Origin of the sequence: Actinophytocola sp., from assembly GCF_036002505.1 — a bacterium.
Lineage (GTDB): Bacteria > Actinomycetota > Actinomycetes > Mycobacteriales > Pseudonocardiaceae > DASYTH01.
In genome coordinates, this window is the sequence record NZ_DASYTH010000141.1 from 1 (window position 1) to 41,508 (window position 41,508).

Here is a 41,508-nt window from a genome sequence, read left to right on the forward strand (position 1 = left end):
CTAGGCGCTGGTGCGCGCCTTCGGGTAGACGGCCGCGGCCACCATCACCGCCAGCACGGCGGCGATGACCTGGAAGATGTGCCGCCACCAGTCGAACCCGCCGGTGTACCGGACGCCGACCCAGGTCGCGACCAGGTTGCCGATCAGCGCGCCGACGATCCCGGCCACGATGGTCAGCCAGAACGGGATCTTCTGATCGCCCGGGGCAAGCGCCCGCCCGATGACCCCGAGAATGATCCCCGCGATGAGAAGTCCGATGATGGACCCCAACGACCACGTCATGACCGCTCCCTTAAGCGAATGCCGACACGCTCTGTGAGAAGCGTGCCACCGCGTCAGGGAATCCGCTCGCCGGGGAAGCGATGAAGGGGGCCTTCCTCGCGCTGAGCGTGAGGAAGGCCCCCTTCATCGCACCCTAGAACGCGGCCTCGTCCAGCTCCATCAGGTCGTTGTTCGCCGACTCGACGATCTTGCGGCCGGCGGAGAGTTCGGGCAGGACGTTGCGGGCGAAGAACGACGCGACCGCGAGCTTGCCCTCGTAGAACGCCCGGTCCTTGCCCGTCGCGCCGGCGTCGAGCGCCGCGATGGCGACCCCGGCCTGCCGCTGCAGCAGCCAGCCGATCATCAGGTCGCCGGTGGCCATGAGCAGCCGGACGGTGTGCTGGCCGACCAGGTACACGCTGCGCGGGTCCTCGGCCGACTCGGTCAGGTAGCCGATCAGCGCGCCGAGCATGCCCTGCACGTCCTCGAGTGCCTGCTTGAGCAGCAGCCGCTCCTCCTTCAGCCGGCCGTTGCCGCGCTCGGTGTCGATGAACTCGGTGATCTCTCCGGCCAGGTGGGCCAGCGCCTGGCCCTTGTCCCGGACGATCTTGCGGAAGAAGAAGTCCAGCGACTGGATCGCCGTCGTCCCCTCGTACAGCGAGTCGATCTTGGAGTCGCGGATGTACTGCTCGATCGGGTAGTCCTGCAGGAACCCTGACCCGCCAAGGGTTTGCAGCGACTGGGCGAGCTGCTCGTAGGCCCGCTCGGAGCCGACGCCCTTGACGATCGGCAGCAGCAGGTCGTTCACCCGCGCGGCCAGGTCCAGCGCCTCCTCGTCGCCGTCGGAGTTCCAGATCGTGTCCTGGAAGCTCGCGGTGTAGAGGTAGACCGCGCGCAGCCCTTCCGCGTAGGCCTTCTGCAGCATCAGGCTGCGGCGCACGTCGGGGTGGTGCGTGATGGTCACCCGCGGCGCGGTCTTGTCCAGCATCTGGGCCAGGTCCGCGCCCTGCACCCGCTCCTTGGCGTAGTCCAGCGCATTCAGGTAGCCGGTGGACAGGGTGGCGATCGCCTTGGTGCCGACCATCATCCGGGCGTACTCGATGACCTGGAACATCTGCGCGATGCCGTTGTGCACCTCGCCGAGGAGCCAGCCCTTGGCCGGCACGCCGTGCTGGCCGAACGTCAGCTCGCAGGTGGTCGAGACCTTCAGGCCCATCTTGTGCTCGACGTTGGTGGCGAAGACGCCGTTGCGCTCCTTCAGCTCACCGGTCTCGCCGTCGAAGTGGAACTTGGGGACCAGGAACAGGCTCAGGCCCTTGGTGCCCGGTCCGGCGCCCTCGGGCCGGGCCAGCACCAGATGCATGATGTTCTCGGACAGGTCGTGCTCGCCGGAGGTGATGAACCGCTTCACGCCCTCGAGGTGCCACGAGCCGTCCGGCTGCGGGACCGCCTTGGCCCGGCCGGCGCCGACGTCGGAGCCGGCGTCCGGCTCGGTCAGCACCATGGTGGCGCCCCAGTTGCGCTCGATCATGATCTCGGCCCAGCGGCGCTGTTCCGCGGTGCCGTTGCGGTGCAGGATCATGCCGAAGTTCGGGCCGGCCATGTACATGTAGAGCGGCGGGTTCGAGCCGAGCAGCAGCTCCGAGGCGGCCCACTGCACGGTCGGCGGCAGGCCGAGCCCGCCGAGGTCGTCGGTGAGGCCGATGCGCCACCACTCGCCGTCCATGAGCAGCCGGTAGGCCTGCTTGAACCGGTCGGGGAGGGTGACGGTGTGGGTCTTCGGGTCGAACACCGGCGGGTTGCGGTCACCGTCGACGAAGGACTCGGCGAGCGGGCCCTCGGCCAGGCGCGCGAGCTCGTCCAGCACGCCGCGCACGGTGTCCTCGTCCACCTCGCCGCCGAGCCGGTGCTGCACGCCCAGCACTTCGAACAGGGTGAACTCCAGGTCCCGGACGTTGCTCTTGTAGTGGCCCATCGCACTGCTCTCCCTGCTTCGACCCGCCACGGAGATTTGCTACTCGTCGGTAACTTCAGGATATTACCTACGAGTAACCCCGGCAAGGACAGTGCACTACACGCCGCTCAACTGTGCCTAACTTCTCACTCGATGGCGTAGCGCCAGTGTTATGGGAAGCGTCACGTATCTCTAGCAGGCCCCGGCGTTCGCCTCGTCATGGCCGGAGTCGACCGGCGGGACCGCGGTCGGGCGGCCGTCCTCGGTGGTCAGCACCCCCGAGCGGAACGCGACCGCGACGGCGTGCGTGCGGTCCCGGGCGGCGAGTTTGCGCAGGATGCTCTTCACGTGGGTGCGCACGGTCTCCACGGACACGAACAGGATCTTGGCGATGGCCTGGTTCTCCAACCCGTCCGCGATCAGCTGCAGCACCTGGAACTCGCGGCGGGACAGCGGCTGCTGCACCGAGCCCGGCCCGATCCGGCCCCGGGGCGCGGCCAGCACCGGAGCCAACGCCGGGTCCACGTAGCGGCGCTCCCCGTGCACCGCGCGGATCGCGTCGACGATCTGGTTCGGCTCCGCGGACCGGAGGACCACGCCATGCACGCCGGCGGCCAGCGCGCCGGCGACGTAGCGGGTGTTGCGGTGCGCCTCGGCGATCAGCACCAGCAGTGCCGCCGCCGGGTCCCCGGCGACCAGCATGCTGCTCAGGTGGCTGCGCGGGTCGAGGCCGGAGTCGATCAGCACCACGTTCGGCCGGAACCGCTCGCACAGTCGCAGGGCCGCGCTCGGCCGCTCCGCCGCGCCCACCCAGCGCAACCCCGGCGAGCGGTTGATCAGGGCGGACAACCCGTCCCGGAACAGCGGTAACCCGTCGACGAGCGCGACCGTGAGAGCCCCCGGCATCGGGCGCTGAGTGGGGCTGTGCGGCATGCGATCCTCCAGGCCTGGGCCACCCATCCAGGTGGGTGACGAGCCTCGAGCGACCACGTGACGTGAGGTTCCCTCACGAACTTCACACGTGTTTCGTGCGTATAGCGGACAGTTAGTAGACAGGTACAACGGATCGTTACAGTGACCGCCACTCTCCCGGTCGATAGTCGTTGACGCGGTAGTGGTGTAGTCACTAATCAAGGAACATCCAGCCGGAGCAGAGCGGGGGCGCGCGGTGGAAGCGGAGACGAACCGCAGCGCGCAGGACTGGTTTCGCCTGATGATCGACATGGGCCTCGCCCCCGGCCTCCGCACGCTGGGCTTCACCGGCGCCGGCCGCCGCTTCCGCATGGAGATCGACCGGTACTGGGCCGAGGTCTTCGTCACCGAGTCCCAGTCACTCCTCGAAGCCACCGTCCGCTTCACCCTCACCCTCCGTGTCCTCACCAAGGACGAGTGGACCGAGCAGCTCCGCGTCCGCCCCTACTACCCCACCCGCACCCGCCGCGACCCCGCCCCGGTCGGCTGGGAAGCCCCCATCGGCACCCTGGTCACCGTCGGCGGCTACCCCATCGACGACCTCTGGTGGGAGCTCGAAGTAGGCCAACCCTTCGATGCCCTCGCCCGCGAGGTCCTCACCACCCTCCGCGTCTTCGGCATCCCCGCCATCTGCGACCGCATCCGCCCACCCACCTGACTCGTGTAAGATCCCTCCAGCCTGCGGATGTAGTTCAATGGCAGAACATCAGCTTCCCAAGCTGAGAATGCGGGTTCGATTCCCGTCATCCGCTCCCTCAGGAGACGTGTGTTCGCGGAGAGCGCGGACCGCGTCGGTCGCCGTTTGTTCTGGGGGCCGAGCCCCCAGACCCCCACGGTGCTGGCTCCTCGCCCTTGCGGGGCTGGGCGCGTTTGGCTTCGACGGCGCGATCAAGCCACTGGCAGCTTGATGACGTTCGAGCACATGTAGGCCATCCGGGGGCCGACCACTTGCGTGTGGTGGTTCCGCGACGGTCGCCACTGCTAACATCGCAAGTCTGGCAGGAGGTGACGGCCGTGATTCGGAAAATGAGAAGGCGCGTCATTCGCTGGTGGGACGCGCTGCGGTACCCCGCAAAGACAGAAACCTGGCAAGGAAGTGTCAACCGCCGTAGGCCTGCGGTTTCACGAGCGTCGCAACAGCAATATAAGCCCGCAAGACGGATGTCTGACGAGCAATTGTACAACCATTATATAGCCGCCTCATATTGGTCAGGCAAGAACGTGATGATGTCAAGCTACTACAGAAATGAGGCATACAACATTTTGTCGAGAATGCAGAATCCCGGAGGCTACCGACCGTAGCCGATTCAGAGAGGGCCCGCTCCCCGGGCACGGGAAGCGGGCCGGTTGCGGAAGTTACTACCTTCCGTCGTCGCAGTAGGGCGGGTAGGGACACGGGTCGGGGTCGGGTGGGGGTGGTGAGGGGTCGCCGGTGGCGGTTGACCAGAGCCATCGGCCGGAGGCGCTGATGATGACCATGTTGCCGTCGTCGGTGATGACGAGCTGGGAGCCGAAGTTGCAGCAGGTTCTGGAATTCCACAGGGCGTATTGGTTGATGTAGACGACGAGGTTGCCGTCGCTCTGGAACGCCGCATAGGTTTGCGGCCCGGCGCCCCAGGTGCCGGTGTCCCAGACGGCTCGGTTGTCCTTGTAGAGCACGAGGTTTCCGTCGTACTGCATGTACAGAACGGCCCGTCCCGCGTCCAGGTGCTCGTCGGCGTGCAGGACTATCGGACCGGTAAACAAGTCGGCGCTTGCGGTGCCGGCGGTGATCACCGCGCTGGTGGCCAGTGCGAGCAGGGCGGCCATCAGCACCGTCAATCTTCGGAGCGTTCGGATCATCGGGGTTCCTTCCGACCGGGTCGAGCGGAATCGAGCGCACCGCTTCGGGTGCCGCACTCGACGATGCGGTGCCGCTGTCCTCGTCCGCTCCTGGTTCGCTCCTGGTCGCAGCGTCACTCACAGGGCGGAACTGAACCCGTTTCCGGGTTGCTCGGATCGCGGGGTGGTGAATGCGCTGGTAGTGAGGCTGGTAGTCGATCACTGTCGGGGTGGTCGCCTACCTTGGAGAGGAAGCACGGTTATGTCTCGTGTTCGTGACGTGGTGATCGTCGTGGTTAGCGGGATCGTGCTGACTGTTGTGGGTGCGGGTGCCGCGAGCGCCACGGAGTCGGATTGCACGCCGCCGGCTCCGTCGGAGTGTGCGGACGCCTGTACGAGCGGGCTCGACCTGAGCGGGCTGGTCGACGGCCTGCTGGGTGGGCTGCTCGGTGGTGGGTGCTGCTGAGTTGACGTGACAAAAGGGGCGCCTCCGAACGGGAGGCGCCCCTGCCGCGTTACTTGACTACGCGGTACTTGACGTGGGTGACCTTGGGGGCGTTCACCGCGCGGATCAACTCGAGCTCGACGCCGGAGCCGACGTTGTCGAGGAGGCGTTCGCCGCCACCGAGGAGGATCGGGGCGACATGCAGTTCGAGCTCGTCGATGAGGCCGGCGGCGAGGTACTGCTGGATCACGTTGGCGCCGCCGTCGATGGTGACGTCCTTGTCGCCGGCGGCTTTCCGGGCCTGCTCGAGGGCGGACTCCGGCCCGTCGGTCACGAAGACGAAGGTGGTGTCGGAGAGGGTCAGGGGCTCCCGGGCGTGGTGCGTGAGGACGAAGACCGGGACGTGGAACGGCGGGTCCTCGCCCCACCAACCCGGCCAGGGGTCGGCGCTCCACGGGCCGGGGCCGCCGCCGAACATGTTGCGGCCCATGATCTTGGCGCCGACGTTGGCCAGGGACTCCTCGACGACCGGGGTGCTGGCGTTGACCTCGCCGCCGTAGTCGGTTCCGTGGGTGCGGTTGAAGATCTCCAGCTCGACGAACCACTCGTGCAGGCGCTCACCGCCGACGCCGAGCGGCTCCTCCTTGCTCTGGTTCGGGCCGGCCGCGTAGCCGTCCAGGGAAACCGTGATGCCGCAACGAACCTTGCTCATCGCTCCTCCTGTCATCGGATGCTGTCACACCCTTGGACAGTCGGGCGGGCGGAAACTCATCGGTGGTCGGCGACCAGTTCGTAGTGCAGGGTGCGGTAGCGGCGCAGGCGGTGCGCAAGGGGCACCAGCATGCCGTGCAGCACGGGATGTTTGCGGGTCAGCATGCGGGCGGCGTGCCGGGCCTCGTCGCCAGTGAGCAGGCGGGCCTGGCCGGAGACCGCGGGGCCGGTCGGGGTGCCGCGCAGCGTCGACGGCGCCACCTCGACGTGCGGGTTGCGCGCCAGGCGCTTCGCCTTCCAGGCGGCGTCGAAGGTGCGGAAGTAGGCGTGGTCGCCTTCGACGGCCAGGTTCACCGGGGTGCCGACGGGCGCGCCGTCGCGCTTGAACGTGGTGAGCAGGATGGTCTTCTGGGCCGTGAGCGTGGTCAGTGTGTTCATACCCCGAGGACGGGGACGCGCGACGGACTGTGACAGTCAGGTGCGTTGCTTGCGGCCCTCGGACAGCAGCGTGATCATCTCGGCGATGCGCGCCGCGCGGACGTCGGGCCGCCGTTTGGTGCCGTCGATCCAGCGCAGGTAGCCCTTGCGGTAGAAGGTGGCCAGGGAGTCGAAGAACGCCGCGGCCGCCGGGTTCGCGTCGAGGGCGGCGGCGAGGTCCGGCGCCAGGTCGTCACGCTGCGGGCCTTCGGGCGCGAGCACGACCTCGACCCGATCGCCCGGGGCCAGGCCGCAGTCGCGGCGCCACGCCGCGCCGAGGACCACCCCGCGGTCCTGGCCGAGCGGCTCGATCCGGCCGCGGATGCGCATGCCATTGACGGTGCCGTTGACGTGGTGCAGTGGTTTGGCCGCCCAGACCAGATCCGGATCGAACGGGACGGGCACGTACACCCTGCCGCGCGGGCCCGACGCGACGACGGCGGTGAACTGCTGCGCATCCACAGGTGCGGATCGTAATGGCGCTAAGGTTGGGTGTGCTGCTGAGCGATCAACATCTGAGCAAGGAGTTGGAGTCGGGCCGGCTCGGCATCGAGCCATACGATCCGGCGATGCTGCAGCCGTCGAGCATCGACGTCCGGCTGGACCGCTACTTCCGGGTGTTCGACAACAGCCGGTACACCCACATCGACCCGCAGCGGCAGCAGGACGAGCTGACGACGTTGGTGGAGCCGGTGGACGACGAGCCGTTCGTGCTGCACCCCGGCGAGTTCGTGCTGGGCTCGACGTTCGAGAAGGTCTCGCTGCCGGACGACCTGGCCGGGCGGCTGGAGGGCAAGTCGAGCCTGGGCCGGCTGGGGCTGCTCACCCACTCCACGGCCGGGTTCATCGACCCGGGGTTCTCCGGGCACATCACGCTCGAGCTGTCCAATGTGGCCAACCTGCCGATCACGCTCTGGCCGGGGATGAAGATCGGCCAGCTGTGCCTGTTCCAGCTCACCTCCGCCGCGGAGAACCCTTACGGCTCGGCCAAAGCGGGCTCGCGGTACCAGGGGCAGCGCGGACCCACACCGTCCCGGGCCCACCTCAACTTCCATCGCGTGGACACCAAGCGGCGGTAGGGCAGCCTTCCACCGGCACCACGTTCCTGGCCAAGGTGAGCTGACTTTCCTGCACTAATGCCAGCTCGGCGGCTGTGGGTGTCGGCGAGATGACCACCAGGCTGCACGAGCGCGGTATCCGGTCGGTAGGCGAGGTGGTCAGGCTCAGCGATGCGGCGCCGATCGCATGTTCGGCCGGCGGTGATGCTCGGGTGGGAACCGGACATGTCGGTACCGCTGTTCCCCAATTGATCCCTCAGCGTGTCCTAACGACCAAAGATCGCTAAGAGGATGGCGTGCCCTGAAAGCCACCCACCCCTCATGGAGCGAGTTGGCGGAGAAGCCCGTCTGGACAATGCCGGGGTCAACCTGCCATACTCGATAGTATGGCGGTTGCATGGGAGGTCACCGTCGGTGAGTTCAATCGAATGGTGATCGCGCTTTTCGTGCGGGATGTTGCGGGTCTTCGACCGGAGATGGATCCGGTTATCCCCTCACTCAAACCTACTGTCGCCGTCCGGCCTAGCATTGCTGAATCGGCTTCCGTCGATGTGCCTGCGCAGTGGGCGTCCTGGTGGAACGAGTTGCTTGGTTTAGCGGGTTCTTCCGATGGAAGCAGGCGATTGTCGTTGCTACCCCAGTTGGAGTTTCCGGAACTCAGCGACAGAAAGAATTTGCTGGATCTTGTGAACGGGGCAGCTGCGGATGCCCTGGAGTGGGCGCAGATTTGGAAACAGCGATACGTCGATTTCCGTCGGCAGGGAAACTGGCCGTTCGGAATGGAACAGGATCTTATCCGCGAGATGACCGGTCGCCGGTGGTGGCACCGGACACCGTCATTCGATCTGCGGGTCACTGTAATACCGGTGGCGGCAAGCCGGGGCTGGCGGTTGGGCCGCGAGCATGTGCTGGTGACCGAGGCGCTGATGACCGATATTCCCGGCTATCGGGCGTGGCTCCGGCCAGTGATCGCCGAGCTGGCCGATCGCTGACGCCCGGAGCTGACCGGCCCGGCACACTGCCGGGCCGGTCCTCCTGCTCAGGCGTCAGTATCCGATGAACCGGTTGTCCGTAGGGCCGAGCAGCGTACAGGTCCCGCCCCACCACAGTACGACGTCACCGCCCAGGGCCACGTAGGTCGTACCGTATCCCGGATTGATGTATCGGTTTGTCGCGTAGGTTGAACTTGCCATTACCCCGGAATCATTCCACCCCCCGGAAAGTCCCGACGTGCTCGCCCAGCCGACCCCGAGATTGCGATAGACCACAGCACCAAGCGACGAGCCGAAGCCGTAGTAGACCTGTGCCTCGAGAGATCCGAGAGCATAGATGTAGATGAAGCTGTACCCGCAATCGCCGTACACGGTGTTCTGCGGGGTCGCCCCGTCCGTGCAGTAATTGTTTTCCACCGCGTACTTGTGCGTTTCCGGTGTCATGTGCACGCAGTCCAGCACCATTTTCCCGTTGACCGTGACCGGCTCGGACCGGGCCGACTCGGCGGCAACCGTGCCCGCACTCACCAAGGAACTCGCGAGCAGGACAGCCAGAATGGTCAACGCATACCAGAGATTCCATCTTCGTGAGCGTGCTCTATCGATCATTGGATACCTCCCCAGGTAGCCGAGGGCGATACCGGCCGGTAGCCGAATGTTCACCCGAACAGAGACTACGCAACGGCGCTGTATCCTGGCTGTACGCGGGCCGTGCCCACAACTAGTGCGCCGACAATCGCTGGCCTGGGCAGGACACCAAGAACCGGCACGTTGTGGAACGCTGGCGGCAACTTCTCTGCTGCAGACCTGACGCAAGATTTGCGTTGTGAGGTTCGTGCCCCGCGTAGGGCTTGCGATCATGCCACATCGAAGATATGTTCGAGCACACGATGGTCGGGGGGTACCGTTTGTTCTGGGGGAAGTATGTTGCGATTTTCGCATTATTCGGCTACGCAGCGTATTGGTGAGGTTGTCCGGGCACGGAGGACCCAGGCTAAGCTGACACAGCGGGACCTGGCGGCCCGTTCCGGGCTGAGCATCCGCGCACTGCGTTACCTGGAGAATGGAATGGTGACCAAGCCCAGATCCGACACGATCCGCCGTCTCGGCGTGGTCCTTGGGGTGTCCGAGGAGGACCTCAACTCGCTTTCGGTGTCTGACCATGCGAACGGGACACGGCTGCGCCTGGGTGTGCTGGGCCCGCTGACCGTCACTTACGGCGGGCGGTCGGTCGCGATCAGTGGGACAAAGCAGCGCTGCCTGCTTGGCTTGCTGGCTCTACAACCAAACCAGCTGGTCAGCAGCGAGGAGATCATCGACGTGCTCTGGGGTGCGCGAGCACCGGCCAGTTGCCGGAGCCTGGTCCACACCTACGTGGCCAGGCTGCGGCGGACGCTAGCCGCAGTCGAGCCACGGTATCCCCGACTGATCGCGTCGGCGTCAGCGGGCTATCTGCTGCGGGTCCGGCCGGCACAACTCGATTTGCTGTTGTTCAAGGAATCCGTGGCTCAGGCACTGAGCGTCCGGCGGCACGATCCGCGCTCGGCCTTCGAGTCATTCGAGCGGGCCATGCGTTACTGGCGTGCGCCGGTGGTCGCCGATCTGCCGATGGGCCTGCGGGAACATCCGGTCGCGATCGCGACGATGGCCCACCGGTGTGACGTCGTCCTCGCCACCGCCGACACTGCGCTCGAACTGGGCAGGTACGAGCAAGCGGTGGCGCTGCTACGGCCCGTTGTGCTGGAGGAACCCCTGCACGAGGGACTTCATGTCCGGCTCATGGACGCCTTCGCTGGAGTGGGAGAGCAGGCGGCGGCGCTCGGAGTCTTCGCCGGGATCCGGGCCCGCCTGGCAGATGCGCTCGGGGTCGAGCCGGACGCGGAGCTGCACGCCGCGCACCTGCGAGTTTTGCGGCATCAACGCCCCTCCCGGGTCCAGTCGGCGTGGACAAGCTCGGGTTCGGGCGCGGTAGGCAGGGCGAAGGTCCGGCTGGGGTGAAGCATCTTCGCGACTACGGCCACCGGAAAACTCTTGACGTCCAACAGGAATAGCACTATCTGCCAGCGGACCTCCCTGCCTCGCATGGCATGTACCAGATTGCGGGTCCACGCCGTGGCGCGGTTGTGGTCGACCAGGATCTCATCGCGTCAGCGTCACCGCCGGGTTCATCCATCCAGGATTCTCCGGGCACATCACGCCCGGCGTGGACGTAAACGGCGGTAGGGGCAACCCCAGGGTCGACTCGGGGGTGTCCCCGATGGTTCGCGGCATCCGCCCGCCCTAACGTCGAACCGACCGCAGGGAGGGGTGGCGATGCGCGAGTTGCTCGTGGCTGGGCTGGGTGCCGGTGTGTTGTTGCTGAGCGCGTGCGGCTGGGAGGTGAACGGGAGCAGGTTCACCGACGACGAGGGGGTCGACGCGAAGATCACCAGTGTGCGGGTGCACAACGAGTCGGGGGATGTCACGATCCGCACCGGGGAAAGGGCGAGCGTGCACCGGACGGTGCGCTACGACCGCGACCGGCCGGGTGCCACGCATCACGTCGAGGGCGACGTGCTGGTGATCGACCGCTGCCCGGTGCGCAAGTGCGCCGTCGACTACGAGGTCACCGTGCCGGCCGGCACCCGGGTGAACGGGGAGAGCGACTCGGGCCGGGTCGAGGTGACCGGCGCCGCCGAGGTCAACTTCAAGGTCGACTCCGGCGACCTGACGGTGAGCGGCGTCACCGGCCGGGTGAACGTGGAGGCCGACTCGGGCCGGGTGAGCCTGGCCGATCTCGGTGCGGACGTGGCGGTGCGGGCCGACGCCGGCGACGTGACCGTGGACAACGCACGCGGTTCGGTGACCGTGCGCGGGGACAGCGGCAACATCGCGGTGTCCGTGCCGCGCGGGGCGTACCGGGTGAGCACCGGCACGGACAGCGGCACCGTGCGCTCCGACGTACCAGACGACCCGAGCGGCAGCCACCGGCTGGAGCTGCACACCAGCGCCGGCAACATCACCGTCCGGTACGTCTGACCGGCCGGGAACCAGACCAGAGCCCCGCGCGTTGAGCCTGCAGGAAGGTTGAGCGAGCGGGGCTCAAGTCTGCGGTTACACTCGCGGCTGGCAACGCTCCACGAAGCACAGGAAAGCAGGAGGAATTCCATGGCGCGAGCGGTCGGTATCGACCTGGGGACGACCAACTCCGTCGTCGCCGTCCTCGAGGGCGGTGAGCCGACGGTCATCGCCAACTCGGAGGGTTCGCGGACCACGCCGTCCATCGTGGCCTTCGCCAAGAACGGCGAGGTGCTCGTCGGGCAGCCGGCGAAGAACCAGGCGGTCACCAACGTCGACCGCACGGTCCGGTCCGTCAAGCGGCACATGGGCACCGACTGGAAGACCGAGATCGACGGCAAGACGTACACCGCCCAGGAGATCAGCGCCCGGGTGCTGATGAAGCTGAAGCGGGACGCGGAGTCCTACCTGGGCGAGCCGATCACCGACGCGGTGATCACCGTCCCGGCCTACTTCGAGGACGCCCAGCGGCAGGCCACCAAGGAGGCCGGGCAGATCGCCGGCCTGAACGTGCTGCGGATCGTGAACGAGCCGACCGCGGCCGCCCTGGCGTATGGGCTGGACAAGGGCGAGAAGGAGCAGACGATCCTGGTCTTCGACCTCGGCGGCGGCACGTTCGACGTGTCCCTGCTGGAGATCGGTGACGGTGTGGTCGAGGTGCGGGCCACCAGCGGTGACAACCACCTCGGCGGCGACGACTGGGACCAGCGGATCGTCGACTGGCTGGTGGACAAGTTCAAGCAGTCCTCCGGCATCGACCTGAACAAGGACAAGATGGCGCTGCAGCGCATCCGCGAGGCCGCGGAGAAGGCGAAGATCGAGCTGTCCAGCTCGAACAGCGCGAACATCAACCTGCCGTACATCACGGTGGACGCGGACAAGAACCCGATGTTCCTGGACGAGACGCTGACCCGCGCGGAGTTCCAGCGGATCACGTCCGACCTGCTGGACCGCACCCGGGCGCCGTTCAACAACGTGATCAAGGACGCCAGCATCAAGGTCGGCGACATCGACCACGTGGTGCTGGTCGGCGGTTCCACCCGGATGCCCGCGGTCACCGACCTGGTCCGCGAGCTGACCGGCGGCAAGGAGCCGAACAAGGGCGTCAACCCGGACGAGGTCGTGGCCGTCGGCGCGGCGCTGCAGGCCGGTGTGCTCAAGGGTGAGGTCAAGGATGTCCTGCTGCTCGACGTCACCCCGCTGTCGCTGGGCATCGAGACCAAGGGCGGCGTGTTCACCAAGCTGATCGAGCGCAACACCACGATCCCGACGAAGCGCTCGGAGATCTTCTCCACCGCCGACGACGGGCAGACCACGGTCGGCATCCAGGTGTTCCAGGGTGAGCGGGAGATCGCCATCCACAACAAGAAGCTGGGCACCTTCGACCTGACCGGCATCCCGCCGGCGCCGCGCGGCGTGCCGCAGATCGAGGTCACCTTCGACATCGACGCCAACGGCATCGTGCACGTGAGCGCGAAGGACCTGGGCACCGGCAAGGAACAGTCGATGACCATCACCGGCGGCTCGGCGCTGCCCAGGGACGACATCGACCGGATGGTCAAGGACGCCGAGGCGCACGCCGAGGAGGACAAGAAGCGCCGCGAGGAGGCGGAGACCCGCAACCAGGCGGAGACGCTGGTCTACCAGACCGAGAAGTTCGTCAAGGAGAACGACGAGAAGATCCCGGCCGACGCCAAGGAGAAGGTCAACGCCGCGATCAAGGAGGCCAACGAGGCGCTGGCCGGCACGGACACCGCCACGATCAAGGCGGCGATGGAGAAGCTGGCCACCGAGTCGCAGGCCATGGGCTCGGCCATCTACGCGCAGACCGGCACGCCTGGCTCCGCCGGCGGCGGTGAGGGTGCGTCCGGCTCGGCCGGGAGCACCGGCGGCGCCGGCGCCGAGGACGTGGTGGACGCCGAGATCGTCGACGAGGAAGGGAAGAAGTGACCTCGGACGAGCGAGTCGCGGGCGACCCCGGAGAGGAGCCCCGAGTGGTGGTACGGGACCGCCGTCGCATCGATCCGCAGACCGGCCAGGTGCGGCCGGCTCCCGAGGAGGAGGCCGGGGCGGCGGAGGCCGCCGCCCCCGGAGCCGCCGGGGCCGAGCCGCCGCCGAGCCCGGAGGCCGAGCTGAAGCTCCAGCTCGACGAGCGCACCGCCGACCTGCAGCGGCTCCAGGCCGAGTACGCCAACTACCGCAAGCGGATCGACCGGGACCGCGAGGTGGTGATCACCTCGGCGAAGGCCGCGGTGGCCACCGAGCTGCTGGCCGTGCTCGACGACATCGAGCGGGCCGAGCAGCACGGCGATCTCACCGGCGCGTTCAAGTCGGTGGCGGACAAACTGGTCGGCGCGCTGCAGAAGGTCGGCCTCGAGCCGTTCGGCCACGACGGCGAGCCGTTCGACCCGGCCGTGCACGAGGCGGTGCAGCACAACACCTCCCCGGACGTCGCCGGCCCGACCGTGACCGCGGTTCTCCGCCGCGGCTACCGGTTCGGCGACCGCGTGGTCCGCGCCGCCCTCGTGGCGGTCACCGACCACGAGCCGGCCCGGGTGGTCGAAGGCGAGACCGAGTCGGCCACCGACTGGTTCGAGCCGGTGGACTCCGGTGAGCCCACCAACGGGAAGAGCTAGTGCGGTGAAAGCGTCCTTGCTCACGCCCAGCGAGAGAAACGACGCTTTCACCGCACCTCGCCGGAAGGGAGGGGTCTGCCCGAGCGGTCGGACTGGCGACCAGCCCCGCGAACCCAGCCACCGACCCGAGCACCGCACGGCACGCCGCTCCCCCGCGAGCAACCGGGCCAACTGGCCAATACCGCGCCATCGCAACCGCGGGCCGTCGTTGTGCAGAGCCCTCATTCGTAAGGCAGGAGTCCGATGAGCGCTAGGGACTGGATCGACAAGGACTTCTATCGCGAGTTGGGGGTCTCCACCGACGCGTCGGACGCGGAGATCAAGAAGGCGTACCGGAAGCTGGCCAGGGAGCTGCATCCGGACGCGAACCCGGGCAACTCGCAGGCCGAGGCGCGCTTCAAGGCCGTGTCCGAGGCGTACGGGGTGCTCGGCGACGAGGAGAAGCGCAAGCAGTACGACGAGGCCCGCCGGCTGTTCGGCACCGGCGGGCTGCGCTCGCCGTTCGGCGGCGGCTTCGGTTCAGGTGGCACGAACTTCGACTTCGGCGACCTGTTCGGCGGCAGCGGCGGGCAGACGACAACGGCCGGGGGCTTCGGCGGGCTGGGCGACATGCTCGGCAACCTCTTCGGGCGCCGCGGCGGGAGCGCCGCCGCGACCGGCCGGCCGCGGCGCGGGTCCGACGTGGAGACCGAGATCAGGATCGACTTCCTGGAGGCGGTCCAGGGCGCGACCGTGCCGCTGCGGCTGTCCAGTCCGTCCACATGCGACACCTGTCACGGGTCGGGGGCGCGGCCGGGCACCTCACCCCGGGTGTGCCCGACCTGCAGTGGCACGGGTTTCGTCAGCCGCAGCCAGGGCGCGTTCGCGTTCAGCGAGCCGTGCCAGGACTGCCGCAACACCGGCCGGATCGTGGACGACCCGTGCCCGGAGTGCAGCGGCGACGGGGTGAGCACGAAGACCCGCACGCTGACCGTGCGCATCCCGCCGGGCGTCGACGACGACCAGAAGATCCGCCTCGCCGGCCAGGGCGAGCCGGGGCAGAGCGGTGGGCACGCCGGCGACCTGTACGTGCGGGTGCACGTCACGCCGCACCGGGTGTTCGGCCGGTCCGGCAACGACCTGACCATCAAGGTGCCGGTGGACTTCACCGAGCTCGCCCTCGGCACCACACTGGATGTGCCGACGCTGGACGGAAAGGTGTCCCTGCGGGTGCCGCCGGGAACCGCCAGCGGGCGGGTGCTCCGCGTGCGCGGCAAGGGAATCGCGCGCCGGGACGGCCAGACCGGCGACCTGCTGGCCACCCTCCAGGTCACCGTTCCATCCACAGTGGACGGTAAGGCCCGGGAGGCGCTGGAGAGCTACGCCGAAGCGATCGCCGGGCAGGATCCCCGGCCGGAGCTGACCAGGCTGCTGCAACAGAGGAGCTGACCATGGTGGGTTTACCACCCGGAGCCGACGAGGACACCCCGATGTTCGTGATCTCGGTGGCCGCCCAGCTTTCCGGCCTGCACGCGCAGACCCTGCGCGGCTACGACCGGTTGGGCCTGGTCTCGCCCGGCCGCACCTCAGGCGGCGGCCGGCGCTACTCGATGCGCGACATCGCCCTGCTGCGTGAGGTCCAGCGCCTCTCCCAGGACGAAGGCGTGAACCTGGCCGGCATCAAACGGATCATCGAGCTCGAGCACGAGGTCGACGCCCTGCACAGCCAGGTCGCCGCCCTCACCCAGGAGCTGGCCGCCGCCTACACCGCCGCCGAACAGGCCGCCGCCGCCATCCACGCCTCCTACCGCAACGAGCTCGTCCCCGTCCGCCGGCAAACCGCCCTCGTCGTCTGGAAACCCCAACCCCGGCGCTGACCTACTCAACGAGGACTGCCAGCTTCCGCGGCGCCTGGATGCGGTAGCTGTCGGCGAGCAACTCGCCCAGCTCGTCCCAGTCGGTGTCCTCGTTGATGATCATGCCGAGGACGTTCTCACCCCACTGCGGGCGGTAGAACGGATGGCCCGTGCTGGTGAGGGCCTCCAACTCGGGGATGGGCGCGCGCATCGTGAGCAGCGTGGCCGGTCCAGCCGGCCGAAACGCCTGCACATAGGACGGCGGCCATTCCGAGTCAAGAGCCAGGACGTGCGCGAAGGACCTCTGGCGAATCCGCCACCGAATGCCGGCCCACGCCTGCTGCTCATGGCTTTCAGGGAACGCGAGACACAGCGCGCGAAGGCGCTCGACGATCTCGGGCGCAACGTCGGCGTATTCCGGCATGACCAGGACCGTACCGGCGGGGACCGACGGTCAGTCGAGGGTGAAGGGGTCGTAGGTGATGCGGTCGAGGGGGGTGCCGGCGACGAGCATGCGGGAGACGGTGGAGCGGATCATGGCGGGGGAGCCGGAGACGAGGATGTCGCGGTCGGCCCAGGCGCCGTAGCGGGTGACGACGTCGGCGAGGGTGCCCTGCTGCATGGTCGCGGCGTCGGCGTCGGATTCGACCACCGGGACGACGGTGAGCCAGGGGTTGCTGCCGGCGAGGTTGTAGAGGTGGGACAGGTCGTAGAGGTCGGCCCGGACCCGGCCGCCGAAGAACAGGTGGACCCGGGGATTGTCGCCCCATTGAGCCAGGTCCTCGACGATGGCGCGCATCGGCGCGAGGCCCGTGCCGCCGGCGACCATGACCACGTCGCGGCCGGCGTTGCGGTCCACCCGCAGGCGACCCATGGCCGGGCCGATCCGCCAGACGTCGCCCGGTTGGGCCTCGGCGACGACCGCGCGGCTGACCCACCCGGCCTGCACGGCCCGGACGTGGAACTCCAGCAGGCCGTCCGGGCGCGGGAGGGTGGCCGGCGAGAGGTAGCGCCACAGCCGGGGGCGCTGCGGGACCTCGACGCTGAGGTACTGGCCGGGCAGGTAGGGCACCGGGTGATCGGGCTGCAGGCGCACCACGGCCAGGTCCCGGGCGCGCCGCTCGTGGCCGACCAGCGTCGCCGTCCACCACGCCGGCCCCTCGTCGGCGGCCGCGGCGTCGAGCATGGCGCGGGCGACGATCGTGTACGCCTCGGCCCAGGCGTGCTCCACCTCGACCGTCCACGCCCCGCCGGCGAACTTCTTGATCGCCGACAGCAGCGCCATGCCCAGCGGCTCGTAGTGCCGGCTGACCACACCGAACTTGCGGTGGTCCCGGCCGAGCTGGCGCAGGAAGGGGCCGAGCTCCTCAGGCCGGTCGATCATCTGCACGATGTGCACCAGCGCGCGCAGGAACCGGGTCCGCTGCACCTGCATGTTCAGCGGGAACAGCTCGCGGATCTCCGGCGCGATGCTGAACAGGGTGGCGTAGAACGCCTCGGCGACGTGGTCGGCCTGCGGTTCGACGACAGCAAAACTTTCGCGGACCAGCCGCACCATGAGTGCGACCGCCGCAGGCTGCTCGTCGCTCTGTTGCGGAGTGGGGCTCACCAGGGCCTTGGCTGTCGTTGTCGGGGGGCAGCTCCAAAACCGGGCGCCCTGCGTTCGGTGCCACGGTACTAAAGCAATGATCCCCCGGGGGTGTGGGCGTCAGACCGATTCTGGGTGGTCGGCGGGGCCGATCGCACGTCGTCGTAACATTTCGTTACGAAAGACTACGGCTGACCAGCCATTCGAGTAGGTACAGACATACCCGATCGGGCAAGGATCTCCGCCCCCGCGGCCACCGTGGCGGATGCTCGGGTCGCCGTGTTCACTCGAGTGTCGGTATGTGTGTCACGGCTCTTCACGCTGTGGAAACCGTCCCCACTCGCCTGTGGACAGAGACCTGGGCTTTGTGGATAAGTGCCCCATGGGTGTGGACAACCCGTTGGTACATCAGGGTGACCCGGCGGGACGAGGCATGGGTTGAGTGGAACTGGCTCAACTTTTCTGACGTTGGACAGTACGGAGACGACAACCCGGCGATCCTGAGGTGAGGGATGGACGCGTTCAATCCGACAACGAAGACCCAGCAGGCGATCTCCTCGGCGGCGCAGGCCGCGTCGGTGGCCGGCAACCCCGACGTCACCCCGGTGCACCTGCTGGGTGCGCTGCTGGCGCAAGGCGACGGATTGACCGCACCCCTGCTGTCCGCCGTCGGCGCCGACCCGACCCTGGTCCGCAAGGAGCTCGACCAACTGGCCACCGCGCTGCCCTCGGCCACCGGCGCCACGGTGTCCGCGCCGCAGCTCAACGGCCAGGGCCTGCGTGCCGTCACGCACGCCCAGAAGCTCGCCACCGAGATGGGTGACGAGTACGTCTCCACCGAGCACCTGCTCGTCGGCCTGGCCACCGAGGGTGGCAGCGTGGCCGACCTGCTGCGCCGGCACGGGGCCACGCCGGACGCGCTGCGCGAGGCGTTCGTGAAGGTGCGCGGCTCCGCCCGGGTGACCAGCCCGGACCCCGAGGGCACCTACAAGGCGCTGGAGAAGTACGGCGTCGACCTGACCGACCGGGCGCGCAAGGGCGAGCTGGACCCGGTGATCGGCCGGGACGCGGAGATCCGCCGGGTGGTGCAGGTGCTCTCCCGGCGCACCAAGAACAACCCGGTGCTGATCGGCGAACCGGGCGTCGGCAAGACCGCCATCGTCGAGGGCCTGGCCCAGCGGATCGTGGCCGGCGACGTGCCGGAGTCGTTGCGCGGCAAGCGGGTCGTCGCCCTGGACCTGGGCTCCATGGTGGCCGGCTCCAAGTTCCGCGGCGAGTTCGAGGAGCGGCTCAAGGCCGTGCTGAAAGAGATCACCGACTCGGCCGGCCAGGTGATCACGTTCATCGACGAACTGCACACCATCGTCGGCGCCGGGGCCACCGGTGAGGGGGCGATGGACGCCGGCAACATGATCAAGCCGATGCTGGCCCGCGGTGAGCTGCGCATGGTCGGCGCCACCACGCTGGACGAGTACCGCAAGCACATCGAGAAGGACGCCGCGCTGGAGCGGCGCTTCCAGCAGGTCTTCGTCGGCGAGCCGTCGGTGGAGGACACGGTCGGTATCCTGCGCGGGCTCAAGGAGCGCTACGAGGTGCACCACGGCGTGCGGATCACCGACGGCGCGCTGGTCGCCGCCGCCACCCTGTCCGACCGCTACATCACCGCCCGGTTCCTCCCGGACAAGGCCATCGACCTGATCGACGAGGCGGCCTCCCGGCTGCGCATGGAGATCGACTCCCGGCCGGTGGAGATCGACGAGGTGGACCGCGCGGTGCGCCGGCTGGAGATCGAGGAGATGGCTCTGTCCAAGGAGGACGACCCGGCCTCGAAGCAGCGGCTCGCGGCCCTTCGCCAGGAGCTGGCCGAGAAACGCGAGACGCTCTCCGCGCTGACCGCCCGGTGGCAGAACGAGAAGGGCTCGATCGAGAAGGTCCGCGAGCTCAAGGAGCAGCTCGAGCAGCTGCGCGGCGAGTCGGAACGGGCCGAGCGGGATGGCGATCTCGCCCGGGCCGCCGAGTTGCGCTACGGCCGGATTCCCGCGCTGGAGAAGGAACTCGACGCCGCGGAGAAGAACACCGCGGCGACCTCGGGTGAGCAGCTGATGCTCAAGGAGGAGGTCGGCCCGGACGACGTGGCCGACGTGGTGTCCTCGTGGACCGGCATCCCCGCCGGCCGGCTGCTCGAGGGCGAGACCGTGAAGCTGCTGCGCATGGAGGACGCGCTGGCCGAGCGCGTCGTCGGCCAGGCGGAGGCGGTGCGGGCGGTTTCCGACGCGGTGCGCCGGGCCCGCGCCGGGGTGGCCGACCCGGACCGGCCGACCGGCTCGTTCCTGTTCCTCGGTCCCACCGGCGTCGGCAAGACGGAGCTCGCCAAGGCGCTCGCCGAGTTCCTGTTCGACGACGAGCGGGCCATGGTGCGCATCGACATGAGCGAGTACTCCGAGAAGCACTCGGTGGCCCGGCTGGTCGGCGCGCCGCCCGGGTACGTCGGCTACGACCAGGGCGGCCAGCTCACCGAGGCGGTGCGGCGCCGGCCGTACAGCGTGGTGCTGCTCGACGAGGTGGAGAAGGCCCACCCGGACGTGTTCGACGTGCTGCTGCAGGTGCTCGACGACGGCCGGCTCACCGACGGGCAGGGCCGCACCGTGGACTTCCGCAACACGATCCTGGTGCTGACGTCGAACCTCGGTTCGCAGGCCATCGCGGACGCGAACCTGGATGAGCGGCAGCGCAAGGAGGCCGTGCTCAGCACCGTGCAGCGGCACTTCAAGCCGGAGTTCCTCAACCGGCTGGACGACGTGGTGGTGTTCCACTCGCTGGCCACCGAGGAGCTCACCGCGATCGTGGACATCCAGGTCACCCGGCTCGGCAAGCGGCTGGCGGCCCGGCGGCTCACCCTGGACGTCACCCCGTCGGCCCGGGACTGGTTGGCGCTCAACGGTTTCGACCCGATCTACGGGGCCCGGCCGTTGCGCCGCCTGGTGTCCTCCGCCATCGGCGACCAGCTCGCCAAGGGCCTGCTGGCCGGCGACATCCGGGACGGGGACACGGTGCTGGTCGACGTCACCGACGACAACTCGGGCCTTTCGGTGGCGCGAAACTAGCTACCGGCGCGCCGCGGCCGTGCGATCTTCGGTCGGCGACCGCGGCGACTAGGCTGCCGGGCGTGGGTGTACCCGCGTGGGTGTTCTTCGTCGTCGCGGCGGCAGCCGCGCTCGTCGGCGGCGTGCTGCTGTTGCGGGACCGCGCGCGGCTGACGTCGCGCAACCGCGAGCGGCACCGGTGGGCGGCCCTGCGTGGCTGGCAGTTCACCGAGAGCGACCACGTCCTGCCCACCCAGTGGACCAGCGGCGCCATCGCTTACTACGGCGGCGGCACGGCCAAGGACGTGGTCGCCGGCTCCACGTTCACCGCCGACGGCCGGCGCCGGGTCTACGTGTTCGACCTCGACATCGGCGGCCGCATCGGCACGGTCATCGCGGCCGTGCAGTGCCGGCGCACCCAGCCGGTCGTGGTCGAGCTCTGGCTGCCCAACGTCCCCTTCCAGCGCGAGCACATGCCCGAGCTCCTCGGCCCGGTCGGCCAGCGCTACGCGTTCGTCTCCGACATCGCCAGCGCCCGCGGCCTGATCACCCCGGACCTGGTCGACGCCACCGAGGACATCGGCGGCGACATCCCGGTCGCCTGGATCGAGGGCGGCTGGGTGCTCGCCTGCGCCCCGCCCAGCGCCGGCCCGTCCCGCCTCGAACGCCTCCTGCGCAGCATCGGCGAGGTGGCCGACGTGATCGACCCGTTCGACGCCGAGGTCGACCCGGTCGGCGACCAGGAGCACCAGACCGGCCGGCACGGCGAGGTCGAACACGACGAACAACCGAGCTAGATGATCGAGCCCCGATGGATCACCGTCGAAAGCCTCCGGCCTGCCAACGGAACCTCAGGGGACCGTGACGGCACCCAGCCACAATCAACCTGCCAACCGCACCATCAGCTGGAACGCAACGACAGCAGTTAATTCCGGAGAGGCGGAATTGATGTCTACGGCACTCGTGACCGGGGCGACCGCGGGTATTGGTGCCGCGTTCGCCCGGAGGCTGGCCGCGGAGGGGTACGACCTCGTTCTGGTTGCGCGCAACCGGGAGCGGCTCAAGGAGATCGCCACCGAGCTGGGCGACCGGCACGGGGTGGACGTGCAGGTGATGACCGCCGATCTGGCCACGACGAGAGCGCGCAAGCGGGTGGAGGAGCGGCTCGCCGACGATGGCAAGCCGATCGACCTGCTGGTGAACAACGCGGGGTTCGGCACCAACGGGTCGTTCGTGGAGGCCGACCTCGAGGTGTTGCAGGCGCAGCTGGACGTGAACGTGACCAGCGTGCTGCGGCTGACCCGGGCGGCGCTGCCGGGCATGGTGGCCCGGGGCTCCGGCGACGTGATCAACGTGTCGAGCGTGGCCGGGTTCTTTCCCGGGCCCGGCGCGGCGTACTCGGCGACGAAGGCGTGGGTGACCACGTTCTCCGAGGGGATGTCGATCTCGCTGGCCGGCTCCGGGGTGCGGGTGCTGGCGCTGTGCCCCGGCTACACGCACACCGAGTTCCACGCGCGGACCGGCTCCGGCGAGCCGCCACTGCCGGACATGCTGTGGCTGGACGCCGACCGGGTGGTCGCCGACTGCCTGGCCGACCTCAAGCGCGGGCGGTCGCGCTCGGTGCCCGGCCTGCCGTACAAGGCGATCGTCGGCGTGGGCCGGCTGCTGCCGCGCAGGCTGCTGCGCACCCTGGTCACCAAGGTCGCGGAGAACCGGGACCGAACCTGATGCGGAACTCTCACCTAAGGACTTGCCGAGCTAGGATCGGCGAGGCCTCGCACCGACCAACGCAACCTCAGGGGACCGTGACGGCAGCCAGCCACAATCCACCACACGTCCGCACCGCCGGCTGGAACGCAACCACCGCATCAAATTCCGGAGAGGCGGACTAGGATGACGAATCCGGCAGCACCCGGGTGGTACCCGGAGACACCCGGCTCCCCGCTGCTGCGCTGGTGGGACGGCGCGCAGTGGACTCAGCACACGCAGAACACCCAGGAACGGCCGCGCAGCGACGCGAGCCCGTGGGAGGTCGGGCTCGGCGGGCCGGCCAACCCGGACAAGATCAAGGAGCAGCAGCGCCGGGCCGGTGTCGGGCAGGTCGGCCAGGGCGGCGGGACGCTGTTCACCGAGCCGGTGCTGGTGGTGAACCAGAAGGTCAAGCTCATCGAGATGGCCAACGAGTACCTGGTGTTCGACCAGCACGGCCGGCAGGTCGGCTCGGTGGCGCAGGTCGGGCAGTCCGCGCTGAAGAAGGCCGTCCGGTTCTTCTCCAGCCTGGACCAGTTCATGACGCACCACCTCGAGGTGCGCGACGCCCACCATCAGCCGGTGCTGGTGCTGACCCGGCCGGCGAAGGTGTTCAAGTCGCGCATCCTGGTGTCCCGGGCGGACGGCTCGCCGGTCGGGGAGATCGCGCAGGACAACGTGTTCGGCAAGATCCGGTTCGCGTTCCTGGTCAACGGTCAGCAGATCGGCGGCATCCAGGCGGAGAACTGGCGGGCGTGGAACTTCGCCGTCACCGACCACACCGGCGCGGAGATCGCGCGGATCACCAAGACCTGGGAGGGTCTGGCGAAGACCATGTTCACCTCCGCGGACAACTACGTCGTGCAGGTGCACCGGCCGCTGCCGGATCCGCTGGCGAGCCTGGTGGTGGCGTCCGCGCTGACCGTGGACACCGCGCTGAAGCAGGACTCTCGCGGCTTCGGCTGACAGTGGTCGTGGAGGGAAAGCAACGTGACGTTGCTTTCCCTCCGGTGTCGCGACGCGGCGACGGGCCTTGGATGTGCCAGGCTGGGACCTTGTGCGGACTGGTGTGACTCCCCTGGTTGATCAGACGGCGAAGGGCGAGCTGGCCCGGCTGGTGACCGAGCTTTCGGTGGTGCGCGGCCACGTGGTGCTCGCCTCCGGCAAGGAGGCCGACTATTACGTCGACCTGCGCCGGGCCACGCTGCATCACGCCGCGGCGCCGCTCATCGGGCGGTTGCTGCGGCAGCTCACCGCGGACTGGAACTACGTGGCGGCCGGCGGGTTGACGCTCGGCGCGGACCCGGTGGCGTGCGCGATGATGCACGCCGCTGCCGCCGCGGGTGAGGTGCTGGACGTGTTCGTGGTGCGCAAAACCGCCAAGGAGCACGGCATGCAGCGGCGGATCGAGGGCATCGAGGTGGCCGGTCAGCGGGTGCTCGCCGTCGAGGACACCTCCACCACCGGCGGCAGCGTGCTGACCGCGGTGGACGCGCTGACCGAGGCCGGCGCCGCGGTGGTCGGGGTGGCCACCGTGGTGGACCGGGACACCGGCGCGCGGGAGGCGATCGAGGCCCGCGGGCTGCGCTACCGGTCGTTGCTGGATCTGAACGATCTCGGGCTCGCCGCCGGGTAGCGTTGGAGCATGGCCGAGTTCCTCGCCCGGGCCACCATGGTCGTGCACTTCGCCGCGCTGCTCTACATCGGACTCGGCGGCTTTCTGGCCTGGCGCTGGCCGCGGGCGATCTTCGTGCACGTGTTCTTCGCCGGCTGGGGTGTGCTGATCAACGTCGTGCCCGGCCTGGCCTGCCCGTTCACACAGCTGGAGGACTACTTCCGGAGCAAGCAGGGCCTCGGCCCGCTACCCGGCGGGTTCAACGAGTACTACATCTACGGCCACCTGATTCCGCGCGGCCTGCTGCCCGCGTTCACGGTCGGCGCGCTCCTGGTACTGATCATCTCCTATGTCGGCGCCTACGTGCTGTGGCGCCGGCGCCGAACTCCCGTGGTGACGCATTGACCGAGGTGGTCGGCCCGACCGAGTGGGAGTTCGGCGGCGAGCCGGTCGGCGTCGGTCCGTGGTCCGGCGAGTGGCCGTCGGATCCCCGCTACGACCCCGAGTTGCTGGCCGGCGGCGACCGCCGCAACGTCGTGGACCGCTACCGGTACTGGCGCCGCGACGCGGTGATCGCCGACCTGGACCGCCGCCGCCACGACTTCCACGTCGCCATCGAGAACTTCGGCCACGACCACAACATCGGCACGGTCGTCCGCACCGCCAACGCGTTCGCCGCCCGCGCCGTGCACATCATCGGCCGCCGCCGCTGGAACCGCCGCGGCGCCATGGTCACCGACCGCTACCAGCACATCGAGCACCATCCCGATGTGGCTTCCCTGCTGGCTTTCGCCGCCGACCACGACCTCACCGTGGTCGCCGTCGACAACACCCCGGGCTCCTGCCGGGTGGAAACCGCCACCCTCCCCCGCCGCTGCGTGTTCCTGTTCGGCCAGGAAGGCCCCGGCCTCACCGCACCCGCCCGGGAGGCCGCCCCGCTGGTCGTCTCCATCGCCCAGTTCGGCTCCACCCGCTCCATCAACGCCGGCGTCGCCGCCGGCATCGTCATGCATGCCTGGATCCGCCAGCACGCCAACCTCGACAAGGCCTGGTGATCACCATGGAGTTCAACGGTTTCAGCGACGAGGCGTTCGAGTTCTACGAAGGCCTGGCGGCGGACAACTCCAAGCCGTACTGGACGGCGCACAAGAGCACCTACGACACGGCGGTCCGGGCACCGATGGCCGCACTCCTCGACGCCCTCGCCCCCGAGTTCGGCGCGGACGTGAGCATGTTCCGGCCCTACCGGGACACGCGGTTCAGCAAGGACAAGTCGCCCTACAAGACCAACCAGGGTGGGTTCCTGGCCGTCGCCGACGGGGTCGGCTACCACCTCGGCCTCGACGCCACCGGGCTCTGGATCGGCGGCGGCTTCCATGCACACGACCGGGACGAGACCGCCCGCTACCGCGCCGCGATCGACGACGACACCATCGGACCGGCCCTCGAAGCGATCGTCACGGACCTCACCAAGGACGGTTTCGAGATCGGCGGCAACCAGGTCCGCACCCGGCCGCGCGGGGTCGCACCCGACCACCCGCGCCTCGACCTCATGCGCCGCGAGTTCCTCACCGCCCACCGTCGCGTGGATCCCCCCGACGCCGCCACCGCCGCGTTCGCCACGACCCTCGTCGAACATTGGCGAACCCTGACCCCGCTCATCGAATGGGCCACCACCCACTGCGCGCCCCGGTAACAAATTCGCGCGACTACCGTCGTAACGGTTGATTCGCAGACGTCGACTTGCAGATCGCAAGGTCGCCGTCCGGGGGGACGCGGCAAGACTTTTTCCCTGGAGGCGAAGTGAACCTTCGACGGAAGTGCGCCCTTTTCCTGATCGCCGCGATGTCCGCCGCGATACCAATAATCGGACCAACCACCCCAGCGACTGCCGATCCGTGCCTGGACTGGCACAACGGCGCCGACATGATCAACTCATCCTGTGGCAGACGCACATTCATCCTTGACCCGGGCCAGGGCGCGACCCTGAGCAGGGCAACCATTCTCCAACATCGGCCCTATTACGAGAACAAGGGATTCAGTGCGAACTTCCTGTGGTACGCCCCCGAAGGCAATCGAAGATTCGACCCCGGGAACACCGAGCGGTGGTCCGGGTGCACCGTCGACATGCCCACCGGTCAGACCTGTACCCCCGGCGAAGAGGAATTTCACCGGTTGACCGATGCGTTCTCCGACGATGACCACAACATCCCGATCCTGTTGCCGAGCCTGTCCTTCGGCACTGGTTTCATCGCCCTGACATGCGGGAACTTCTCCGAACGCTCAGACAGTCCGGTTCCGCTGATCAGTGGGTACAAGTTCCACGACCAGAACCGCAACGGGGTGCGCGATCCGGGTGAGCCGGGCCTGGCCGGCTGGACCATGACCCTGTACCGGGACCACTCCGACGCCGGTCAGGGCACCGGCGCGGTCACCACCACGACCACCAATGGCGATGGGTACTACGAGTTCCGCTTGGACGGGCAGCTTCCCGGGGACTACGCGGTCACCGAAGAGAACCGGGACGGGTGGGTCCGCACCGCCGGGCCGGAGCGGCACACGATCCGGGTGAACCCGGGTATCGGGAGCGCGACGCTGGGCGGCTACGACTTCGGGAACGTCGAGACCCGGGCGGACGCGGTGAAGGTGTCGTTCGACGTGGTCGACCCGCCGGCGGAGATGACCGCGGACGCCGAGCACTCGCTACGGGTCCGGGCGGTTCTGGAGAACCGCGGACCGGCGCCGATCATCGACGTGGACGACACGATCGTTGCGTTCGGCCCGCCGGATTGCACATTCCGCACGGTGCAGCAGACGGCCGCCCGCCGGCTGTTTGCGAGTCAGCCAGTGGAGGTGGTCTTCGAGGTTGGCGTCACCTGCACCGAGCCGAGCTTCCATCCGTTCGAGTTCCGCAACATCCTCAATGTGACAACACCCGGCGTCACGGACCCGGACGGGTCTAACAACTACCGCACGACGGGGACCACGATCGCGGTGATCGACGAGTCCGACATCGCCATGGACGGCACCGCGCTCGACTGTGCTTCCCGAACCTACGTGCACGAGCACTTCCTGTGCACGGCCACGGCCACCGTCAGCAACCGCGGCGACTTCGGGCCGGCCAGAGCGGACATCCTCCTCGGTCTGACCGGCCCGGCCGACTGCGTGTTCACGCTGGTCGGCGGTACCACGAGGTACGAGGACGCGTCGATCTTCCTGGGTCCGCCCGCGGTGTTCGGCGCCAACTGGGACGTGGTCTGCGGTTCTCGCAGCTACCACGACTTCGCGGTCACCGCGCAAGCGGTGCTCGACCATCTGCATGTCGTGGATCCGGATACCGCCAACAACTCCGGCGCCGCGGGCGACCGGGTGGAGGTGTTCGAGCGGGTCGACCTGTCGGTCGCCAACCTTCGGATCACCTGTTCCGAGCGGCAGTACGAGACCCAGCACAGCACCTGCGTGTCCACCGTGACGGTGGCCAACGCCGGCCCGGCCACCGCGGTCCAGACTCGTACGACGGTCGGGTTCACCGCGCCGGCCGACTGCACGGTCACGCCGGCCGGTACCCAGGAGGACCTGCGCACGCTGAACGCCGGCACCCAGGCGACGTTCGCCAAGACCTGGACCCTGTCCTGCACGCAGGCCCGCCGGCACACGTTCAGCACCACCGCCACGATCACGGCCGACGAACCGCATCCGGAGGACACCAACCGCGGCAACGACACCAGGTCCATCACCTGGCAACCGGAGGACATCAAGCCGCTGAGCTTCCCCAGTTCGGTCAACCTCAAGAAGGAGGGCGTCGTCCCGGTCGCCATTCTGTCCACAGTGGAGTTCGACGCCGTCGCCCTGGTCGACCGGCAGACCCTGACGTTCGGCGCCACCGGCCTGGAGAGCAGCTGGATCCGCTGCGGCTCACCGGGTGAGGACGTCAACGGCGACGGGCTGCTCGACCTGATCTGCCAGTTCGACACCAAGAAGACCGGCCTGACCTGCACGTCCACCTCGGCCACGGTGATGGGCTACAGCACCGACGGCCGGCGGTTCGAAGGCCAGGACGACATCAAGATCACCGGCTGCTGACCGGTGCCATGTCCTGAAGGCCGCCTTCCTGGCGCTCAACGCCTCGAAGGCGGCCTTCAGGGCATTCCCGCCCGGGCCGGCTCGACCTCCACCGGGATGCCGTTCAGTACGGCGGTTCCCGACAGCGCGTCGAGGAGGGTGTCGTCGGCCAGGAGGTTGGAGTTTGCGCCGGGGTGCGCGGCGGCGACGGTGGCGCGGATGCCGTCGGCGTCGTGCCCCCAGCCGTGCGGGATGCTGATCACGCCGGGGCGGACGGCGTCGGTGACCTCGACCGGGACGTCGACCTTGCCGGCACGGGAGCGTACGACGGCAAGGCCGCCGTCGACCAGGCCGAGCCGGGCGGCGTCGTCCGGGTGGACCTGGGCGGTGCAGCGGTTCTGCCCGCGTACCAACGGTTCCAGGTTGTGCATCCAGGAGTTGTTGGAGCCGAGCTGGCGGCGGCCGATGAGCAGCAGTTGGCCGTTCACCGGGCGGTCCAACTCGGCGCGCAGGCGAGCGACATCGACGGTGATCTCCGGTGGGGCAAGCTCGATCTTGCCGCTCGGGGTGCCGAGGACCTCGGGGATGCGAGGTTGGAGCGGGCCGAGGTCGACGCCGTGCGGGGCCGCCTCCAGGTCGGCGAGGGTGAGGTCGTAGGGGCCGCCGCGGAGCATCAGGTCGATCAGCCGGGCGGGCCCGGTGCGGCCGGCGGCCAGCGACACGTCGGCTCCGAAACGCCGGCCGATCTCCGCGGCCACGAAGTCGTCGAGTACCGCGACGTCCGCCTGAGGGCCCTGGCCGGTGACGATGCCGGTCAGCCGAAGCAGGGTCTCCCACTCCTGCGGCACGGAGGTCGGCAGCGTGGCCGCGGTCCAGTTGGCCACGTTGCGCACCGCCAACTGGTAGAGCCCGATGTCGTAGTGCGGGCGCTCCAGCGCGGTCGGACCGGGCAGGATCACGTCGGCAAGCCGGCTCGTTTCGTTCAGGTAGATGTCCAACGAAACCATGAAATCGAGCTGCCGCAACGCTTCCGTCAGCCGGCCGGCGTTGGGGGTGGACAGGCACGGGTTGCCGCACACGGTGATCAACGCGCGCACCTGGCCCTCGCCGGGCGTGAGGATCTCGTCGGCGAGCGTGGCCACCGGGACCTCGCCGATCACCTCGGGCAGGTCCCGCACGCGCGTGCGCCAGCGGCCGGTGGTGAACCCGCGGCGCTTGCCCGGCCGCGCGTTCGACGCCCCGGCCGCGGCCAGCGGGAACATCGCCCCGCCCGGCCGGTCGAGGTTGCCGGTGAGCACGTTCAGCACGTCGACGAGCCAGCTCGCCAGCGTGCCGAACGCCTGCGTGGTGGTGCCGATCCGGCCGTACACGGCGGCCGACTCCGCCGCGGCCAACTCCCGTGCCATGCGCCGGATCTCGCCGGCCGCGAGGCCTGTCGCCGGCTCGACCGCCTCCGGGGTGAACGGCTCGCACAGCGCGCGGACCTCGTCCACGCCGGCGACGTGCCCGGCGAGCCCGCCAAGATCCACCAGACCCTCGTCGAAGAGCACCCGCACCAGGGCGAACAGCAGCAGGGCGTCGGTCCCCGGCCGGATCGCGTGATGCTCGTCGGCGAGCTCCGCCGTCCTGGTGCGCTTCGGGTCGACCACGACGAACTTGCCGCCGCGCGCCCGGATCGCCTTCAGCCGGCCCCGCGCGTCCGGCATGGTCATCAGGCTTCCGTTGGACACCAACGGGTTCGCGCCGAGCATGAGCAGGTGCGACGTCCGGTCCACGTCCGGGATCGGGATGCTCAGGGCGTGGCCGAACATGTAGCCGGACGAGAAGTGCTTGGGCACCTGGTCCACCGTGCCCGCGGTGTAGAAGTTCTTGGTGCCCAACGCCTTGTAGAACACCGGGCCGTAGAGCGTCGTCGACGTGTTGTGCACCGACGGGTTCCCGGCGTACACCGCGACCGCGTCCCGCCCGTACTCGTCCATGATCGGCCGCAGCCGCGCGTCGATCTCGGCGAACGCCTCGTCCCAGGAGACCGCGACCCACTCGCCGCCGCGCTTGACCATCGGCGCGCGCAGCCGGTCCGGGTCGTGGTGCAGGGCGCCGAGCGAGGCTCCCTTGGGGCAGATGAACCCGTGCGAGAACACGTCCTCGCGGTCGCCCCGGACCCCGGTGACCCGGTCGCCGTCCAGGGTCACGGTCAGCCCGCAGGTGGCCTCGCACAGCGGGCAGGTGACGTGCGCGGTGTCGGTCATGCGTTCCACCATGACACAGCCCGGTGACATCTCCCGTTCCGTTCAGCGTCCAGAACGATCCAGCGGTCACCATAGGGAGGTGACACGAGGTGCTGGGCATGCGGAGAGTGCCGGGACCGCTGACGCTCCGCTGCTGTGGGCGGCGCGTGCGGCGGTGGCCGAGCGGGCGGTGGTGACCAGGCATATGCGCCGGGTGTGGGCGGTTCCGCGCACCCGGCTCGGGGTGAGCGGCTGGCCCGCGTCGTTCACCGGGCGGCTGCACCAGCACTGGAACTACTGGTGGCAGGCGCACCTGCTGGACTGCGTGGTGGACGCGCAGTTGCGCAACCCGACCGCGACCCGGGCCACGCTGATCGGGCGGCTGGTGCGCGGGTTGCGGCTGCGCAACCTCGGCTTCTGGACCAACGACTATTTCGACGACGTCGCCTGGCTGGGGCTGGCCATGCTGCGCGCCTCGCAGGCCACCGGGCTGACCGTGACGGCCCCGCTGACCAAGATCGCCGCGCAGCTCCGCTCGGGCTGGACGGACCACGGCGGCGGCGGGATCTGGTGGCGGCGCAAGGACGACTTCAAGAACGTGCCGGCCAACGGGCCCGCGGCGATCCTGCTCGCCCGGTGGGCCCGGACCGGCGGGGAGCGGTCCGACCTGGCGCGGGCCCGGGAGATGACCGAGTGGATGGACCGGAACCTCCGCGACCCGGCGACCGACCTGCTGTGGGACGGCCTGCACGTCAACGCGGACGGCACGATCCGGGACTACGAGAAGACGATCTACACCTACTGCCAGGGCGTGTTCCTCGGCGCCTGCCTGGATCTCGCCGACGGCGACGCCTCCGGCGAGTGGGCGAAGCGGGCCGAGCGGACCGTCAACGCGGTCGCCGGCCACGTGGCCGAGTCCGGCATCCTGCCCGGGCAGGGCGCCGGCGACGGCGGCCTGTTCGCCGGGATCCTGGCCCGCTACCTGGCGCTGGCCGCCGTCCGGCTGCCGATGCTGGGGACCACCGGCGGGGACGTGGCGTCCGGGCTGGTGCTGACCTCGGCCGAGTCCGCCTGGCGCAACCGGGCGATCGCCCGCGGCGGCCCGCTGTTCGGCCCGGAGTGGTCGCAGCCGGCGGTCAGCCCGCGCTCGGCCCGCGACCCCCGGCTGGAACGGGACCTGTCCGTGCAGCTGTCCGGCTGGATGCTGCTGGAAGCCGCCTCTTTCCTGGAGCGCTCCACCTGACACAGTGTCCACGTGAGCGAAGTCAACCCACGGCGTGATCGGATCCAGAGGCCGATCACCGCGCGCGCGGAGCGAGCGCAATTGAACACCGTGGTGGTGGTGACCGGCGGCGGCCGGGGGATCGGGGCGGCGGTGTGCGTGCTGGCCGCAGAGCGCGGATTCGACGTGGTGGTGAACTACACCTCGGACAAGGCGTCCGCGGAGAAGGTGGCGTCCGGGATCCACACGGCCGGTGGGCGGGCGGCGGCGGTGCACGCGGACGTCTCCGACGAGGACGACGTGGCGCGGCTGTTCGAGGCGGCCGACGCGCTCGGGCCGCTGGGCGGGGTGGTGAACAACGCCGGGATCACCGGGAACCGGTTGGGGCGCCTGGACGAGCTGGACGCGGCGACCGTGCGCCGGGTGCTGGACGTGAACGTGACCGGCGTGTTCCTGTGCTCGCGCGCGGCCGTTCGCCGGATGTCCACGCGCTACGGCGGCAGCGGCGGCGTGATCGTGAACGTGTCCTCGACGGCCGCGCAGCGCGGCTCCCCCGGTGAGTGGATCCATTACGCCGCAAGCAAAGCCGCGGTCGAGACGCTGACCGTGGGACTGGCGGCGGAGGTCGGCGCGGAGGGCATCCGGGTGAACGCGGTGTCGCCGGGCCTGGTGGAGACCGGGCTGCACGCCGAGGCGGGCGCGCCGGACCGGCCACAGCGGATCGCGCCGATGATCCCGTTGGGCCGGCCCGGGCAGCCGGTGGAGATCGCCGAGGGCATCGTCTGGCTGCTCTCCTCGGCCGCCTCGTTCGTCACCGGCGCGGTGCTGACGATCTCCGGTGGCCGATGACGACGTTCCCTACTCCTTCTGGGGGCAAGCCCCCAGACCCCCGAGGGGGCTCAGCCCCCACACCCGCCGTCCTCTCCGGGGGCAAGCCCCCAGACCCCCGAGGGGGCTCAGCCCCCACACCCCCCTTTGATGAGCTCGTCGCCCGGGCGGAGCGGTTGGCCGTGCCGGGTGAGCGGCACCTGCTGGGCATCTGCGGGCCGCCGGGCGCGGGCAAGTCGACGCTGGCCGGCCGGCTCGTCGAGGCGCTGCGCGGGCGCGCGGTCTACGTCGGGATGGACGGTTTCCACCTGGCGCAGGTGGAGCTGGAGCGGTTGGGGCGCACCGAGCGCAAGGGCGCGCCGGACACCTTCGACGCCGCCGGCTACGTGCACCTGCTGGCCCGGCTGCGGGCGCGGCGCGGCGGCGAGGTGGTGTACGCGCCGGAGTTCCGCCGGGAGATCGAGGAACCGATCGCCTGCGCGGTGCCGGTGCCGCCGGACCTGCCGCTGGTCGTCACCGAGGGGAACTACCTGCTGCTGCCCGACCCGCCGTGGCGGGAGGTCCGGCCGCTGCTGGACGAGGTGTGGTTCCTCGCGCCGCCCGAGGACTGGCGGGTGGCGCGGCTGATCGAGCGGCACCGGGCGTACGGGCGGTCGGAGTCGGCGGCGCGGGACCGGACGTTCGGGTCGGACCAGGCGAATGCCGAACGTGTCAGCGCGACCGCGCAGAGTTCTGATCTCGTCCTGTCAAAGATCCCATAACAACGGACGCATAGTGGCCAGAATGCGGCACTATGGCGGAGTCTCCTCCCCCGAACGGTCCCGAAAGGACGCGCCATGCCCACGTTGACTGGGGTGCACCATGTCGCGCTGACCGTGACCGACGTCGACCGCAGCGTCCCCTGGTACGAGCGGGTGCTGGGGTTCAGCACGATCGGCCGGGAGGACCAGGGCGACGACGGCATGCGCAAGGTGTTCCTGCGCGGGCCCGGGTTCGGCATCACGCTGACCCTGGTGCAACACCCGGCGGCCGGCGGCGCCCTGTTCGACGAACGCCGGCCGGGCCTCGACCACCTGACGTTCTCCGTGCCCAGCACCGACTCGCTGCGGGAGTGGACCGACCGGCTGGAGGAGCACGGCGTCACGTTCTCGCCGATCACCGAAGAGCCGACCGCACCGGGCGCCGCCGTGATCGCCCTGCGCGACCCCGACGGCATCCAGCTCGTCCTCTGGGCCGAGAAGGACTAGCTCACGAAGGCTGTGAGTCTTGGGCCAGCCAACGGGAACCTCAGGGGAACGTGACGGCACCCAGCCACAATCAACCTGACTTCCGCACCGTCCGCTGGGACGCAACCACAGCAGTTAACTCCGGAGAGGCGGACTAGTCGCCGACGCTGACGGGTTCGGCTGGGCGGTGCATTTCCTGGCGGTAGCGCACGATGCCGTAGACCGTGCCGACCGCGAAGAACGCGATGCTGGTCCACAGGGCGACCGCCTTGAGCCAGGGCATGCCGGAGACCAGTCCGGCGGCGTAGTAGCCGGTGAGCACCAGCGTCGGCACCCAGGCCAGCCCGCCGAGCGAGGTGGCCAGCAGGAACCGGCGCGGGTCCATCCGGGCGGCCCCGGCGACCAGCGGGGCCAGCGTGCGGATCCACGGGATCCAGCGGGCCAGCACGATCGCCCAGAACCCGCGCCGGTCCAGGAAGGCCCGCGCCCGGTCCAGGTTCTCGTGGTTGAGCACCCGGCCGCCGCGCCGGGTGATGATCACGTGGCCGGTCCGGTGCCCGACGTAGTAGCCGACCATGTTGCCGACGATCGCCGTCGCCGTGGCGCCCACGGACAGCCCCCAGGCATGCCCCTCATGGTCCTGCTGAGCCAGCACCACGCCCGCGGCGAACAGCAGCGAGTCGCCGGGCAGGAACAGCCCGATGATGAACGAGCACTCGGCGAACACGAACCCCAGCACGATCGCCCAGACCAGGGCGGGGCCTGCGGACTCGAGCAGCCCGCTGCCCATCGCACTTGACGCCGCCCCGGCCATGCTCACCCGGGTAGCGTACGTGTTCCTGAGAGGGGGGTCCTCACGCCGTAGCGGCGACCGGTCCGGATACCGCCGTACGGAGGAACGAACCGGCGTAGCGGATCGCCTGCCGGCCTTCCGGAATGAGCGGGTAGAACGCCGGGAACACGTGCACCTGACCGGGCCAGATCTGCGACTCGCAGTGCCCGCCCGCGGCCCGGACGGCCTCGGCGAGGCGTTCCGAGTCGCCGAGCAGGCATTCGGTGTCGCCGGCCTGAATGAGCACCGGTGGCCAGCGGCGCTTGTTGCCGCGCAGCACGTCGAGCCGCCGGTGGGTGAAGGCGTACTCACCGGCGTAGGCGAGGCCGCACTCGCGGGCCCGGGCCGGCGGGGCGAACGGGTCGCGCCGGGCGGCGTCCCGCTGGTCGAGGTCGGCTCCGGTCAGGTCGAGGAACGGCGAGAGCAGCATTGCGGCGGCGGGCATCGGGAGTTTCCGACGGTGCAGGTCGGCGAGCAGGCCCGCGGTGAGGTGGCCGCCGGCCGAGTCGCCGGCCACCACGATCTGGTCCGGGGTGAAGCCCTGGTCCAGCAGCCACCGGTACGCGGTGACGGCGTCGTCGGCCGCGGCCGGGAACGGGTGCTCGGGCGCGCGGCGGTAGTCCAGCAGCAGGCCGGGCAGCCCGCTGGCCACGGAGAGCGCGGCGAGCAGGTGGCGGTGGGTGCGGGTGCCGCCGAACACGAAACCGCCGCCGTGCAGGTAGAGGATCACGCCGGCACCCTCGTCGGCGTTGCGCGCGGCGACCCACAGCCCGTGCACGTCCTCGTCGTCGATGCGGTGCGTGCGGGTGCCCCGGGCCGGCGGCAGGTGGCCGACCAGGTCGAACAGCTCGCGGACCAGGCGCAGGTGCACGGTGTTGTGCAGCCGGGCGACGTCGCCGAGCCGGCGGACGCTCTGCATCAGCAGCAGGGCCAGCAGCCGGCTCTGCACGCTGGGTGTGCCCGGCACCGGGCCGGCGTCGGGCACCGCGGGGGCCACGGTCAGTTGCGCCGCAGTCATCGCATACCGCCCTTTCGCCGCCGTCCTCGTTGACAGCCTGACAAGAACTGTAGGTCATCTGGATGTCGGTTGGGCCGCAACTCGGCTCCCACCCGTCAACTCACTTATCGCGCGCTCGCAAATCTGTATGAGGGCACTCAACTCCGGCTCGAGAAAAGGGCTACCGTGCGAAAGCGTGAGCGAGCTTGCGAGCGAACCATGGGACACGGGGTCACCATCACCGAGCTTGCGAGGTGATGGTGTGACCGACGATGGCCTGTTGGCGCGGTTACGCGCCGCGGTGGGCGAGGGCGCGGTGCTCACCGACGCGGATGTGACGTCCTCCTACCAGCGGGACATGATGCCGCTGGCCCCGTACGGCTCGCCGCTGGCCGTGGTGCTGCCCGGGGACGCGGCGGCGGTGCAGGAGGTGGTCCGGGCCTGCGCAGCGGCCGGCGTGCCGATCGTCCCGCGCGGCGCCGGCAGCGGTCTGTCCGGCGCGGCCAACGCCATCGACGGCTGCGTGGTGCTGGTGACCACGCGGATGAACGAGATCGTGGAGATCGACGCGGACAACCGGCTCGCGGTCGTCCAGCCCGGCGTGGTCAACCTGGACCTGCGCGGCGCCGTCGAGAAGCACGGCCTGTTCTACCCGCCCGACCCGTCGTCGTACGACTGGTGCACGATCGGCGGAAACCTGTCGACCAACGCTGGCGGGCTGTGCTGCGTGAAGTACGGCGTGACCACGGATTCCGTGCTGGGCTTGGAAGTCGTGCTGGCCGACGGGGAGTTGCTGCGCACCGGCCGGCGCACGGTCAAGGGCGTCGCCGGCTACGACCTGACGAAGCTCTTCATCGGCAGTGAAGGCACCCTCGGCGTGATCACCCAGGCCACCCTGGCGCTGCGCCCGCTACCCCAGGTGCCCGGCACGATGGTGGCCGCGTTCGGCTCGGTGAGCGCCGCCGGCGCCGCGGTCAGCCGCATCGTGCGCGAGGGGATCGTGCCGTCCCTCATGGAGATCATGGACGCGTCCTCGATCTCCGCCGTCGAGGAGTACCTGAAGACCGAGCTCGGCGCCGGCAAAGGCTGCGCCGCGCTGCTGATCTGCCAGTCGGACTCCGGCGGCGAGGCCGCCCGCCGCGAGCTCGCCGCGATCGAGCAGGTCTGCGTCGACACCGGCGCCGAGCTCGCGCACACCACCTACGACATCGCCGAGGGCCAGATGCTGCTGAAGGCCCGCCGCGCCGTCCTGATGGCGCTCGAGGTCTACGGCGCCTGGCTCACCGATGACGTCTGCGTTCCCCGTACCCGCATCGCGGACCTCATCTCCGGCTGCGAACGCGTCAGCAAGGAGGTCGGCCTCCGCATCGCCGTCGTCGGCCACGCCGGCGACGGCAACATGCACCCCACCATCGTCTACGACCCCACCTCGGAGTCCGAGTTCGCCCGCGCCCACCAAGCCTTCGACGACATCCTCGCCGTCGGCCTGAGCCTCGGCGGCACCGTCACCGGCGAACACGGCATCGGCAAAATCAAGCGCGACTGGCTCGAACGCGAGATCGGCCCTATCGGTATGCGCGTCCACCGCACCATCAAGGCCGCCCTCGACCCGAACAACCTGTTCAACCCAGGTTCGATGTTCGCCATGTAGCACGCCGGTGTATAGTATGCGCATGGCTCGAATGAACATCTCCCTTCCTGACAACCTCGTTCGTCGGGCGAAGGAAACTGGCGTGAACGTCTCGCACCTCGCCCGTAAGGCGCTGGAGGAGGAGTTCGAGCGACTCGACAAGATCGCTGCCGTGGACCAGTACCTCGCCGAGATGGAGGCCGAGCAGGGTCCGATCACCCCGGAAGAAGAAGCTCGTGCTCAGGCCTTCTTCGAGCGGGTCTACGGTCCAGGCGAGTCTCGGCGGAGTGCGTGACGACGATTCTCGACTCCGGCGGAGTCTCTGCTCTGGCGTCTGACCGAGCCCTCATCAAGAAACTTCGGCTGTCCGGCGAATGGCCCCCAATCGTGCCTGCCGATGTTCTTGCTGAGTCGCTGACCGGCGATCACCGGCGTGACCACGACGCCAATCATCTCTTGGGGTTGTGCCTCATTTGTCCAGTTACCGAAGGTGTCGCCCGGCACGCGGCTACGCTCCGTTTCCGCGCCCAGCGCAAGGACATTTCGGCCGTGGATGCAATCGTGGCGGCAACCGCCGACCGCGTCGGTGGCGGTGTGGTGTGGACCAGTGACCCAACGGACTTGGGCGCGTTGGCCGGCCACACCACCAACTCAGTGAAGATTGCCGCGGTCTAACCGACCTCGCTCGCCTTGCGCTGTCGGCGTGCTCTGATCACCTCGATGATGATCGGGATGACGGAGAGGAGCACGATCAGCACGAGGATGAGCTCGATGTGGTCGTGTACGAAGGAGATCTTGCCGAGGTAGAAGCCGAGGATGGTGACGCCGGCGGCCCAGGCGACGCCACCGATGGCGGAGTAGGTGAAGTAGCGCCTGGGGTCCATGCGGCCGACGCCGGCCATGGCGGTGATGAAGGTGCGCACGATGGGGACGAAGCGGGCCAACACGATCGCGCGGGCGCCGTACTTGTCGAAGAACTCGTGGGTGCGGGTGACGTGTTCCCGTTTGAAGAGGCGGGAGTTGGGCTTGTCGAACAGGGCGGGCCCGGCCTTGGCGCCGATCCAGTAGCCGGAGACGTTGCCGGCGAAGGCGCAGACCGTCACGAGGATGCACATCAGCCACAGCGGGGTGGCGATGGAGCCGCGCTCGATGTAGAGGCCGGCGGTGAACAGCAGGGTGTCGCCGGGCAGGAAGAACCCGATGAGCAGGCCGCATTCGGCGAAGATGATCAGGCAGACGCCGATCACCGCGAACGCGCCGAGGCTCTGCAGGATCGTGTCCGGGTCAAGCCAGGACGGCAGGATCGACATGGTGTTCACGGGCACCCGCGCAACGTTACCTGCGCACGCTCAGAGCAACGTGAGCAGTCCGACCACCGCGCCCGCGGCCAGGCCCAGCACCACCGCGAGCACCAGCACGGCCACGACCGGGAGCCGGCGCGGCGGTTCGATCCGGCTGGTGGTGCCGGCGCGGACCCGGGCGGTCTCCGCCGGCGCGGTCGGCGCGAGGTCCCGGCCGGACAGCAACCCGTAGCCGCTGCCGGCCAGCCCCAGCCCGGGCGCGGCGTTGACCTGCGTGGCCTCAGCCGAGGACGGCAGCGGGGTGCGTGCCGCCTGCGCGCGCAGCGCCTCGGCGATCAGCTCCTCGGGATCGTCGGCCACGCCGGCAACGCTAGCGCGATGAAAGACGCTTTCCGCACTCCCACCGCGAGGAAAGACGCATTCACCGCGCTAGTCCACCCAGGCGCCCTGGTGCATGACCGCGGTCGGCTTCAGGTTGTCGTCCAGGATCACCAGGTCCGCGGTGAGCCCGGCGGTGAGCGATCCAGTGGTCTTCGACAGGCCCAGCAGCTCGGCGGGCTGGGTGGCGGTGGCCGCGACGGCCTCCCGGACGGACAGCCCGCAGCCGCGCACCAGGTTGCGGAACGCGGCGTCCATGGTCAGCGTGCTGCCGGCCAGCGAGGCGCCGCCGGCCAGGGTGGGCACGCCGTCGGTGACGGTCACCGCGAGCCCGCCCACGTCGTAGACCCCGTCGCCGACCCCGGCGGCGGCGATCGCGTCGGTGACCAGCACCGTGCGCGTGGGACCGGCGTGCCGGGCGGCCATCCGGATCACGCTGGGGTGGACGTGCACCAGGTCGCAGATCAGCTCGACGGTGACCCGCTCGTCGTCGAGCAGCGTGCCGATCGGGCCGGGCTCGCGGTGGTGCAGCGGGCGCATCCCGTTGAACAGGTGGGTCGCCACGGTCGCGCCGGCGTCGATGGCCGGCAGCACCTGCGCCTCGGTGGCGTCGGTGTGCCCCAGCGCGGCCAGCACCCCGGCGCTGGTCAGGCGCTTCACCGCGGTGAGCGCGCCGTCCAGCTCGGGTGCGATGGTGACCATCCGGATCGCGCCGCGGCCGGCGGCCAGCAGCGCGCTCACCGACTCGTCGTCCGGCGGGCGCAGCACCGACGGGTCGTGCGCGCCGCAGCGGGCCGCGGACAGGAAGGGCCCCTCCAGGTGGATGCCGGCGATGAGCCCGTCGGCGGTCAGGTCGGCGAGCGCCGCGACCTGGTTGACCAGCTCCGGCACCGGCCGGGAGACGAGGCTCGCCAGCTGCGTGGTGGTGCCGTGCCGGCGGTGCGCCGCGACGGCGCGGCGCACCCGCGCGGGGTCGGTGTCGGTGAACGACTCGCCGCCGCCGCCGTGGCAGTGGATGTCGACGAACCCGGGGACCACCCAGCCGCCGGACGCGTCGACCACCTCGACGTCACCGGGTGCCTCGCCGGAGCCGACGGCCCCGATCGCGCCGTCCTCCACCAGCACCCACCCGGGGTCGAGCACACCCTCGGGGGTCACCACTCTGCCCCCGGCGATCAGCTTTCCAGCCATGCCCGCACCCACTCTCCATGGCAGCGACCAACACGCGTCACTATTGGTCTATACCATAGTTCGGGTCAGTGCGGGGGGTTCATGATCTTTTGCAGGGCTTCCAAAGCGCGGGACGCGGTTGACTTGACGGTGCCCTTGGAGATCCCCGCCGCTTCGGCGATCTCCGCCTCGGAAAGGTTCCCGTAGTACCGCAGCACGAGCACTTCCCGTTGACGTGGCGGCAGATGCGACAAAGCGCGGACCACCGCCTGGTGCTCGGCGGTGAGCATCGCCAGGCTCTCCGCGGACCGCGCGTTGACCGCGTGCGGCGGGGTGTAGTCCCGGGCGGTCTTCCTTCGGCGCAGGACGCTGCGCGAGCCGTTCACGACCGCGGTGCGGAGGTAGCCGACGGCGGCCGCGGCGTCGCGCAGGTTCGACCAGTTGCGGTGCAGCCCGGTGAACGCCTCCTGCACCACGTCCTCGGCGGTGGCCGGCTCGTCGACGAGCAGCAGCGCCAGCCGGATCAGCCGCATGCGGTGCTGCCGGTACAGGTCCTCCAGCGTCAGCGGTGCCTCGGGCGGCTGCGCCGGCACGTTCCGAACGTCGATGGCGTGCAGCCGGGACAGCGTGCGCTCCACGCTGCGCTCGGCGCTTCCCTCGACGCGGTCTATACCATCCCCTGTCACGCGAGGACCTTACCCGGGGAGCGGAGAGTTGCCCATGACCTGGTTCACCGTCGAGACCCGTTACATCGCCGACCGCGACCGGCTGCTGGCCACCCGCCCCCGGCACCGGGAGTACCTGGCCGACCTCGCCGAACAGGGCGCGGTGCTGGCCGGCGGGCCGTTCACCGACGACAAGTCCGGGTTCGCGGTCTACCAGGTGACCGACCGGGCCGCACTGGACCGCCTGCTCGCCGACGACCCGTACACCACCGAGGGGATCGCGGCCGAGCGCGAGGTCCGGGAGTGGCGGATCACCCTCGGGCCGTGGGCGGAGCCTCAGTAGGCGCCGCCCAGCTTGGCGTGGTCCCAGCTGACCACCTTGGTGGGCCGGAACACCAACCCGACCCGCTTCGCCGCCTGCGCCCGGACGAACTGCCCGGCCGACGCGGCAGCGTCGGCATTGCCGATCATGCGCCCGGTGAGCTCCTGACCGATCAGCGCGATCTGCTCGACGTCCTCGAGGATCTCCACGCCGCACTCCATCGAGACGCCGCGCAGTTCCTCGTAGACCTGGCCGGACTCCACCAGCACGGTGGCCTGGGCCAGCCGCCGCAGGTTCGCCACCTTCTGCGACTTGGCGTAGGTCCAGGTGGCCACGCCCGCGCCGCGGGCCACGTAGAACACCGGAACGAGGTGCGGCCGCCCGCTCGGCCCG

At 69.5% G+C, this 41,508-nt stretch carries 44 protein-coding genes, 1 tRNA gene and 1 pseudogene; 28 read left to right on the forward strand and 18 right to left on the reverse strand.

What is annotated here, in order from left to right:
• From VGR06_RS12025 to VGR06_RS12035, 3 genes are all read right to left on the reverse strand, one after another.
• Positions 1 to 282, reverse strand: a complete 282-nt coding sequence (locus VGR06_RS12025; RefSeq protein WP_327559108.1) for a GlsB/YeaQ/YmgE family stress response membrane protein — start codon at positions 280 to 282, stop codon at positions 1 to 3.
• A gap of 133 nt (positions 283 to 415) precedes the next feature.
• Positions 416 to 2,236, reverse strand: a complete 1,821-nt coding sequence (locus VGR06_RS12030) for an acyl-CoA dehydrogenase (RefSeq protein WP_327559109.1) — start codon at positions 2,234 to 2,236, stop codon at positions 416 to 418.
• Positions 2,237 to 2,407: 171 nt separating this feature from the next.
• Entirely contained in the window at positions 2,408 to 3,121 is a 714-nt protein-coding gene (locus VGR06_RS12035; RefSeq protein WP_327559110.1) for a response regulator transcription factor, read from the reverse strand.
• 262 nt (positions 3,122 to 3,383) lie between these two features.
• Here VGR06_RS12035 and VGR06_RS12040 point away from each other — a divergent pair, with 262 nt between their 5' ends.
• Together VGR06_RS12040 and VGR06_RS12045 are read left to right on the forward strand one after the other, a co-directional pair.
• Positions 3,384 to 3,845 carry a hypothetical protein gene (locus VGR06_RS12040; protein WP_327559111.1) on the forward strand — a complete coding sequence of 154 codons (462 nt, stop codon included), beginning with the start codon at positions 3,384 to 3,386 and terminating at the stop codon, positions 3,843 to 3,845.
• Positions 3,846 to 3,868: 23 nt separating this feature from the next.
• Positions 3,869 to 3,939, forward strand: a tRNA-Gly gene (locus VGR06_RS12045).
• A 607-nt stretch (positions 3,940 to 4,546) separates the two neighbouring features.
• On the opposite strand, the gene VGR06_RS12050 is transcribed toward VGR06_RS12045, so the two are convergent.
• A complete protein-coding gene (locus VGR06_RS12050) occupies positions 4,547 to 5,029 on the reverse strand; it encodes a hypothetical protein (RefSeq protein WP_327559112.1) in 483 nt (160 codons plus the stop codon).
• A 241-nt stretch (positions 5,030 to 5,270) separates the two neighbouring features.
• Here VGR06_RS12050 and VGR06_RS12055 point away from each other — a divergent pair, with 241 nt between their 5' ends.
• On the forward strand, positions 5,271 to 5,474 hold the full coding sequence (locus VGR06_RS12055) for a hypothetical protein (RefSeq protein WP_327559113.1): 204 nt from the start codon (positions 5,271 to 5,273) through the stop codon (positions 5,472 to 5,474).
• Between the two features lie 49 nt (positions 5,475 to 5,523).
• On the opposite strand, the gene VGR06_RS12060 is transcribed toward VGR06_RS12055, so the two are convergent.
• From VGR06_RS12060 to VGR06_RS12070, 3 genes are read right to left on the reverse strand one after another with little or no spacing between them, the layout of a single operon-like run.
• Positions 5,524 to 6,165: a dihydrofolate reductase family protein gene (locus tag VGR06_RS12060; protein WP_327559114.1), complete on the reverse strand. Its 642-nt coding sequence runs from the start codon at positions 6,163 to 6,165 to the stop codon at positions 5,524 to 5,526.
• Between the two features lie 56 nt (positions 6,166 to 6,221).
• A complete protein-coding gene (locus VGR06_RS12065) occupies positions 6,222 to 6,602 on the reverse strand; it encodes a PPOX class F420-dependent oxidoreductase (protein WP_327559115.1) in 381 nt (126 codons plus the stop codon).
• Between the two features lie 36 nt (positions 6,603 to 6,638).
• Positions 6,639 to 7,103, reverse strand: a complete 465-nt coding sequence (locus VGR06_RS12070) for a YdeI/OmpD-associated family protein (protein ID WP_327559116.1) — start codon at positions 7,101 to 7,103, stop codon at positions 6,639 to 6,641.
• A 32-nt stretch (positions 7,104 to 7,135) separates the two neighbouring features.
• Between VGR06_RS12070 and dcd the strand changes: the two genes are divergently transcribed.
• Both dcd and VGR06_RS12080 read left to right on the forward strand, forming a co-directional pair.
• Positions 7,136 to 7,720: a dCTP deaminase gene (gene dcd, locus VGR06_RS12075; RefSeq protein WP_327559146.1), complete on the forward strand. Its 585-nt coding sequence runs from the start codon at positions 7,136 to 7,138 to the stop codon at positions 7,718 to 7,720.
• Between the two features lie 365 nt (positions 7,721 to 8,085).
• Positions 8,086 to 8,691, forward strand: a complete 606-nt coding sequence (locus tag VGR06_RS12080) for a hypothetical protein (RefSeq protein WP_327559117.1) — start codon at positions 8,086 to 8,088, stop codon at positions 8,689 to 8,691.
• 54 nt (positions 8,692 to 8,745) lie between these two features.
• Here the strand turns inward: VGR06_RS12080 and VGR06_RS12085 are convergent, their stop codons facing one another.
• Entirely contained in the window at positions 8,746 to 9,300 is a 555-nt protein-coding gene (locus VGR06_RS12085) for a hypothetical protein (RefSeq protein ID WP_327559118.1), read from the reverse strand.
• A 315-nt stretch (positions 9,301 to 9,615) separates the two neighbouring features.
• Between VGR06_RS12085 and VGR06_RS12090 the strand changes: the two genes are divergently transcribed.
• The 6 genes from VGR06_RS12090 to VGR06_RS12115 all read left to right on the forward strand — a co-directional run bounded on the left by VGR06_RS12090 (position 9,616) and on the right by VGR06_RS12115 (position 16,240).
• The gene (locus VGR06_RS12090) at positions 9,616 to 10,689 is read left to right on the forward strand and encodes a BTAD domain-containing putative transcriptional regulator (protein ID WP_327559119.1); all 1,074 of its coding nucleotides are present in this window, start codon (positions 9,616 to 9,618) and stop codon (positions 10,687 to 10,689) included.
• Positions 10,690 to 11,004: 315 nt separating this feature from the next.
• Positions 11,005 to 11,709, forward strand: a complete 705-nt coding sequence (locus VGR06_RS12095; RefSeq protein ID WP_327559120.1) for a DUF4097 family beta strand repeat-containing protein — start codon at positions 11,005 to 11,007, stop codon at positions 11,707 to 11,709.
• Positions 11,710 to 11,838: 129 nt separating this feature from the next.
• Positions 11,839 to 13,698, forward strand: coding sequence for a molecular chaperone DnaK (gene dnaK / locus VGR06_RS12100; RefSeq protein ID WP_327559121.1), 1,860 nt, complete (start codon positions 11,839 to 11,841; stop codon positions 13,696 to 13,698).
• Positions 13,695 to 14,384, forward strand: a complete 690-nt coding sequence (gene grpE / locus VGR06_RS12105; RefSeq protein WP_414637229.1) for a nucleotide exchange factor GrpE — start codon at positions 13,695 to 13,697, stop codon at positions 14,382 to 14,384. Before dnaK ends, grpE begins: the two co-directional genes overlap by 4 nt.
• Positions 14,385 to 14,627: 243 nt before the next feature.
• Entirely contained in the window at positions 14,628 to 15,812 is a 1,185-nt protein-coding gene (gene dnaJ, locus VGR06_RS12110) for a molecular chaperone DnaJ (RefSeq protein WP_327559123.1), read from the forward strand.
• Between the two features lie 2 nt (positions 15,813 to 15,814).
• Entirely contained in the window at positions 15,815 to 16,240 is a 426-nt protein-coding gene (locus VGR06_RS12115; protein WP_327559124.1) for a heat shock protein transcriptional repressor HspR, read from the forward strand.
• A gap of 1 nt (position 16,241) precedes the next feature.
• Here the strand turns inward: VGR06_RS12115 and VGR06_RS12120 are convergent, their stop codons facing one another.
• Both VGR06_RS12120 and VGR06_RS12125 read right to left on the reverse strand, forming a co-directional pair.
• Positions 16,242 to 16,643 carry an MmcQ/YjbR family DNA-binding protein gene (locus tag VGR06_RS12120; RefSeq protein ID WP_327559125.1) on the reverse strand — a complete coding sequence of 134 codons (402 nt, stop codon included), beginning with the start codon at positions 16,641 to 16,643 and terminating at the stop codon, positions 16,242 to 16,244.
• A 30-nt stretch (positions 16,644 to 16,673) separates the two neighbouring features.
• The gene (locus VGR06_RS12125; RefSeq protein WP_327559147.1) at positions 16,674 to 17,777 is read right to left on the reverse strand and encodes a globin domain-containing protein; all 1,104 of its coding nucleotides are present in this window, start codon (positions 17,775 to 17,777) and stop codon (positions 16,674 to 16,676) included.
• A gap of 542 nt (positions 17,778 to 18,319) precedes the next feature.
• Between VGR06_RS12125 and clpB the strand changes: the two genes are divergently transcribed.
• The 9 genes from clpB (at position 18,320) to VGR06_RS12170 (ending at position 28,337) form a co-directional block, all read left to right on the forward strand.
• Positions 18,320 to 20,911, forward strand: a complete 2,592-nt coding sequence (gene clpB, locus VGR06_RS12130; protein ID WP_327559126.1) for an ATP-dependent chaperone ClpB — start codon at positions 18,320 to 18,322, stop codon at positions 20,909 to 20,911.
• A 62-nt stretch (positions 20,912 to 20,973) separates the two neighbouring features.
• The gene (locus VGR06_RS12135; protein WP_327559127.1) at positions 20,974 to 21,687 is read left to right on the forward strand and encodes a hypothetical protein; all 714 of its coding nucleotides are present in this window, start codon (positions 20,974 to 20,976) and stop codon (positions 21,685 to 21,687) included.
• A 151-nt stretch (positions 21,688 to 21,838) separates the two neighbouring features.
• The gene (locus VGR06_RS12140; RefSeq protein ID WP_327559128.1) at positions 21,839 to 22,618 is read left to right on the forward strand and encodes an SDR family oxidoreductase; all 780 of its coding nucleotides are present in this window, start codon (positions 21,839 to 21,841) and stop codon (positions 22,616 to 22,618) included.
• Positions 22,619 to 22,783: 165 nt separating this feature from the next.
• Positions 22,784 to 23,605, forward strand: a complete 822-nt coding sequence (locus VGR06_RS12145; protein ID WP_327559129.1) for a phospholipid scramblase-related protein — start codon at positions 22,784 to 22,786, stop codon at positions 23,603 to 23,605.
• A 103-nt stretch (positions 23,606 to 23,708) separates the two neighbouring features.
• Positions 23,709 to 24,275 (forward strand): orotate phosphoribosyltransferase, encoded by a 567-nt coding sequence (gene pyrE / locus VGR06_RS12150; RefSeq protein ID WP_327559130.1) that lies wholly within the window; start codon positions 23,709 to 23,711, stop codon positions 24,273 to 24,275.
• 9 nt (positions 24,276 to 24,284) lie between these two features.
• Positions 24,285 to 24,659, forward strand: a complete 375-nt coding sequence (locus tag VGR06_RS12155; RefSeq protein WP_327559131.1) for a DUF2784 domain-containing protein — start codon at positions 24,285 to 24,287, stop codon at positions 24,657 to 24,659.
• Positions 24,656 to 25,309, forward strand: coding sequence for an RNA methyltransferase (locus VGR06_RS12160; RefSeq protein WP_327559132.1), 654 nt, complete (start codon positions 24,656 to 24,658; stop codon positions 25,307 to 25,309). Before VGR06_RS12155 ends, VGR06_RS12160 begins: the two co-directional genes overlap by 4 nt.
• Before the next feature lie 5 nt (positions 25,310 to 25,314).
• Positions 25,315 to 25,950: a DUF2461 domain-containing protein gene (locus VGR06_RS12165; RefSeq protein ID WP_327559148.1), complete on the forward strand. Its 636-nt coding sequence runs from the start codon at positions 25,315 to 25,317 to the stop codon at positions 25,948 to 25,950.
• 479 nt (positions 25,951 to 26,429) lie between these two features.
• Positions 26,430 to 28,337 (forward strand): SdrD B-like domain-containing protein, encoded by a 1,908-nt coding sequence (locus VGR06_RS12170; RefSeq protein WP_327559133.1) that lies wholly within the window; start codon positions 26,430 to 26,432, stop codon positions 28,335 to 28,337.
• Between the two features lie 56 nt (positions 28,338 to 28,393).
• On the opposite strand, the gene VGR06_RS12175 is transcribed toward VGR06_RS12170, so the two are convergent.
• On the reverse strand, positions 28,394 to 30,565 hold the full coding sequence (locus VGR06_RS12175) for a molybdopterin-dependent oxidoreductase (protein ID WP_327559134.1): 2,172 nt from the start codon (positions 30,563 to 30,565) through the stop codon (positions 28,394 to 28,396).
• Between the two features lie 184 nt (positions 30,566 to 30,749).
• On the opposite strand from VGR06_RS12175, the gene VGR06_RS12180 reads away from it, so the two are divergent.
• The 4 genes and pseudogenes from VGR06_RS12180 to VGR06_RS12195 all read left to right on the forward strand — a co-directional run bounded on the left by VGR06_RS12180 (position 30,750) and on the right by VGR06_RS12195 (position 33,841).
• Positions 30,750 to 31,787 (forward strand): glycoside hydrolase family 76 protein, encoded by a 1,038-nt coding sequence (locus VGR06_RS12180; RefSeq protein WP_327559149.1) that lies wholly within the window; start codon positions 30,750 to 30,752, stop codon positions 31,785 to 31,787.
• 81 nt (positions 31,788 to 31,868) lie between these two features.
• Positions 31,869 to 32,615 carry an SDR family oxidoreductase gene (locus VGR06_RS12185; protein ID WP_327559135.1) on the forward strand — a complete coding sequence of 249 codons (747 nt, stop codon included), beginning with the start codon at positions 31,869 to 31,871 and terminating at the stop codon, positions 32,613 to 32,615.
• Positions 32,616 to 32,740: 125 nt separating this feature from the next.
• Positions 32,741 to 33,355 (forward strand): annotated as a pseudogene (locus VGR06_RS12190) (nucleoside/nucleotide kinase family protein); the annotation flags it as partial.
• A gap of 75 nt (positions 33,356 to 33,430) precedes the next feature.
• Complete coding sequence (locus VGR06_RS12195) at positions 33,431 to 33,841, forward strand: VOC family protein (RefSeq protein WP_327559136.1); 411 nt, start codon at positions 33,431 to 33,433, stop codon at positions 33,839 to 33,841.
• Positions 33,842 to 33,974: 133 nt separating this feature from the next.
• Here the strand turns inward: VGR06_RS12195 and VGR06_RS12200 are convergent, their stop codons facing one another.
• Both VGR06_RS12200 and VGR06_RS12205 read right to left on the reverse strand, forming a co-directional pair.
• On the reverse strand, positions 33,975 to 34,634 hold the full coding sequence (locus VGR06_RS12200; protein WP_327559150.1) for a DedA family protein: 660 nt from the start codon (positions 34,632 to 34,634) through the stop codon (positions 33,975 to 33,977).
• A gap of 40 nt (positions 34,635 to 34,674) precedes the next feature.
• Positions 34,675 to 35,670, reverse strand: coding sequence for an alpha/beta hydrolase (locus VGR06_RS12205; RefSeq protein ID WP_327559137.1), 996 nt, complete (start codon positions 35,668 to 35,670; stop codon positions 34,675 to 34,677).
• Positions 35,671 to 35,911: 241 nt separating this feature from the next.
• Here VGR06_RS12205 and VGR06_RS12210 point away from each other — a divergent pair, with 241 nt between their 5' ends.
• The 3 genes from VGR06_RS12210 to VGR06_RS12220 are packed head-to-tail and all read left to right on the forward strand — an operon-like array spanning position 35,912 to position 37,954.
• Positions 35,912 to 37,300, forward strand: a complete 1,389-nt coding sequence (locus tag VGR06_RS12210) for an FAD-binding oxidoreductase (RefSeq protein ID WP_327559138.1) — start codon at positions 35,912 to 35,914, stop codon at positions 37,298 to 37,300.
• A gap of 22 nt (positions 37,301 to 37,322) precedes the next feature.
• Entirely contained in the window at positions 37,323 to 37,574 is a 252-nt protein-coding gene (locus VGR06_RS12215; RefSeq protein ID WP_327559139.1) for a type II toxin-antitoxin system CcdA family antitoxin, read from the forward strand.
• Positions 37,571 to 37,954, forward strand: coding sequence for a type II toxin-antitoxin system VapC family toxin (locus VGR06_RS12220; protein WP_327559140.1), 384 nt, complete (start codon positions 37,571 to 37,573; stop codon positions 37,952 to 37,954). Before VGR06_RS12215 ends, VGR06_RS12220 begins: the two co-directional genes overlap by 4 nt.
• On the opposite strand, the gene VGR06_RS12225 is transcribed toward VGR06_RS12220, so the two are convergent.
• The 4 genes from VGR06_RS12225 to VGR06_RS12240 form a co-directional block, all read right to left on the reverse strand.
• Positions 37,951 to 38,589 (reverse strand): DedA family protein, encoded by a 639-nt coding sequence (locus tag VGR06_RS12225; RefSeq protein WP_327559151.1) that lies wholly within the window; start codon positions 38,587 to 38,589, stop codon positions 37,951 to 37,953. The genes VGR06_RS12220 and VGR06_RS12225 overlap by 4 nt on opposite strands.
• A gap of 39 nt (positions 38,590 to 38,628) precedes the next feature.
• Positions 38,629 to 38,940 carry a hypothetical protein gene (locus VGR06_RS12230; protein WP_327559141.1) on the reverse strand — a complete coding sequence of 104 codons (312 nt, stop codon included), beginning with the start codon at positions 38,938 to 38,940 and terminating at the stop codon, positions 38,629 to 38,631.
• A gap of 69 nt (positions 38,941 to 39,009) precedes the next feature.
• Complete coding sequence (gene nagA / locus VGR06_RS12235; protein WP_327559142.1) at positions 39,010 to 40,149, reverse strand: N-acetylglucosamine-6-phosphate deacetylase; 1,140 nt, start codon at positions 40,147 to 40,149, stop codon at positions 39,010 to 39,012.
• A gap of 65 nt (positions 40,150 to 40,214) precedes the next feature.
• A complete protein-coding gene (locus VGR06_RS12240) occupies positions 40,215 to 40,814 on the reverse strand; it encodes a SigE family RNA polymerase sigma factor (RefSeq protein ID WP_327559143.1) in 600 nt (199 codons plus the stop codon).
• A 34-nt stretch (positions 40,815 to 40,848) separates the two neighbouring features.
• Here VGR06_RS12240 and VGR06_RS12245 point away from each other — a divergent pair, with 34 nt between their 5' ends.
• Positions 40,849 to 41,136 carry a YciI family protein gene (locus VGR06_RS12245; protein ID WP_327559144.1) on the forward strand — a complete coding sequence of 96 codons (288 nt, stop codon included), beginning with the start codon at positions 40,849 to 40,851 and terminating at the stop codon, positions 41,134 to 41,136.
• Here VGR06_RS12245 and VGR06_RS12250 read toward each other — a convergent pair.
• On the reverse strand, positions 41,130 to 41,508 hold a 379-nt coding region (locus VGR06_RS12250), incomplete at its 5' end, for a pyridoxamine 5'-phosphate oxidase family protein (RefSeq protein ID WP_327559145.1). The genes VGR06_RS12245 and VGR06_RS12250 overlap by 7 nt on opposite strands.

Bases quoted from the DNA above. Each gene is read 5' to 3' on its own strand.
- VGR06_RS12085 (WP_327559118.1), bottom strand. From the start codon at position 9,300: ATGATCGATAGAGCACGCTCACGAAGATGGAATCTCTGGTATGCGTTG.
- dnaJ (WP_327559123.1), top strand. From the start codon at position 14,628: ATGAGCGCTAGGGACTGGATCGACAAGGACTTCTATCGCGAGTTGGGG.
- VGR06_RS12180 (WP_327559149.1), top strand. From the start codon at position 30,750: ATGCGCCGGGTGTGGGCGGTTCCGCGCACCCGGCTCGGGGTGAGCGGC.
- nagA (WP_327559142.1), bottom strand. From the start codon at position 40,149: ATGGCTGGAAAGCTGATCGCCGGGGGCAGAGTGGTGACCCCCGAGGGT.
- VGR06_RS12200 (WP_327559150.1), bottom strand. From the start codon at position 34,634: ATGGCCGGGGCGGCGTCAAGTGCGATGGGCAGCGGGCTGCTCGAGTCC.
- clpB (WP_327559126.1), top strand. From the start codon at position 18,320: ATGGACGCGTTCAATCCGACAACGAAGACCCAGCAGGCGATCTCCTCG.
- VGR06_RS12195 (WP_327559136.1), top strand. From the start codon at position 33,431: ATGCCCACGTTGACTGGGGTGCACCATGTCGCGCTGACCGTGACCGAC.
- VGR06_RS12025 (WP_327559108.1), bottom strand. From the start codon at position 282: ATGACGTGGTCGTTGGGGTCCATCATCGGACTTCTCATCGCGGGGATC.
- dnaK (WP_327559121.1), top strand. From the start codon at position 11,839: ATGGCGCGAGCGGTCGGTATCGACCTGGGGACGACCAACTCCGTCGTC.
- VGR06_RS12080 (WP_327559117.1), top strand. From the start codon at position 8,086: ATGGCGGTTGCATGGGAGGTCACCGTCGGTGAGTTCAATCGAATGGTG.
- VGR06_RS12120 (WP_327559125.1), bottom strand. From the start codon at position 16,643: ATGCCGGAATACGCCGACGTTGCGCCCGAGATCGTCGAGCGCCTTCGC.
- VGR06_RS12205 (WP_327559137.1), bottom strand. From the start codon at position 35,670: ATGACTGCGGCGCAACTGACCGTGGCCCCCGCGGTGCCCGACGCCGGC.
- VGR06_RS12140 (WP_327559128.1), top strand. From the start codon at position 21,839: ATGTCTACGGCACTCGTGACCGGGGCGACCGCGGGTATTGGTGCCGCG.
- VGR06_RS12115 (WP_327559124.1), top strand. From the start codon at position 15,815: ATGGTGGGTTTACCACCCGGAGCCGACGAGGACACCCCGATGTTCGTG.
- VGR06_RS12245 (WP_327559144.1), top strand. From the start codon at position 40,849: ATGACCTGGTTCACCGTCGAGACCCGTTACATCGCCGACCGCGACCGG.
- VGR06_RS12035 (WP_327559110.1), bottom strand. From the start codon at position 3,121: ATGCCGGGGGCTCTCACGGTCGCGCTCGTCGACGGGTTACCGCTGTTC.
- VGR06_RS12175 (WP_327559134.1), bottom strand. From the start codon at position 30,565: ATGACCGACACCGCGCACGTCACCTGCCCGCTGTGCGAGGCCACCTGC.
- VGR06_RS12050 (WP_327559112.1), bottom strand. From the start codon at position 5,029: ATGATCCGAACGCTCCGAAGATTGACGGTGCTGATGGCCGCCCTGCTC.
- VGR06_RS12155 (WP_327559131.1), top strand. From the start codon at position 24,285: ATGGCCGAGTTCCTCGCCCGGGCCACCATGGTCGTGCACTTCGCCGCG.
- VGR06_RS12125 (WP_327559147.1), bottom strand. From the start codon at position 17,777: ATGGTGCGGCTGGTCCGCGAAAGTTTTGCTGTCGTCGAACCGCAGGCC.
- VGR06_RS12090 (WP_327559119.1), top strand. From the start codon at position 9,616: ATGTTGCGATTTTCGCATTATTCGGCTACGCAGCGTATTGGTGAGGTT.
- VGR06_RS12060 (WP_327559114.1), bottom strand. From the start codon at position 6,165: ATGAGCAAGGTTCGTTGCGGCATCACGGTTTCCCTGGACGGCTACGCG.
- VGR06_RS12055 (WP_327559113.1), top strand. From the start codon at position 5,271: ATGTCTCGTGTTCGTGACGTGGTGATCGTCGTGGTTAGCGGGATCGTG.
- VGR06_RS12225 (WP_327559151.1), bottom strand. From the start codon at position 38,589: ATGTCGATCCTGCCGTCCTGGCTTGACCCGGACACGATCCTGCAGAGC.
- VGR06_RS12145 (WP_327559129.1), top strand. From the start codon at position 22,784: ATGACGAATCCGGCAGCACCCGGGTGGTACCCGGAGACACCCGGCTCC.
- VGR06_RS12095 (WP_327559120.1), top strand. From the start codon at position 11,005: ATGCGCGAGTTGCTCGTGGCTGGGCTGGGTGCCGGTGTGTTGTTGCTG.
- VGR06_RS12065 (WP_327559115.1), bottom strand. From the start codon at position 6,602: ATGAACACACTGACCACGCTCACGGCCCAGAAGACCATCCTGCTCACC.
- VGR06_RS12215 (WP_327559139.1), top strand. From the start codon at position 37,323: ATGGCTCGAATGAACATCTCCCTTCCTGACAACCTCGTTCGTCGGGCG.
- VGR06_RS12165 (WP_327559148.1), top strand. From the start codon at position 25,315: ATGGAGTTCAACGGTTTCAGCGACGAGGCGTTCGAGTTCTACGAAGGC.
- VGR06_RS12030 (WP_327559109.1), bottom strand. From the start codon at position 2,236: ATGGGCCACTACAAGAGCAACGTCCGGGACCTGGAGTTCACCCTGTTC.